Genomic DNA, 48,928 nt, shown 5'->3' on the forward strand with positions numbered 1-48,928 from the left:
CCGCCCCGCGCAGGGTCGCCGCGGCCCCGCGCTGCCGCTCGCCGCCCCCCTCGCGCCCGCCGCGCGCAACGCCGCCGCCCTGGCTGCCGGCGCGCAGGACCTGGCGGCATTGCGGGAAGCCTTGCGCGAGGTGGACACGCCGCTGCGCGACACCGCCACCAACCTGGTCTTCGCCGACGGCAACCCCGCTTCGGGCCTGATGCTGGTCGGCGAGGCGCCCGGTGCCGACGAGGATCGTCTCGGCCGCCCCTTTGTGGGCCAGTCCGGTCAGTTGCTGGACCGGATGCTGGCCAGCATCGGCCTCGACCGGACGGCCGAGGACCCTTCCCGCGCCTTCTACATCACCAACATCCTGCCCTGGCGGCCGCCCGGCAACCGCACGCCGACGGATGCCGAGATCGCCCTGTTCCTGCCCCTGGTGCTGCGCCACGTCGCGCTGGTGCGGCCGCGCCATGTGCTGCTGCTCGGCGGCGTGTCCGCCAAGGCGCTGCTGAACGCGCGGGAAGGCATCACCCGGCTGCGCGGCCGGTGGCACGCCCTTCCCGAGGAGGCCGGGAGCCTGCCGGCGCTGCCCACCTGGCACCCCGCCTACCTGCTGCGCAATCCGGCAGCCAAGCGCGACTCCTGGGCTGACCTGCTGCTGCTTCGCCGCACCCTTTCCGGCGAGGTCTCCACTTCCCCAGACCGCCTCACGCAAAATCGATAGTGATTTTCAACTCACGATCATGGGAGAGTAACCCCTTCTCCCTTGAAACGCGATTTGGGCGGCATTTACGGTTGCTCCCCGCTGACGAGACCGTTAACGGCAAGCGGGCCATGCGAGCGATCTGCACCATGGCCCTGCGTTCACCCGCCCTGGCCTTCGGCCTGGGCTGGGCGGCGTCGCTATGTGCCGGGGCTCAGGTTCCGGCCATGGCGCAACGGGCCGGAGAGACCGCCCCCCTCGAGCGGGCAGTGAACATGCCCCGCCCTCCCCTCCCCGGAGGCGTGGCGGGTCTTCCGCAACCCCTGGCCCCGTCCGACACGGCGCGGCTGGCCCGCATCTTCGCGCTCCAGCAGCGCGGCGACTTCGCCCTTGCCGCCCAAGAGGCGGAGCGGCTGGAGGACCGGCGGCTGATGGGCCACGTGCTGGCCAGCCGCTGGCTGCGCCCGGGCGCGCCTGAGCCGTCGGTGGAGGAGCTGTACGGCTGGCTCGCCGAGTATCCGGATCATCCGGAGGCGCGCGCCATCCATGCGATGCTGCGCGGCCGCCTGCCGCGCAACGCCCCCTACCCGCCCGCGCCGCCGGACGAATCCCTTTCCGCCGAGACCGATGTGGTGCCGGAGGAGCGCGAGCCGCCGGCGCGCGGCGTCAGCCGCGATGCCCGCCTGGACCGCCTGGTGCATGGCCGCGCCGCCGAGGGCGACCTGAACGGCGCCCTTTCCGCCGTCACGCAGGCGGCCAGCGGCAGCTACGCCGCGCTGCTGCGCGGCGAGGTGGCGCTCGCCGCCTTCCAGAAGGGCCGCGACGAGGAAGCCTGGCGCATCGCCTCCGAGGTCGCCAAGCAGCACCCGCAGCTCGCGCATCCCGCCTTTGTCGCCGGCCTCGCCGCCTGGGGCAGCGGCCGGCCCGAACGCGCGCTGACCGCCTTCGAAAGCGCCGCCCGCGCCGAGGTCGCCGCTCCCGCCTTGCGGGCTGCCGCCGCCTTCTGGACGGCGCGCGCGGCCATCCGCACCCGCCGGCCGCAGCTCTACGTGCCCTGGATGCTGCAGGCGGCCCAGGAGCCGCGCACCTTCTACGGCCTGGTGGCCCGCAGGGTGCTCGGCCTCGCGCCCGGCTTCGCCTGGGAGCGGGAGGTCGCCGGCACCGCGGAGGGCGCCGCCCTCGCGGAGACCGCCGCCGGCTGGCGTGCCCTGGCCCTGCTGCAGGCCGGCCAGCGCGAGCTGGCGGAACAGGAACTGCGCGCCCTCTGGCCGATCGCGCAGGGCAATCCCGGCGTGCTGCGCGGCATGCTGGCGGTCGCGCGCGAGGCGGGCATGACCGACCTCGCCTCGCAGGTGGCCGCGCTGGTGCAGACCACCGATGGCCGCCCGCGCGACTTCGACCGCTTTCCGCTGCCGCGGCTGGAGCCGCTCTCCGGCTTCCGTGCCAACCCGGCGTTGCTCTACGCCCTCGCGCTGCAGGAATCGCGCTTCGATGCGAAGGCGGTTTCCCCGGCCGGGGCGCGCGGGCTGATGCAGATCATGCCCGCCACGGCTGCCTATATCGTCGGCGATCCCAGCCTGCGGGGATCGGCCGGGCTGAAGCGCCTGCATGATCCCGCCTTCTCGCTGGAGCTGGCGCAGCGCTACCTGCACCACCTCACGGCGCGCGAGGTGGTGGATGGCGACCTGATCCGGCTCCTGGCCGCCTACAACAACGGCCCCGGCAACGTCGCGCGCTGGGCACCGAACCTGCGCCACCAGGACGATCCCTTCCTGTTCGTCGAGTCCATCCCGGTGGACGAGACGCGCACCTTCGTGCAGCGCGTGCTGACCTACAGCTGGATCTATGCCAGCCGCCTGGGCCTGCCCGCACCCAGCCTCGACGCCCTGGCGAGCGGCGAGTTCCCCCGCTTCGGAAGCCCGCCGCTGGAACTTGCGGAGCAGCCGCCGCTGCCGCGGGCCAGCACGCGCACGGCGTCGCGCTGAGGCGCCACTTCGGGCGGATCCCGCTCAGGGAATCATCTGGCCGGGTGGGGATGCTCCTCGAAAGCAGAAGCTGGTGGCCTGATCGCAAAGTCCTCCGGACTTCAGGATCAGGGCGGCAGGCCTTGTTTTCAGGGGCCCGCCGGTCCGCTGCGTTCATGGATGGTCCCACGAACTTCGCGGGCAGGACACAAAGCGCCTGAAGCGAGACAGCGAGCGGAAGTCGCTCCTGCCGGCTTTCCTGGTTGCCGGCCCGCGAGGCCGGCCGGCACATTCCACCCGGTGAGACACAGCGTAAAAAAAGACCGTTGTTGCAAGCGCTCTACCTGCGCGGCAATTTGCCGGCATCTCCATCGCCGTTCCGGGCTTCCTGACGCCCTCCGCGGCTTCGCAAGGATCGCCGCCGCATGGTCAGCCCGCTCAGCCGGACCGGCCTCGTCACACTGATCGCGACCGCCACCGTCCTGTTGCTGTTTCTGGGAGGCGGTGCCTTCGCCCTCCGCGTTCTTGAGGATACCCGCGAACAGCGTGCGGCAGTGAACACCAGCTACGCCATCATGGCGAGCCTGCTGGAGCTGCGCAGCGACATCCACGAGGTGACCGTGGCGCGCGACCTGGTGCTGCTCGGCACGCCGGAGCCGTACCGCCACACCATGCTCGCGGCCCGCGAGCGGATCGTCAGCGACATGGCGGCCCTGGAGGAGGCGGCGCAGAGCGATGCGCAGCAGCAGACCGTGCTGCCGCAGCTCCGGCGCGGCGTCGCCGCCATGCTCACCCGGCTGGAGCGCACCCTCGGCTTCGCCGGGCGCGGCGACGCGGTGGACCTCCTGCTTCTGATCCGCGAGGCGGCCGCCGAACGCATGCGCCTCCTGCGGATGACCGACCAGATGATCGCCTGGGAACGCGCCGACCTGGAGGCCTCCAACAGCGTCTACACGGTGCGGGTGCGGCAGGCGCGCGCCATCATTCCCGTGACCTTTGTCGCCGCCGTGCTGTTCGCGCTCGCCGCGCTCTGGAGCCTGCACCGCTATCGCCACAGCAGCGCCGAACGCTATGCCGCGCTGGAGGATTCGAAGCGCGCGACCGAGGCGGCGAATGCGGCGCTGACCGAGAACCGCAGCCGCCTGCAATCCATCCTCGACCATGCCAGCGACCCGATCCTGCTGCTGAGCGGCGCGGATCAGGTGCAGCTCGCCAATGCCGCCGCCGCCGATCAGTTCGGCCTGCCGCTCACCGACGTCATCGGCCAGCCCATCCGCGCCTTCATCCCCGCCTTCGGCCAGCCGCAGCGCGAGGTGGAGGCGCACCGCGCGGACGGCAGCGTCTTTCCGGCGGAGCTGTCCATCGGCCGGTACGAGCAGGACGGCGAGCGCGGCTGCGTCTGCGTCCTGCGCGACGTGACCGAGCGGCGGCGCCTCGACTCGATGAAGAACGAGTTCGTCTCCACCGTCAGCCACGAGCTGCGCACGCCGCTGACCTCCATCCGCGCCGCGCTCGGCCTAGTCACCGGCGGCGCCGCCGGCGCGCTGCCGCAGCCGGCGGGCGAGCTGCTGGGCATCGCGCACAAGAACGCCGAACGCCTGGTGCTGCTGGTCAACGATATCCTCGACATCGAGAAGATGGAGGCGGGCCGGTTGGAGTTCCGGCGCGAGCGGATCTCGGCCCGGCAGCTGCTGGAGCAGGCGGTGGAGGCGAACCGCGCCTATGCCGGCCAGTTCGGCCTGCGCCTGGAGGTCGCCGGCGACCCGGAAGCCGATGCCGAGGTCTACGCCGATGCCCCGCGCATCCAGCAGGTGCTGGCCAACCTCCTCTCCAACGCGGCCAAGTTCTCGCCCGCCGGCAGCGCGGTCGAGGTCAGCCTGGGGGTGAACGCGGGCAGCGCCGTGTTCCGCGTGCGCGACCGCGGCCCCGGCATCCCCGAGGCCTTCCGCGGCCGCATCTTCCAGCGCTTCGCCCAGGCGGATTCCAGCGATGTCCGGCAGAAGGGCGGCACCGGTCTCGGCCTCGCCATCAGCCGCGCCATTGTCGAGCACCACGCGGGCAGCATCGGCTTCGAGGATGCGGAGGGCGGCGGCACCTGCTTCCACTTCTCCCTCCCCCGCCTCGTCGAGCGGCTGCCCGTCGCGCCGGCCGCGTCCGGCCAGAAGCGCCGCGTGCTGATCGTGGAGGACGACGCCGACGTCGCCCGGCTGCTGCAGATGATGCTCGCGCAGCACGGCTGGGAGGGGCACGTCGCGCATGATGCGGCGGAGGCCTTCGCGCAGCTCGACCGCCAGCGCTTCGACGCCCTGACGCTGGACCTGATGCTGCCGGACGACGACGGGCTCTCCGTGCTGCGGCGGCTGCGCCAGCGGCCTGAAGGGCGCGGGCTGCCGGTTGTCGTGGTTTCCGCCATCGCCGACCAGCGGCGGCGCGCACTGAACGGCGATGCGATGGGCGTGGTGGACTGGCTGGACAAGCCGATCGACCAGGGCCGCCTGCGGGAGGCGCTGCACCAGGCCTTGCGCGCCAGCGCCAGTGGCGGCGCGGAGGAAGGCCCCGCCCGCGTCCTGCATGTGGAGGACGATGACGACATCCGGCACGTGGTCTCGGCCGTGATGGGGGACGAGGCGCAGATGCAGCCGGCGCGCAGCCTCGCCGAGGCGCGGGCGGCGCTGGCGGCGGGAACACGCTTCGCCCTCGTGATCATCGATCTCGGCCTGCCCGACGGCAGCGGCTTCGACCTGCTGCCGGACATCCAGGCCCTGCGCCCCACGCCGCCGGTGCTGATCTTCTCCGCCAGCGACACCGATGCCCGCATGGCCCGTCACGCCGCGGCCACCCTGGTGAAGAGCCGCACCGAGAACCGCCTCCTGCACGACACCATCCGCCACCTCATCGAGGCGGCTCCCCATGCCGGCCCCGCGAAGGAGACCGCCCTGTGAGCGAGAGCGCGCTGACCCGCATCCTCTACGTCGAGGACGACGGCGACATCCGCACCGTCGCCAGCTTCGCGCTGAAGGCGGTCGGCGGCTTCACGGTGGAAGCCTGCGCCTCGGGCGAGGAAGCCCTCGCGCGCGCGGAAGGCTTCGCGCCGCAACTGGTGCTGCTCGACGTGATGATGCCGGGAATGGATGGTCCCACCACGCTGGAGCGGCTGCGCGCCCTCCCTGGGATGGCCGAGGTGCCCGCGGTGTTCATGACCGCCAAGGTGCAGCCGCAGGAGATCACGCGCTACCGCGAGCTCGGCAGCCTCGACGTCATTTCCAAGCCCTTCGACCCGATGACCCTTTCCGCCAGCGTCCGCCATATCTGGGCCGGCCGTCATGGTTGAGATGCTGGCGCCGGAGGCCGAGCTTCATGCCGCCATGCAGCGCCTGCGGGCCGATGGGATCCGGCGTCTCGGCGACCGTGTGCGCGACCTCACCGCCTTCTGGGAGGCGCTCTCCCGCCGCCCGTGGGACGCGGCGACGCGCGCCGGCATCGCCGACCTGGCGGGGGCAGCGCACCAGCTGGCGGGTGCCGGCGGCACCTTCGGCCTGCCCGCCGTCTCCACCGCCGCGGCACCATTGGAGCTGCTGCTGCGCGGCCTCAGCGGCAGCCCGGAGCCGGACAGCGAGCGGTTGCACCAGGCGGAGCAGCTTGTGGCGGCGCTTGGGGCGGCCTGGGAGGCGGGCGGCGCCGCTTCCGGCTCCACCGAGCTTCATCCCGCCCCCGTCTCGGCGGCCGAGGCGGGCGAACCGGTCCTGCTTTGCGCGCCCGCTGGCGGCCAGGCGGAGCTGCGGAGCCTGCTGGGCAGCCTGGGCTACACGGTGCGTTGCGGCGGCGACGAGAGCGGGCCGGCCGCGTTGCCGGAGGGCCCCCTGGTCGCGGCCGTGGTTGACGACGCGCTGCCCGACGGGTTGGGCACCTGCCGCAGCATCGCCGGCCGGTGCCCCATCATCCTCCTGACGGAGGACACCGGCTTCCCCGCCCGGCTCGCGGCCGCCCGCGCCGGGGTGGAGGCGGTCGTGCCCAAGCCGCTCGAAAGCAACGAGCTGGCCGACTGGCTGGACCAGTTCGCCGGGGTGCGGACGGAAAGCCACGCCTCGATCCTGATCGTGGATGACGATCCGCTGCTGGCGGAAGCCTATGCCATGGCGCTGCGCCAGGCGGGCATGCAGGTCACCGCCCTCTCCGAGCCCGGGCGAACCCTGGAAGCGATCGCGACAGCGACGCCCGACCTGATCGTGATGGACCTGCAGATGCCAGGGATCGACGGCATCGAGCTGGCGCGCGTCATTCGCCAGACGCGGCGGCACCTGTCGCTCCCGGTGCTGTTCCTTTCGGCCGAGCGGGACGCCGCCCGCCAGCTCCTGGCCCGCCGGCTGGGCGGTGACGACTTCATCCCCAAGCCGGTGGATCTCGGCCAGCTGGTGACGCTGGTGCGGCTGCGCGCCGAGCGCGCGCGGGCGCTGCGCGCGGTGATGGAGACCGACAGCCTCACCGGCCTGCTCAACCACGCCCGTTTCAAGGAACGGCTGGGGCTGGAGATCGGGCGCAGCCGGCGCGACGGCACGACGCTGAGCCTGGTGCTGCTCGACCTTGACCACTTCAAGCAGATCAACGACCAGCACGGCCACCTGATGGGGGACCGGGTGATCCGAAGCCTGGCCCGGAGCCTGCAGAAGCGGCTGCGGCGGACGGACGTGATCGGCCGCTACGGCGGGGAGGAGTTCGCCGTGCTGCTGCTCGGCACGGCGCCGGATGCGGCACGCAAGGTGATCGACCAGATCCGCACGCGCTTCTCCGCCCTTGCCTTCGACACCGAGCGAAGCCGCTTCTCCGTCACCTTCAGCGCCGGCATCGCCGGCCGCGAGGAGGGAGCGACGGCGGAGGCCATGATTTCCGCCGCCGACGCCGCCCTCTACGCCGCCAAGCGCGCCGGCCGGAACTGCAGCCGGCTGGCCTGACGCGAGCGGGGTTCCATTCCCGCCCGCCGTGCCGCTACATCCCCGCGGAGCCGCGGAAAGGACCTGCCATGCCGATCGACGAATCCCTGCGCTTCGTGCCGGTCTCCATCGCCGTCCTGACGGTGTCCGACACGCGCGACCTCGCCAGCGACCGTTCCGGCCAGACCCTCGCCGAACGGATCGAGGCCGCCGGCCACCGGCTGCACTCCCGGCGGATCGTCCGGGACGAGCCGGAGGCCATCGAGGCCGTGCTGCGTGCCTGGGTGGCCGACCCGGAGGTGGATGTCGGCATCACCACCGGCGGCACCGGCATCACCGGCCGCGACGTGACGCCCGAAGCCTTCGAGCGCGTGCTGGAGAAGCGGATCGAGGGCTTCGGCGAGCTGTTCCGGATGCTCAGCTACCAGAAGATCGGCACCTCCACGATCCAGTCCCGCGCGCTGGGCGGCGTGGCCGGCGGCACCTACCTCTTCGCCCTGCCCGGCTCCACCGGTGCGGTGAAGGATGGCTGGGACGACATCCTTCGCTTCCAGCTCGATGCCCGGCACAAGCCCTGCAACCTGGTCGAGCTGATGCCGCGCCTGCAGGAGCACCTGCGCGCCGGCTAGGACTTCAGCGCGCCCGCTTGACCAATCCTTCACAGCGGTTGTCCTCGCCAATCCCGAACTGGATGGTCGGCAGGATGGCCAGCGGCAGGGCGATGGCGCCGAGCCCCACCGCCGCGCCGACGCGCGCGCCGAGTTCCACCACTTCCGGCCGCACGCTGGGATCGGCGAAGGTGCCGCGCAGCAGGATGTCGGTGGGCAGCGAGCCGACCGTGAAGTGCTTGGCCTCGGTGCGCAGCGTGTAGTTCAGCCGCTCCTTGCCGAGGTCGACCTCGCCCATGCCGCTGATCAGCGAGTCCTCGGTGTCGAGCAGCACGGTCCTGGTGGAAAGCACACCCTTGCGCAGGTCCATGTCGGCCACGAAGCACTGCACCCGGGTGCGTGCCGGCAGGCCGAGCGCGGAAAGCAGGGCATTGCCGATCTGCACGCCGGAAAGGTCCACCAGCAGGGCCGAAAGGTTGCCGCCGGCCATGGCGAGCGTCAGCCCGCCATCGCCCCGCCCAAGCATCTCCGCCAGCGTGCGGCCCTGCGTCTCGACGCGCGCGGCGCCGCCGATGCCGCCCTGTCCCTCGCCCAGCGGGGTGACCCCCATCAGGCGGGAAACGTCCACCTGGCGGAACTTCACCTCGCCCTTGGCCTTCAGCCCGCCGCCCTCGACCGGCGCGAAGTCGAAGTTGCCGTCGATGCTGCCCTTGCCAATGCCGAAGCGCAGCGGATGCAGGGCGATGGCGCCGTCCACGATGTCGAGCTTCACATGCATGTTGTCGAGCGGCATGGCGCGGCCGCGGATCTGTCCGGCATCATAGTTCAGGTGCACGTCGGCGGCGCGCAGGCGGGGCAGGTTCACCGGCGTGTCGGGCAGCACGCGGCCGCCGACGCGGCGCGGCTTCGGCTTGTTCTCCGGCGTGCCGCCCACGAAGCCGGCGAGATCCTCGAGGTCAACCCGGCGGGACCGCAGCGTGGCCCGCACGATCGGACGGGTGCCGCGCGGCTCCACCGCCACATCCCCGGCGAGGTCGCTATGGCCGAGCACCCCTTCCATCCCGGTGAAGCGGATCTGCCCTTCGGCGTAATCCAGCTTGCCGGAAAGGCGGTAGGGCGGCGTGGTCGGCACCACCACGCCGGTGAGGGGCGAAAGCAGCGCCAGGTCCGGTCCGCGCAGGTTGAGCTGCAGGTTGGCCCCGGCGAAGTGCAGCGGGTCCTGCACCGTGCCCTCCAGCCTCACCTGCGTCGGGCCGTTGGCGAGGTCCAGCCGCACTGGCCAGGGGTTGCCGGCCTCCCGCAAAGAAAGCACGGCGCCCCCGAGCAGCTCGGCCGTGATGGGCTGCTTCGCATAGGTCCCAGTGGCCTTGGCATGCAGCCGGGATGGCGCGCCGGGCGCGTCCTGCGTCTCCACCGCCACCTGCATCTCGGCCCCGAGCGGGTCGAGGCTGGCATGCACCTCGCCCTGCAGGACCCGCAGGGCGCCGATCTGCGGCTGCGGCCCCGGCTCGGCCGGGCTGCCTTCCGCGGCCTGCGCGAAGGGGAAGGTGTAGTTGTTGTCCCCTTCGCCACGGGCCAGCAGCCGCACGGCCGGGCGCTCCACCGTGATCGCGGGGAGGATGATCTGGCGATGGCGCAGAAAGGCCCAGGCATCCACTCGCAGGCTCAGCCGCGGCACGGCGGCGAAAGGCGGATCGGCCGGATAGCCCTCGGGATTATCGATGCGGAGGTCGGTCAGCACCACCTCGGGCACGCGGCCGAGGTTCACATCCAGCCCGCCCACATGCACGGGGCGGCCCAGCGCGGCGCTGGCCTGCCGCTCCACCAGCGGGATGAACCAGGCCCAGGACCAGAACAGCACCAGCAGAACGATGGCAAGCAGCGGCAGGCCGGTCCAGAGCATCAGGCGGCGTGCGCGTGGCGAGAACATCCGCTTGGTCCTCCTCCACTGCCGCCAGCGATCCGGCAGGGTTCGTCGAACCAAGCTCCGGCGAGGAGAAAAGTTGCGCCGCCGCTCGCGAGGGCCGGCGTGCCTCCCGCAGGGGCGGAACCCCTGCGGCCGTCACGCCGGACGCTTCAGTAGCCGCCGCCGGGCCGGCTGGCGTCAAAGCCGAGAAAGCCTTTCTCCGGGCGCGGCGTGCCGCCGTCGGCAGCCCCGGCATTGGCATAGGCCGTCGCGGAGGGCGGCCGTGAGATGGCCTCCCGGCGGCCGGATGCGGGCGGCGCGGCGCCGCGCAGGGCGCTGGGAGGTGGCGAGGCGAGCGGCATGTTGCGCGCCGCCGCCGAGGGAGGGGCGCCGCGAGGCAGCGGGGTGGAAGGCTCGACACTTGTGACGACGGTCGGACGGGTGGACAGCAGGAAAAAGGTGATCTCGCGCCGCCCCTGGTCGACCGAGGATTCGAGCGGCGTCAGCCCCAGCACGTTGTGCGCCTGCAGGTCGGCGCCGCGCGCCATGGCGTCCCGCGCCGCGGCCAGGTCCCCACGGTTGATGGCGTCGAACAGCGCCTCGTTGGGGCCGAGATTCTTTCCCGGCTCGGCCGGGATCGGCGCGGCAGGAGCGCGGCCGGCAAGCCCCGGCAGGGCCGGTGGCTCCTTGGCGGCCGGCGCGGCCGGCGTGTTCGGCATCATGGGCCCGTTCAGCATCTGCGCCGCCGCCGGCAAGGCCGGCAGCGCCGCGGCCAGCAGGCCGGCGAGCAGGGCGGAAAGCGGGGTGGAGGGGAGATGGCGCATGGCAGCCTCTCTAAAGCATTTCCTGGCCGGGGCGAAGCGGCCAACCGCAGGCGTCAGCTACATCCTTCGCCATGCAGGGTGAAGCTTTCCGCCCGCCCGCCGCGCAGGATGAAGGTGATGTCGCAACGCTCGACCGCGTAGCTCGAGGGCACCGCCCAGGGGCGCCGCATGCCGTAATAGCCGTACGACCATGGGTCGCCGGGAACCAGCACCGTGCGCTGCCGCTCGAACTGGAGGAAGCGCCGCCCGTCCGCCTCGTAGGTGCGGACGGGCACGCCGAGGCCCGCCACGAGGTCGCCCTCCCCCTGGCCGATGAAGGTGGAGAGGCGCTGCGAAAGGGTCGGCCCGGTCGCGCAGGCAGCCAGCGCCAGGGGCAGGGCAAAAATCAGGCGGCGCATCCGGCATTGCTCCTCTTATGGGTAGATAGGAAATTGGGCGTCTGGCGGCAAAGGGGCGCCGGTCAGCGCCCCTCCCGCCGCCAGGCCACCAGCGCGAGCCCAAGCACCAGCGGCAATGCCAGCCAGGGCGGCAACAGGGGCAGCGCGGCGATGCCGGTCACCAGATGGTCCTGGTTGCGCCGCAGGCCGATCCAGTTTCTTCCGGCGGCGTCGCGGTCGAGCGCCACCCGGCGCAGCTCGGGCAGTTGCGGCGGGGCCGCGGTGCCGAGCCAATGGACGCTGCCGGCGGAAGCCTCCACCACCGTCCTGGTCGGCGCGGCATCCGCCCGCAGGTCGGCCACCTCCAGCGGGTTGGCCGCCGCGGCGGCGGCAAAGGCGGTGCGCCGCCCGTCGCTGACCTGCCACACGCCCGGCTGCGCCGCCGGCATCTCCAGCACCGCGCGCCCGCCGCCGGCCGGCTCGGCGGACGCGCCGGCCACGCTGCCATCCGGCGCGGTGACGGTGATCTGCGGCGGCGGCCCGGCCTCCACGCTGCGGCGCACGACCCTGAGCGTGCCGCCGTCAATGGTGGCGACGAGGTCCTCCTCCTCCAGCTCGGGCTCCTTCATCAGCCAGTGCGCGGCACGGCGCAGCAGCTCGGCCTGCGGGCCGCCGCCGTCATGCCCGCGCGACCACAGCCAGATCTGGTCGGAAAGCAGCAGCGCCACCCGCCCCTCTCCCACCCGGTCAAGCTGCAGCAGGGGGGAGCCGTCGCCGTTGTCCATCACCGTCAGCCCGCTTTGCGGGCTGGTGCGGAGGTGGCGGTACCAGTGGCCCCATTTCGGCTCGGTATTGCCGGCATTGGCGCCTTCCAGCCCCTCTGTGACCGGGTGCCGGCCGCCGACATCCGTCACGCGCGGGCGGAACGGCCCCTCCGCCACCGCCGAAGGCCCGGAAAGCGGCCGTGCCGGCAGCACCGCCGACAGTGGCGTCGCCGCCAGGCTGGAGGAACCGATGAACTCCGGCCCCACCGAGAGCAGCAGCGCCCCGCCGCTGCGGACGTAGTCGGCGATGTTGCGAAGGTAGAGGGCGGGCAGGATGCCGCGGTTGCTGAAGCGGTCGAAAACGATCAGGTCGAACTCGCGCAGCTTCACCTGGAACAGCTCGCGCACCGGGAAGGCGATCAGCGCCAGTTCGTTCAGCGGCGTCAGGTCGTCCTTCTCGGGCGGGCGGAGGATTGTGAAGTGGACGAGGTCCACGTTCGGGTCGGCCTTCAGCAACCGGCGCCAGGTGCGCTCACCGGAATGCGGCTCGCCCGAGACCAGCAGCACCCGCAGCCGGTCGCGCACGCCGTTCACCGTCACCACCGCGCGGTTGTTGAGGGTGGAGACCTCGCCCGGCCGCGCCTCGGCGGTCAGTTCCACCACGCTCGGCCCGCCGCGCTCGATGGGCAGCGCGATGCGGTGCTCCCGCCCGATCGGCACGCTTTCCACGCGCGGCGGCGCGCCGTCCCGCCGCAGGGTCAGCCGCACCGCGCCGCCGGTTTCCCTGGCGCCGAGGTCCTCCACCGCCACCCGCAGCTCCACCGTGCGGCCCACAATGCCATAGCCCGGCGCCTCGATGACGCGGATGCGCCGGTCCACCTCGCCGGGCTGGCCGGGCAGCAGCAGGTGCAGCGGCGCGGCGAAGGAGGGCTGCGCCGGCACGTCGTGCGCCTGCCCGTCGGTCAGGGCGATGACGCCGGCCAGCCGCGCGCGGGGAATGTCCGCCAGCGCGCGGTCGATGGCGGTGAACAGCCGGGTGCCCTGGCGGCCGCTTTCCGGCACGTCGATGGTGCGCAGCTCCAGGTCGGGGAACCGGGCGGCCTGCTGCTCGATGGCCGCCCGCGCGGCGTCAAGCTGCGCGGCGCGCGGGCCGATGCGGGCGGAATCGCTGCGGTCCTGCACCACCAGGGCGATGTCCGGCCGGGTCTCGCGGGTTTCCTCGACAAGGCGCGGGTTGGACAGCGCCAGCAGCAGCACGAGGAAGGAGAGCGCCCGCCAGCCGGTGCCCCGCGCGCGGCGCCAGATCGCCGGCACCAGCGCCAGCACCGCCAGGACGGCCAGGGCGACCAACAGCCAGAGCGGCAGGATCGGGGCGAAGTCGAGGCCGGAAATGACCTGTCGCATCGGTCAGTGCTCCACGGCAGGCCGAGGCCAGAGGGCGCCGCCCCCTGGACCTCCGCCGGAGGGACAGTGTCCCCCCGGACCCCGCCAACAGATGAGACGTCCAGAAACCATCAGGTGGCAAAGCGCGGCCGGCTCGGCGGGCTGAGCACCCGAAGGGGCGCCGCGGCCAGCGCCGCGCAGCCAAGCCGCCGGAAGCGGCGCCGGCGCCGGCGCCAGTGGCGAGGAAACACCGAGGGGCGGCAGCCCTCTCAATTCCCCAGCCTTTCCAGGATGGCCGGCACATGGACCTGATCGCCCTTGTAGTTCCCGGTCAGCGCGTACATCACGAGGTTCACCCCGAAGCGGTAGGCCAGGGTGCGCTGCCGCACCCCGCCGGGAATCACCGCATAGGGGTTGTTGCCCCGCCCATCCACCGCCCAGGCGCCCGCCCAGTCATGCCCGCCGATGATCACCGGGCTGACGCTGTCATTCGCCCGGTCCTCCTCGCGCGAGACCCAGACCTGCCCGCCGGAGAAGCGGCCGGGCAGCTCGGGCGGCAGCAGGTAGAACGCGCGGGTCAGCACATGCTCAGGCGAAACCGGCGCCAGCGGCGGAATGGCCAGGCCGCGCGTCAGCCGCTGCAGCGCCTCCGGCGCCCCGGGTGCGAATCCCTCGCCCGAGCCCTCGTCGCGCGTATCGAACAGGATGATGCCGCCCTGCCGCATGTAGTCGTTCAGCGCCGTGCGGGCATCGGCCTCCAGGTCCGGGCTGGAGGCGGTGACCGCCCAGTAGAGCAACGGCAGCGGAGAAAGGTCGTCCTGCCCCGGCCGCACCAGCACCGGCTCGCCCAGCGCCGCGGCGGTGCGGCGGTTGACGTAGTCGGAAAGGCCTGCCAGCCCCTGCCGCACCGCCTCGTCCACCACCGGGTCGCCGCTCGGCACGTAGCCGATGCGGGTCGTCAGCGCCATCGCCTCCGGCGAGGCCGCGTCACCCGGCTGCGCCCAAGCCGCCGGGGCGGCGAGCAACAGCACCGGCAGCAGCACGGCCGCCAGCCGCGCCGGGCGGCCAAGCAGGCCACGCTGCACCAGCGAGATCAGCAGGTCCGCCGCCAGCAGCAGCAGCGCCATGCCGAGCAGCCAGGGGCCGAGATCGCGCTCACCCGGCACGCCGCCGATGACCTGGGTGGCGGTGCCGGCGGGCGGCGCCGCGATCGGGCGTGGCGCCGGCAGGCTGGCGGAGAGGTTCAGCGCACGCCGCTCGCCGCCCTCGCCCGGCACGCCGTACCAGCCCGGCGGGTGGCGCGGGCCCGGGCGCGTCTCGGCGACACGGTTGGCGGGGATGGCGCCGACCCCACCCGGCGCCGGGCCGAGCCGGCCAAAGCCATCCATGGTTTCCACGGGCGCCAGTGGCGTCTCGCCTTCCGCCCCGGCGACGCCGGAGGAGAGCGCCACCACCCGGCGCAGCATGTCGATGAACAGGCCGGAAAGCGGCAGGTTGGACCATTCCGTGTTGGCGGTGACGTGGAACAGCACGATGCGCCCGGCGCCGCGCGCCTCCGCCGTCACCAGCGGGGTGCCGTCGGCCAGCCGCGCCCAGGTGCGCTCCGAAAGCTGCGGGTCGGGCTCGGCCAGGACCTGGGTGGAAACCGTGACCTCCTCCGGCGCGGGCAGCCCCGCGAAGGGGGAGCCGTCGGCAAAGGGCGCGAGGCGCTGCGGCTGCTCCCAGGACAGCGCGCCGCCGAGGCGCCGCTCGCCGCCACGCAGCCGCACCGGCAGCAGCAGGTCCGGATTTTCCGCCAGGCGAGGTCCGGCGAAGCGCACCAGCGTACCGCCCTCCGCCACCCAGCAGGCCAACGCCTCACGCTCGCGCCCCTCGGCCACCGGGCGGTCGGCCAGGACCACAACGGCGAGTTGTCGCTGCAGGAGCTGTTCGACATTGCCGCGGCGCAGCTCGGCATAGGGGCCGAGGGCGCGGTCGAGATAGTAGAGCGGACCGAGCAGCGGCGTGTCCGCGCCCTGTTCGGCGGGGCCGATCAGGCCGACCGGGCGGCGGCGGAACCGCTCGTCCAGCAGCACGGCCGCGCCGGCGGTTTCCTCGTTCTCGATCTCCAGCCGAATGATCTGGTTGCGGATCTCCAGCGGCAGGTCGAGCGTCGCCTCGCCCGAGGTGGCGCCCGGCGGCAGCGGGATGGTGGCGCGGGCCAGCGCGCGGCCATCGCCGGTGCGGGCGAGCACGGCCGCCTCCCCGGAGACGGCCGCGGGGGTTTGCCGCAGCGCCACCTGCAACCGGTCGGCCTCGGCCCGAGGGGGCAGCAGCAGGCGCGCCGGGCGGCCCTCGGTGCGGGCCATGGTCAGCGGGCCGGCGGCGGCAAGGGCTTCCGCCAGCGGGGAAAAGGCGCCGCTCTCCGCCTGGTGCTCAACGCCATCGGTCAGATAGAGGCTGCTGAAGGCGCCCGGATGCGCCTGCCGCCACGCACCAAGCGCCGCCAGCGCGGCGGCGCGGTCGGGCGCCCAGGGCTTGGGGCGCAGCGCGGCGAGGCGGGCGCGCAGCTCCTCGGCCGGCATCAGGGCGGTGGGGCGCATCTGCTCGCCGTTCTCGGGCGGGGCGGTGGTCAGCAGCGCGGCGGCGCGACCTTCACGGGCGGCGCTTTCCAGCGCGGCCTGCGCCGCGGCCGCGCGGGCCGGCCAGTCGGCGGCGCTTGGCCAGCCGTCGTCCACCACCAGCAGCAGCGGGCCGTCCCCCCCGGCCGAGGCGCCCGGCGCCCAGACGGGCCGCGCCAGACCGAGGATGATTAGCGCCGCCGCGACGAGCCGCAGCAGCAGCAGCCACCAGGGCGTGCGTGCGGGAGTTTCCTCAGGTGCCGGCAGGTCGCGCAGCAACCGCAAGGCCGGAAACGCCTGCCGGCGTGGCGCCGGCGGCGTCACGCGCAGCAGCCACCAGATCAGGGGCAATGCCGGCAGCGCCAGCAGCAGCCAGGGGGCGACAAAGCCGATCGGGCCCAGGCTCATCATGGTGCCATGGCGTCCTTCTGCTCAGCCAGGGGCCAGCGCCTGCCACAGCGCCAGCAGCGCCGCTTCCGGCGGCGCGTCGGTCCGGTGGGTGGCGAAGGTCCAGCCGGCAGCGCCGGCGATGGCGGCCAGCCCCGCCCGGTGGGCTGCGAGCCGCTCCGCATACAAGGCCCGCACTCCCTCCACGCGGGGCAGCAGCAGCGGCTGTTCCGCCTGCTGGAGGCCCTCGAAGCGCACCCGCCCCGTATAGGGCAGGGTTTCCTCCGCCGGGTCCAGGATCTGCAGCAGGTGGCCGCGCACCCCGAGCGCGGCAAGCGTCGCCACCGCTGCCTGAATCTCCGGCAGCGGTGCCAGGAAGTCGCCGAACAGCACGGCCCGGGCGTGGCGGGGCAGGCTTTCATCGGCCGGGGGCGTAACGTGCCGCGCCAGCGCCTCCGCGGTGGCCGCCAGCGCCCCGCGCCCGGCGAAGGCCCGGCGCGCGCCACCCAGGAGGCGCACCCGCTCGCCGCCGCGCAGCAGCAGCGAGGCCAGCGCCAGCAGCAGCAGGTCCGCCCGTTCCCGCTTCTCCGGCCGGTCCGGGCCGCCGCGCCAGCGCATCGTCGGTCCGGCCTCGCGCCAGAGCGCCACCGTCTGCGCCGCCTCCCATTCCGTCTCACGCACGAAGAGGCGGTCGGACTTGGCGCTCTGCCGCCAGTCGATGCGGCTGGTGGCGTCGCCGGCGAGATAGGGGCGGAACTGCCAGAAGGCGTCGCCCTGGCCGGCGCGGCGGCGGCCATGCACGCCCTGCATCACTGTGGCCGCGACCCGCTCCGCCGCCACCACCAGCGGCGGAAGGCGGCCGCCCAGCGCCTCGGCGCGGAGAGCGGCGGCCGCAGGCGGCGGCGTGGCGGTCTCAGCCAAGGCTGGCCTTCAGCGCGGCGATCACTTCCGCGAGCTTCACACCGTCAGCGCGGGCGGCGAAGTTCAGCGCCATGCGATGGCGCAGCACCGGTTCGGCCAGTGCGATCACATCCTCGACGCTCGGCGCCAGGCGGCCGTCCAGCACGGCGCGGGCGCGGGCGGCCAGCATCAGCGCCTGCGCCGCGCGTGGCCCCGGTCCCCAGGCCAGGTGCTGCCGCACGGCAGGCAGCGAGCCGGTTTCCGGCCGGGCGCCGCGTACCAGGGCCAGGATGGCGTCCAGCACGCCGGAAGAAACGGGAATGCGGCGGATCAGCCCCTGCGCGGCCATCAGCTCCTGCCCGGTCATCGCCGGCACCGCGCGGGCCTCCGTGGCGCCGGTGGTGGCCAGCAGCATGGCCCGTTCTGCCGCCTCGTCGGGATAGGTGACTTCCACCTCCAGCAGGAAGCGGTCGAGCTGGGCCTCGGGCAGCGGATAGGTGCCCTCCTGCTCGATCGGGTTCTGCGTCGCGAGGACGTGAAAAGGCGCCGGCAGCGGGTGCACGGCGCCGGCAATGGCGACCTTGCGCTCCTGCATGGCCTGCAGCAGCGCCGATTGGGTACGGGGTGAGGCCCGGTTGATCTCGTCGGCCATCAGGAGCTGACAGAAGACCGGCCCCTTGAGGAAGCGGAAGGCGCGGCGGCCGTCCTCCCCCTCCTCCAGCACCTCGCTGCCCAGGATATCGGCCGGCATCAGGTCGGGGGTGAACTGCACCCGGCTCTCGTCGAGCCCGAGCACGGTGCCCAGCGTCTCCACCAGCTTGGTCTTGCCAAGGCCGGGCACGCCCACCAGCAGCACATGGCCGCCGGAGAGGATGGTGATCAGCACCTGCTCCACCACCTCGGCCTGACCGAAGATAACGCGCCCCACCGCTTCCCGGACGCGGGCGAGCCGGTTGCCCAGCGCCTCGACTTCCGCAAGCAGGATGTTCGGATCGGTGGGGTCCGCCACTTCAACCATACCAGTGCGCCTCCTTATATAGGTGCTGGATATTGGAAGCCGGCCCATCCTGGCCAGCCTGCCGGTTTCGTGATGAGCCAGTTCCTGGCCCGCGCGGGACGCGATGCAGCCGAAGGGGGAAGCCTAATGCCCGTCGGGCGCATGGACGAAGCATTGAAACAATCCGGCACAGCGTGCGGGCGGCCCGCCGCGCAGCCGTCCATCCGGAAGGCCATTGGCCCGGGCGGACGACCAAAGCACGAATGCGGCGCGCTGGACATGCGCATCGCCAAGGACGGCACCTGGCACTACCGGGGCAGCCCGATCGGCCGCAAGGAGCTGGTTTGCCTCTTCGCCTCGGTGCTGCGGCGCGAGCCGGACGGCAGCTACTGGCTGGAGACCCCGGCCGAGCGGGGCCGCATCACCGTCGAGGATGCGCCCTTCGTGGCCGTGGAAGTGTTCTGGCGCCGCTGCGATGGCCGCCAGTGCCTGACCTTCCGCACCAACCTGGACGAAATGGTCACCGCGGACGCCGACCACCCGATCCGCGTCGCCATCCATCCCCGCTCGCGCGAGCCGCGCCCCTACCTGATGGTGCGCCCCGGCCTGGAGGCGCGCATCAACCGCGCCGTCTTCTACGAGCTGGTGGCCCTGGCCGAGCCGGAGAGGGTGGGTGGCCGCGAGGTGCTCGGCGTCTGGAGCGAAGGCGTGTTCTTTCCGATCGACGAGGTTCCAGCCGAGTCCCGGATCACCGACGCCGCCGCCGAGTGACCACCCTCCCCGTTTCGCTGGCGCCGGCGCTGGACCCGGCCGAGGTGCGGCGACGCCTCACGGACCCCGGCCGCCGCTGGCCGGAGGTTCCGCAATCCGGAGCGCCGGAGGGCATCGCCTCGGCGGTGCTGGTGCCGGTGGTGTTGCATCCCCTCCCCACCTTGCTGCTGACGCTGCGGGCTTCCAGCCTGTCCAGCCATGCGGGGCAGGTCGCCTTTCCCGGCGGCCGCATCGAGCCGGGGGAAACGCCGGAGCAGGCGGCGCTGCGCGAGGCGGCGGAGGAGATCGGCCTCGATCCCCGCCTGCCCGAGGTGATGGGGCGCCTGCCCGGCCACGTCACCGGCACGGGCTTCCACATCACGCCCATCCTGGCCCTGGTGGAGCCACCATTGAACCTGGTGCCGGCGCCGGACGAGGTGGAACTGGCTTTCGAGTACGAGCTCGCGCTGCTGCTCGACCCTGCGCTGCCGGAAACCCGCTCGGCCATCTGGCGCGGCCGGCGGCGCAGCTTCTCCGTCTGGCCGCATGCCCGGCACTACGTCTGGGGCGCCACCGCCGCCATCATGCACCGGCTGGCGGAGTTGCTGCGCGACGAAACAAGGTCGGGGGAATGACTTTTTTCTTCGGGTTTGCCGCGCGGGCGGCCCGCGCGGCGCCGACCTGGCAGAAAGAAGCTGGGGGTCCGCGGGAATCTCTTTTCCCGGCCTTTTTCATTCCTCCTCCGCCAGCGCCGCCCGCATCCAGTCAAGCAGGGCCGCCGCCGCCCCGGAGCCTGCGCGCCCGCTGAGCGGGATGGCCGCGAGCCCCTCCGCGAAGGGAGCGAAGCCGCAGGGCGCGACCAGTTGCCCCTTGGTGAGCTCCTCCCGCGCCATCCGCCGCTCCACCAGCGCCACGCCGAGGCCGCTGCGCGCCGCCTCCAGGCAGAGATGGGTGTGCGGAAGGCGCAGTTCCGTCTCCCAGGCAAGGCTGCGGCCCGTCCGCTCCCGCCAGAGGTCCCAGGCGCGGCCGGTATGCTCATGCGCGATCCGCACCGGAGCGTGCAGCGCCTCAGGTTCCGCGGCGGCCGGATAGCCGGGCGCGCAGACCGGCCCGAACGCCACCTCGCCCAGCGGAATGGCGCGGGCCTGGTCGGCGGATGGGTAGGAGGCCCGGTCCCAGGCGATCACCAGGTCGGCGCCTTCATGCCGCAACTCGCGCGCCGAGGTCATCGAAAGCCGCAGGCGGATGGCGGGATGCGCGCGGTAGAAGCCGGCCAGCCGCGGCACCAGCCAGCGCATCGCGAAGGTGGCGCTGCAGGCGACATGCACCGCCGGGCCGCGCGCCTCCTCGCGCAGGTCCTGCCAGCCCTGCTCCAGCGCATCCAGCGCGCCGGCAACGACCCGCCGCAGCGCCTCGCCCTGCGCGTTGAGGCGGATGCCGGTGCCGGCCTTGTCGAACAGCGGCAGGCCCGCCGCCTCCTGCAAGGCACGCAGCTGTCGGCTCACGGCGCCATGCGTGCGGCCCAGTTCCTCGGCGGCGCGGGTGACGGAATTCAGCCGCGCGGCGGCTTCGAAGGCGCGCAGCGCGGACAGCGGCGGAAGGCAACGTCGCATCTCCAGCCTTTCGTGAGTTTTCCGCACGGATGCGATGGAACAACTGCATAGTCGCGGCAGCCGGCGCCGTCTACACCGGTGGGCGAGGCACGCAGCCGCCGCCCAGAAGGAGAGCCCCGGCATGGCCGTCATCCGCACGATCGAGGAACTGGAAGCCATCTACGGCGCGCTGGACGCGGTTGGGGAGGCTTCCACCGGCAAGGTGGCCGACCACGTCACCCCGGAATACCGCCGCATCATCGAGGCCGCGCCCTTCGTGGCGCTCGCCACCGTCGGGCCGGAGGGGCTGGACTGTTCGCCGCGCGGCGACCGCGGGCAGGTGGTGCGGGTGCGGGACACGCGCACGCTGCTGCTGCCGGACCGGCGCGGCAACAACCGCATCGACAGCCTGCGCAACGTGGTGCGCGACCCGCGCGTGGCGCTGATGTTCCTCATTCCCGGCAGCGGCAACGCGCTGCGGGTGAACGGCCGCGCCCATCTGGAGGCCGGCCCGGACCTGCTCGCCTCGCTCGCCGTGGAGGGCAAGGCACCCCGAACGGTGATGGTGATCGAGGTGGGGGAGATCTACTTCCAGTGCGCCCGGGCGATCATCCGCGCGGGGCTTTGGAAGCCGGAGAGCCAGGTGGCTCCCGCCAGCCTGCCGACGCCGGGGCAGATCCTGGCCCGCATGACCAAGGGCCGCGCCGGCGGCGAAGCCTATGACCGGGAATGGCCGGAGCGGGCGCGCAACAGCATGTGGTGAGGCGCGCCGCTCCCGCCGCGCTCACCAGGCGTAGTTGAGGCTGCCCAGCACGTTCAGCCGGTTGCCGTAGAAGCAGCCCGCGGTGCCGGAGCAGCGGGAGACGTAGCGCGTGTCGGCCAGGTTGCTGGCGGTGACGTTGAACTGCAGCCCCCGCATGCTTTCGCTGAGGCGGGCCAGGTCATAGCGCAGGCCGGCGTCGAACAGCGTGACGGAGGGCACCACGGAACCGCCCGTGTTGACCGCCGAGGTGTTGCCCAGGAAGCGAACGCCGGCACCGACCGTCAGGCCACCGACCGGGCCCGCGAAGCTGGCGAGGCTGTATTCGGCGTAGAGCCCGGCATTGTTCTTGGCCACGCCGGCCGGACGATGGCCCAGCTCAGCCGCGATGTTGCTCTCGGTGATCTCGGGGTCGAGATAGGTGTAGTTGCCGGTGAGGCTGACACCCCGGCCGATCTCGGCCGTCGCCTCCACCTCGACGCCGCGCACCCGGATCTCGCCGGTGGAAACCTGCTGGAACACGTTGTCCGGGTCCGGCGTCAGCGTGTTCTGCTGCGTCAGGTGGAAGGCCGCGACCTGGATGAAGCTCCGCATGCCCTTCGGCTGGAACTTGATGCCGGCCTCGTACTGCTCGCCTTTCAGCGGGTCCCAGCCCTTGGCGACGCCGCTGGTGTCGGTGCCGACCTGCGGCTGGAAGGAGCGGGCGTAGCTGACATAGGGCGCCAGGCCGCTGTCGGCCAGATAGACCGCGCCCACGCGCCAGGTGAAGGCCTGGTTGTTCTGGGCGCTGTGGACGCCGCCGGCATCGCGGTCGTCAATGTCGGAATAGGCCCAGTCCTGCCGGATTCCGCCCAGCAGCACGAGGTTGCCGATGCGCGCCTGGTCCTGCAGGTACAGGCCGTACTGGGTGTTGACCTGCCGCGCGTTGTCGTAGGGCGCGCCCAGCGGCGGGATCGCGCTGCCATAGGTCGGGTTGAAGACGTCCAGGCCGCTGGCGAAGGCGAACTGCTGCGCGTTGCGGTAGAAGACCTGACTAAAGTCGAAGCCGCCCAGCACGGTATGGCTCACCGGGCCCGTGGTGAACTGCGCCTTCACCTGGTTGTCCACCTGGAAGGTGTTGACGTCGATGTCGGCGCGGTAGGCGTAGCGGCTCAGTGTCCGCTGGTCGGCCTCCAGGCCACCGCCATAGACCTGGTCCCACGCGATGTTGGTCTGGCCGTAGCGCAGGTTCTGCTGCACCGACCACACGCTGTTGAAGCGGTGGGACAGCTCGTAGCCGACGCCGAACTGCATGCGGTCGAAGCGGTCGAAATCCTGCTCGCCGGTGAAGCGGCTGCGGCCGATGCGGCCGAAGGGCGTCTCCGTCACCGTGCCCTCATAGGGCAGGAACTGGTTCCCGGAGGTGCGGTCGCGCTGATAGTAGCTCAGCAGCGTCAGCGAGGTGTCGGCGGTCGGCCGCCAGGTCAGCGTCGGCGCCAGGAAGATGCGGTCGTCATCCACCTCGTCCACCGCCGTGCCGGAATCCCGCACCAGTCCGGTGAAGCCGTAGAGCCATTGGCCATCGGCCGTCAGCGGCCCGCTGGCATGGCCCTGGCCCTGCAGGCGGCCGAAGCTGCCCGCCGTCAGCCGCACCTCGCCGGTGGCGAAGTCCGTCGGCCGGCGCTGCATCATGTTGACGAGGCCGCCCGGAGCGATCTGCCCGTAGAGCACCGAGGTCGGTCCGCGCAGCACCTCGTAGCGCTCCAGCCCGTAGGTCTCGAAGACGCTGCCGGCATAGCCGGTGTTGTAGCGCAGGCCGTTGAGGAAGATGCCGTTGTCCTGCGCGTTGAAGCCGCGCAGCTGGAACCAGTCGGTGCGGCTGTCGCTGCCGTAGTTCTCGCCGCGCACGCCGGCGGTGTAGCGCAGCGCCTCGCCCAGGGTCTGCGCCTGACGGGCGTCGATCTGGTCGCGCGGCACCACGGAGATGCTCTGCGGGTTCTCGATCAGCGGCGTGTCGGTCTTGGTGCCGGAAATCTGCTGCTCGGCCACGAAGCCGCGCACCGGGTCCAGCGCGCTCTCGCCGCGCCCCAGGACGTTCACCTCGGGCAGCACCATGGCGCCGCCCGCCGCCGCGCTCCCGGCCGCCGCGCTCCCGGCCGCCGCGCCTGGCGCCGTCTCCTGCGCGGCGGCCGGAAGGGCGGGCACCAGCGCGCTGGCGCCAAGCAGCCATGCGGCGAGCCGGATGGAACGGCGGCGCGGGGAAGGGTCGGGCATCGGGCGGTCCTGGTCTGGGCGAGCGGCCGAGGAGGGCCGCGCGGATCAAATGATAATCAGAATGGTTCGCATTATCAAAAGGCCGACACCTTCGCCATCCCCTTTCCGGGCCGCCCGCCCGGCAACCCCATCGCGGGCGGCCGGCTGGCCCCCATGTCCCGGTTCGACTTCGGCGGCAATCCGCCCTGGCTGAACGCCGCCACCCTCCTTGCCGCCGCCGCGGCCACCCGATTGGCGGGAATACGCCTCGCCCGCCGTGCGGCTGCGCCGCCACGTCATGGCCCATGCCGACATCTTCGGCACCAGCATCATCGAGATTGCGCTGATCTTCGTGATCGACGCCGCCCGTGGCGGCGGGGCGGCGGCGCTCCGCACGCTGCGGCCGGAAGGCGGCCGAAGGAAGCGGAGAGCCGCCCCGCCGGGTTTGGCTTCGCCCGCCCGGCGCCGTATCCTGCGGCCTTTCCGAAAGGGGGCGACAGCATGCGGCTTTACGAGATCCCGGCGCATCTGCCGTTCCTGCCGACCCTCGCCGAGGGCGTGCTGGGCTGGGTGGGGCTGGACGATCCGCTGGCGCTTTCCCGCGCCACCATCCTGCTGCCGACGCGCCGCTCCGCGCTGGCCTTGCGCGAGGCCTTCCTGCGCACCGCCGGCCACCAGGCCCTGCTGCTGCCGCGCATGCGCGCGCTGACCGGCCTTTCCACCGAGGAGGCCGACGAGCTGTCGCTGCCCACCCTGCTCGACCTGCCGCCGGCGGTGGACGCTTCGCGCCGCCAGGCCGTGCTGACCGAGATGGTCATGCGCCTGCCCACCCGCTACGGCGGCCCCAACTCACCGGAGCAGGCCTGGGGCCTCGCCACCGCGCTGGCCGAGCTGATGGACGAGGTGGCGCTGGAAGGCGTGGACGACGGCAAACTCTCCGAGCTGGTGCCGGAGGAGTTCGCCACCCACTGGCAGGTGACGCTGACCTTTCTGCGCGGCGTGCTCGACGCCTGGGAAGCCTGGCTGAAGGACGAGGGGCTGATGGATATCGGCCCCCGCCGCGTCGCCGCGCTGCGTGCCCAGGCCGAGCTCTGGAAGAAGCACCCGCCCGAGCATCCGGTCATCGCCGCCGGCATCGGCGCCGGCGGCACCATTCCCGCCGCCGCTGCGCTGCTGCGCGTGGTGGCGCGCATGAAGAACGGCGCGGTGGTGCTGCACGGGCCGGGCGAGGTGAAGTCAGCCGCCCTCTGGGAAGCCATCGGCCTGAGCCCGACGCACCCGCTGTCCGGCCAGGTGCGGCTGCTCTCGGCGATGGACGCCACGCCCGCCGACCTGCGCCCCTGGCCCGGCAACGGCGCCGGCCAGCCGGCGCTGGAGCGGCGCGCCGAGCTGATCTCCTGCTCCCTGCGCCCCGCCGACGGCATCGAGGCCTGGCTCACCCGCCGCCCCGACCACTGGCTGCCGGCGCTGAGGGGCCTCTCCTACCTCGACGCGCCGGACGTGCAGGCCGAGGCCGTCGCCATCGCCCTGCTGCTGCGCGAGGCGCTGGAGCATCCCGGCGCCCGCGCCGCGCTGATCACCCCGGACCGCGACCTCGGCCGCCGTGTCGCCGCCGAGCTGATGCGGCATGGCGTGCTGGCCGACGACTCCGCCGGCCAGCCGCTCGGCGAGACGCCGACCGGCGCCTTCCTGCGGCTGATCGCCCAGGCGGTGGCCGAGGGCTTCGCGCCGGTTCCGCTGCTCGCCCTGCTGAAGCATCCGCTCTCGGCCGGCGGCATGGCGCGCTCCGACTGGATGGAGGCGGTGCGCCTGCTGGAGCGCCGCGCCCTGCGCGGCCCGCGCCCCGCCCCGGGCCTGCCCGGCCTGCGCGCCCGCGTGGCGGAAGCTTTCCGCCGCGAGAAGGACGCCGCCCTGCTCGGCCAGGCGATGCGGCTGATCGAGGCGCTGGAACGCGCGCTGGACGGCTTCGCCGAGCTGCCGCACAGCCCCGCCCTGCCGCCGGCCGACCTGCTGGAGGCGCATCTCGACGCCGCCGAGCGCCTCGCCACCACCCGCGAGCGTCCGGGCGGCCTGCGCCTCTACGCCGGCGAGGAGGGCGAGCCGCTGGCCGTGCACCTCGCCAACCTGCCGCCCGCGCTGCGCGCCCTGCCGCCGATGAGCCCGGCCGTCTGGCCGGCGCTGTTCGATTCCCTGCTCGCCGGGCCGGTGGCGCCCAGCGTGCGCATGGGCCGCGGGCGGGAGGGGCAGCAGCATCCCCGCGTCGCCATCCTCGGCCTGCTGGAGGCGCGGCTGCAGGATTTCGACCTCGCCGTGCTCGGCAGCCTGGAGGAAGGCGTCTGGCCGCACGCCACCGACCCCGGCCCCTGGATGAGCCGCCCGATGCGGGCCGATTTCGGCCTGCCGGAGCCGGAGGCGCGCATCGGCCGCGTCGCCGCCGACTTCCTGCTGCTCGCCGCCTCCGCGCCGCGCGTGGTGCTCTCCCGCGCCCGCAAGCGCGCCGGCGCGCCCACCGTGCCCTCGCGCTGGCTGACGCGGCTGGAGACCTTCCTCGCCGGGCAACGAGACCCGGACGGCCAGGGCCTCGCCTTGCCGCGCAGCCCGGCCGCCGGCTGGGCGGCGCGGCTCGACATCCCCGAGGTGGTGCGCCCCTGCCCTCGCCCCGCCCCTTCGCCGCCGGTGGAGAACCGTCCGCGCGAGATCAGCGTCACCGAAGTGGCTGACCTGATGGCCGACCCCTACGGCTTCTACGCCCGCCATGTGCTGCGGCTGATCCCCTTCGAGCCGCTGGACGCCGAGGTGGGCGCCTCGGACTACGGCCAGGTGGTGCACCAGGCGCTGGCCGGCTGGACCCGCCGCCTCGCCGCCGCGCCGGGCGGCTGGCCCGGCCTGGCCACCGCCCGCGGCTGGTTCGAGGACGCCGCCGCCCATGCGCTGGAGGAAGCCGCCGCCCGCCCCGGCCTGCTCGCCTTCTGGCGCCCGCGCCTGCGCCGCATCGGCGACTTCGTGGTGGCGCTGGAGGAGGCGGCGCAAAGCGGCCACCGCATCCGCCGCCGCCATGCCGAGGTGCCCGGCCAGCTCGATATCGCCGGAGGCCAGGTGCGCCTGAAGGTGCGCGCCGACCGCATCGACGAGCTGGCCGACGGCAGCCTCGCCCTGATCGACTACAAGACCGGCACGCCGCCCACGACAAAGGAAATCATGGACGGCCGTGCCCCGCAGATGGCGCTGGAGGCGGCGATCGCCGAGGCCGGCGGCTTCAAGGACCTCGACCCGCACGCCGTCTCGGCCCTGGCGCATTGGCGCCTGACCGGCGGCAGCACGCCGGGCGAGGTGCAGCCGGTGAAGGCCGAGCCCGCCGCCCTCGCCGCCGACGCGCTGGACAACACGGTGGAACTGGTGCGTGGGTTCCTGCTCGGCCAGCGGCGCTTCGTTTCCCGCCCCCACCCGCGCCGGCGCCCGCAGCGCACCGAGCACGACCACCTGGCCCGCCTCGCCGAATGGGGCAGCGCAGAGGAGAGCTGACGCCTGGCATGCCCGTCGCGCCCGGCGCCCGGCTCCGTTAGAATGCGCGGGATGAGCAGCACCGCCCTTTCGCCCCGCGCCGCCGCCCAGGCCGCGCAGCGCCGCGCTTCCGATCCGCAGGCCTCCGCCTGGGTGGGCGCCTCGGCCGGGTCCGGCAAGACCAAGGTGCTGACCGACCGCGTGCTGCGTCTGCTGCTGCGCCCGGATGCGAAGGCGGGCCGCATCCTCTGCCTCACCTTCACCAAGGCCGCTGCCGCCGAGATGGCCACGCGCCTCGCCCGCCGCCTGGGCGAATGGGCCGTGGCGGAGGATGCCGCGCTGGACGCCTCGCTGGAGGCGCTGACTGGCCAGCGCCCGGACAGCGCGACGCGCCGCCGCGCCCGCGCCCTCTTTGCCGAGGTGCTGGAACTGCCGGGCGGCATGCGCATCGCCACCATCCATGCCTTTTGCCAGTCGCTGCTGCGCGGCTTCCCGCTGGAGGCCGGGCTGCCGCCGCAGTTCACCCTCATCGAGGAAACCGAGGCCGCCGCCATGCTGGCCGACGCTCGCGAGGCGGCGCTCGCTTCCGGGCAGCTTCCGGCCGAGGCGATCGAGGCCATCGCCGGCCTCGGCTCGGCGGAGGATTTCGCCGATACGCTGCGCGCCCTGGTGAAGGAGCGCGACCGGTTGGGCACCGCCATCGCCCAGGCCGGGGGCCTGCGCGGCTGCGACGCGGTGCTGCGCCGCCGCCTGGGCCTGCCGCCGCAGGGCAGCGAGGCGGAGGCCGTCGCCGGGGCCGCCGCCGCCGTGGGCACCGAGATGGTGCGCGCGGCCGGGCTGCTCGCCGGCAGCGGCAACGCCAACGACCGCGCGCGCGGCGCCGCCATGAAGGCCTGGATCGCCCTGCCCACCGAGGCGCGCGCCGCCCGCTGGGAGGACTGGACCGAGATTTTCCTCACCGCCACCGAGGGCACGCCGCGCAAGTCGCTCGCCACCAAGGGCGGGCTGCGCGACCGGCACGAGGAGACGCAGGCGCTGATGGCCGGGGAGGCGGAGCGCGTCCATGCCGTGGAGGAAAGCCGCAAGGCCTGGCGCCTGCATGCCGCCAGCCTGGCGCTGCTCGCCCTTGCCCAGCCGGTGCTGGACGGCTACGCGGCGCGCAAGGCCCGCATCGGCGCGGTGGATTTCGACGACCTGATCCGGGCGGCGCGCGGCCTGCTTTACGACCCCGGCAGCGCCTGGGTGCTCTATAAGCTCGATGGCGGGCTGGACCACCTGCTGCTCGACGAGGCGCAGGACAGCAACCCCTACCAGTGGGAGATCGCGGCGCGGCTCGCCGGCGAGTTCTTCGCCGGCACCGGCACGCGGGACGAGAGCAGCATCCGCAGCATCTTCGCGGTGGGTGACGAGAAGCAGTCCATCTACGGCTTCCAGGGCGCCGACGCCGCCGGCTTCGGCCGGTGGGAGGAGCATTTCTCCTCCGCCGTGCGCGCGGCGGGGGCCGATTTCGCCGCCGTGCCGCTCAACGTCTCCTTCCGCTCGACGGCGCCGGTTCTGGCGCTGGTGGACGCCGTCTTCGCCGAAGGCCCGGCGCGGCACGGCGTGGTTCCGGAGGGGCATGTGCTGCAGCACCGCGCCGACCGCGAGGGCGAGGCCGGGCTGGTGGAGATTTGGCCGCCATTGGCCAAGCCCGATCCCGCCGTGCTGGAGCCCTGGCATGTGCCGGACGAGCCGGTGGCCGAGAATGACGCCGAGGCGCTGATGGCCGAGGCGCTGGCCGCCCGCATCGCGCAGATGGTGGAGCAGGAGACGCTGCCCTCGCGCGGCGGCCGCAGGATACGCCCTGGCGACATCCTGGTGCTGCTGCGCCGGCGCACGGGGTTCTCCGGCCTGCTGGTGCGGGCGCTGAAGGCGCGGGGCGTGGCGGTGGGCGGGCTCGACCGGCTGCGGCTGATCGAGCAGATCGCGGTGCAGGACCTGCTCGCGCTGTGCGACGTGCTGCTGCTGCCGGAGGACGACCTGCAACTGGCGGCGGTGCTGAAGAGCCCGCTCTGCGGCATCTCCGAAACCGAGCTGTGCGATTTGGCGCGCGGCCGCACCCAGCCGCTCTGGTGGCGCTTGCTGGAGCATCGCGGCCGCGCCACCTTGCTCGGCCATGCCGCCGACTGGCTGGCCGACCTCGCCGATCGCGCCGACCTCGTCACGCCGCACACGCTGCTGGCCGAGGTGCTGGGCGAATATGGCGGCCGGGCCCGCATCATGGCGCGGCTCGGCCCGGACGTGGCCGACCCGCTGGACGAGATGCTGAACGCGGCGCTGACCTTCGAGGGCCGCCACCCACCCAGCCTGCAGGGCTTCGTGCAATGGCTGCGGCGCGGCGGCGCCGAGGTGAAGCGCGAGGCGGAATCCGGCGTGGACGCGGTGCGGCTGATGACCGCGCATGGCGCCAAGGGGCTGCAGGCGCCGGTGGTCATCATTCCCGATGTCGGCAGCGGGCGCGGCGAGAAGGCGGTGCGCTGGGATGAATCCGACCCCCCGCTCCCCTTCTGGGCGCCGCGCAGCCGTCGCGACTTCTTCGCCCCCGCCTGGAACGCGCTGATGGAGGCCGACACCGCCGCGCGCGAGGCGGAGGAGAACCGGCTGCTCTACGTCGCCCTGACCCGCGCCGAGGACCGGCTGCTGGTCTGCGCCTGGGGCGACCCCAAGCCGGGAAGCTGGTACGATCTCGTCGCCCAGGGCTTCTCGCGGCTGGCCGGCGCGGAGGAGGCACCCTTCGAGGCGGCCGGCTTCAACGGCCCGGCGGCGGCCAGCTTCGCCGGGCCGCTGCGCCGCTTCGCCTGCCCGCAGACCGCCTCTCCCCGCCCGGACGCGCCGCACGACCCGCTGGCCGAGGCGGCGCCGCTGCCGGCCTGGGTCGGCCGCCCCGCCGCGCCGGAAAGCGAGGCGCTGACCCTCTCCCCCTCGGCTCTTCCCGGCGAGGAGGAGACCCCCACCGCCGCCCCGCACGGCCGCGCCGACCCAACCGGCGAGCGCTTCCGCCGCGGCCGGCTGATCCATGCCCTGTTGCAGCACCTGCCCGAGTTCCCGCCGGAGCGGCGGCCCGAGGTCGCCGCACGCTTCCTCGAGCGGCCGGGCCATGGCCTCTCCGCCCAGGACCGCGCCGCCACGCTCGCCGAGGTGATGCGGCTGATGCAGCACCCGGAGCTTGAGGCGGTCTTCGGACCGGATGCGCTGGCCGAGGCGCCGATCGCCGGGCGGGTGAACGGCCAGCCGCTCGCCGGCCAGGTGGACCGGATGCTGATCCGCCCCGACCGCATCGTGGTGCTGGACTACAAGACCAACCGGCCGCCGCCGGAGGAAGTGTCGCAGGTGCCGGCGCTCTACCTCCGGCAGATGGCCGCCTATCGCGCCCTGCTGCGGCAGGTCTTTCCGGGCCGGCGGGTGGAGTGCTGGCTGCTCTGGACCTGGTCCACGCGGGTGATGGCCCTCCCCGATGCGGTGCTCGACCGGCACGCGCCCTGAGGGCCGGCGCACCGGCCCCGCAAGGCGGCGGACCTTGATGGCGCAGCGCGGGGAGGATCTCGGCCTGGCCTGGCCGCCGCTCCCGCTCTAGCCCGATGGGGCGGGCCCCTGCTTCGCCGCCTGCCCGGCAAAGGCCAGTTCCTGCACGAAGCGGGCGTATTCCGTCTCCTTCAGCTCCGGGTTCGGCAGGCGGAGCAGGAAGCTCGGATGCACGGTCAGCAGCACCGGCCGGTCTCCCGGCCCCTCGAAGACCTGCCCGCGCAGCTTCAGCAGCGGCAGCTTCTGCCCCATCAGCGCCTGGGTGGCCGTGCCACCGAGCGCCACCAGCAGGTGGGGGGCGACCTCCTCCACCTCCCGCAGCAGAAAGGGCCGGTAGAGCTTGATGTCGCCCGCGTCGGGCGACTGGTGCAGCCGCCGCTTGCCACGCATCACGTACTTGAAGTGCTTCACCGCGTTGGTGACGTAGCAGGCGGTGCGGTCCACGCCCGCCTCGGCCAGGGCGCGGTCAAGCAGCCGCCCCGCGGGCCCCACGAAAGGGCGGCCCTTGCGGTCCTCCTCGTCGCCCGGCTGCTCGCCGACGAACATCAGGAGGGCACCCTTGGGCCCCTCCCCCAGCACGGCGGACCGGTCGGCGGCCCAGGGTGCGACCGGCGGCGCAGCGGACGAGGCCTCAAGCGGCAACGAGAGATTCTCGGGCATGACCGGGGTTCAACGCCCTGCCGGACAGAGAGTTCCTTTCACCGCCTTTCCTGGCCAGTTTCAGGCTGGTAGAGAGGACGACTTTCTTTCAGTCTTTGATTTCGGGCGCGCAGCCGGCGCGCCCCTTCCGCGCGGGGGGTTGCTCAAGCCATGAAGTTCACGGTGGACCGGGCGGTGCTGCTCAAGGCGCTCGCGCATGTGCAGAGCGTGGTGGAGCGGCGGAACACCATCCCCATCCTGGCCAACGTCATGTTGGCGGCGCAGGACGGTACCCTGACCCTGACCGCGACCGACATGGAGATCGCGATCGTCGAGGCGGTGCCGGACGTCACGGTCGCGCGCGCCGGGCGCACCACGGCGCCGGCCGCGACGCTCTACGAGATCGTCCGCAAGCTGCCGGACGGCGCCAAGGTCGAGCTGGACCATGCGGGCGGCGACGCGCCGCTGGCGCTGCGTGCCGGCCGCTTCGCGACCAGCCTGATGGTGCTGCCGGTGGAGGACTTCCCCTCCATGACCGAAGGCAAGCTGCCGCACAGCTTCGTCATCACGCCCGCCATGCTGCGCGAGCTGGTGGACCGCACCAAGTTCGCCATCTCCACCGAGGAGACGCGCTACTACCTCAACGGCATCTACATCCACGCCACCGAGATGGAGGGGCAGAAGGTGCTGCGCGCCGTCGCCACCGACGGCCACCGCCTCGCCCGCGTGGAGGAGCCGCTGCCGGAGGGCGCCGAGGGCATGCCGGGCGTCATCGTGCCGCGCAAGACGGTGAACGAGATCCGCAAGCTGGCCGACGAGACCAGCGAGCCGGTCGAGGTGAAGCTTTCCGACACCAAGATCCGCTTCGCCTTCGGCGGCGTGCACCTGACCAGCAAGCTGATCGACGGCACCTTCCCGGAATACGAGCGCGTCATCCCGCGCGGCAACGACAAGATCATGACGGTGGACAAGCGCGCCTTCGCCGAGGCGGTGGCGCGCGTCGCCGCCATCTCCTCCGAGCGCTCGCGCCCGGTGAAGCTGAGCCTGAAGCCGGACAGCCTGACGCTCACCGCCAGCAGCCCCGACCAGGGCCAGGCGGAGGAGGAGCTGGACAACGGCGCCGTCTCCTATAGCGCCAATCCGCTGGAGATCGGCTTCCAGGCCCGCTATCTCGCCGACATCACCGACCAGATCAGCGACAAGGTGGAGTTCCGCTTCGCCGATGGCGCCGCCCCGACCGTGGTGGTCGATGCGTCGAAGCCGCAAGCGCTCTACGTGCTGATGCCGATGCGCGTGTGACGCGCCAGGCCGGCGGAGCCGCAGGTCCCGCCGGCCTGGCTCCCGCCCGGCGCGCCGGGCGAGGCCGCTAGAGCAGATCCGCCGCCCCGCTGCCGGTGCTTGCCAGCCAGGTCTGCAGGGCAGCCTGGTCGTCTGGCTCCAGATGGGTCAGGCCGTAATGGATATCCTGCAGGGCGGTGCTGGTGGCGATGAAGGCCTCCAGCGGGTTCAGCAGTTCCGGATGGCCGTTGATCTCGGTGGCGAGCGCCAGCCCGAACAGGATCGCACCGCCGGCATAAAGGCTTCCCTCCGGGGTCAGGGAGGCACGGGGAAGCTCCTCGATACCCTGGACCAGCGCCAGGTCGGCTTCAGCGCGAACTTCGCCGCTCGGGGAATCGTAGGCGATGTCATGGAAGCGGAACAGCACGTCCAGGGCATCCACCGGGGGCGCCGAATAGTTCGCTGGCTGGCCCGGCCCAGTGAGCACTTCGCCGTTGGAATAGCTGGGGCCGCCGTAGTTGCCGTAGGTCGGGATGGCGATGCCGTTGGACACGGGCACAAGAATCGACCAGTTGATGGCCATCTCTTCCTCCTTTGCGCGAGGCGTCCCTTCTTGGGACGGGATGGAGGCGATCATGACCTTCCCGCGGGATCAACTCCGTCCTGCGCACGAATCCGGCATCGCTGGGGAAAGGCGCGCCAGGCAGACGGTGGCTGCGGCACCCGGCGCAGCCACATGTCGGGGGCGGTGCCCGTTCACCCTCCGGCGGGCTGTCGGCCAGAGCATTTCCCGTTCCGATGGCATCATCGGGACGGGTGAAGATGCTCGTCGAAACAAACGGCCAGAGCATTTCCCGTGAGCCAGAGCGAACGGAAAATGCTCTAGCGGGCGTAGTCCGGCTCCTCCCGGTCCAGCACGCGGCGCCAGGCATCAAGATGCAGGCGGGCATCCATCTTGTCGCCCCAGGCGCCATGGTGGTTCCGCCGCAGCTTCTCGGGCAGGCCGTGCAGCGGCTGCCCGGTCTGCAGCGCGGTCATCTGGTACATGGCGGTGCGCTCGGCCATGTAGCATTCGTCGAAGGCGTCATGCACCGTGGGGCCCGCCACCGTCACCCCATGGCCGCGCATCACCATGATGCTCTTGTCGCCCATCAGCCGGGCGATGCGGTCCCCCTCCTCGTTCTGGTGCACGGGCTCGTCGCCCTCGCGGTCATAGACCATGCGGTCATTCAGCAGCAGGTTGTTGTGATGCGACAGCGCGAACTCCGTGTCGCGCAGCAGCGAGAGCGAGGTCAGCCAGCGCGGGTGCACGTGGATGACGCAGGTGGCGGCGGGGTTCTGCAGGTGGATGCGCGCATGGATGTGGAAGGCCACCTTGCGCAACTCGCCGCTGCCTTGCAGCACGCGCCCGTCCAGGTCGCAGATGATGAGGTCGCTGGCACATAGTTCCTGGAACAGGTAGCCGCGCGGATTGATCAGGAAGCGCGGCGCCTCGCCCGGCAGCATCAGGCTGTTGTGGTTGCCGATCTGCTCGTTCCAGCCGAGCCGCGCGGCGACGCGGAACACCGCCGCCATGTCGCAGCGCATCGCCCATTCCGCCTCCTCCTCGGAGCTGCGGGTCAGCTGTCGGATCGTCGTCGCCATGCTGGGCTCCTGTGTCTGCCGGACGGCGAGGCTGCGCCCGATGCCGCCGCCAAGCCAAGCGGAATCGCGCCTGTTCTGGAACGCTCGGCAAGCTCTCCGCACGGGCATGCAAACTTCGCGAGGGCTTGCCGCCGGACCGCGCACCGTTACGCTGCCAGTCCGTACGCCGCAGGAAAGGCCTTCCGATGCAGGAACTCCCGGTCACCGGCTATCTCGACCGCTTCTCCCGCCGGCCCGGCGAGAGCCTGGCGGCGCAGGTGAGCGTGCCCTCCGGACAGGCCTGCCGGGCGCGGCTGGTGCGGGTCATCAGCGGCGACCCCAATCCCGCGGGACCGGGCCTGCGCTTCGAGGATCTCGCGGCCCGCTTCGACGTCACCTTCCCCGGCCGCCATCAGCCGATCCATGCCGGCTCCGCCGCCATCGTGCCGGCGGGGCCACGGCGCCCCGCCGGCGCCACCACCTGGACCGTGCTGGCCTGGGCCGCCGCGCTGCCTGGCGAAAGCGCCGCCTTGCTCAGCGAGGAACAGGGCGGCACCCGCGTCACGCTCGGCCTCGGGCCGTGCGGCGCGGTGGCGCGGCTGGCTCGGGACGGCGCGGTGCGCGAGATCGCCGTCGGAACGCAGCCGAAACTCCGCGGCTGGTACCGCCTCTGGCTCAGCCTGGCGCCGGAGGAGGACACGCTGCTGCTCGGCCAGCAGCCACTGCTGCCCGGCGACGGCGGCGCGGCGGTGGTCCGCGCGGCGCTGGAGGGCTTCGCGCCGCCCGCCAGTGGCGGCCCGGTGGTGATCGGCGCCGAGAACGCGGCCCAGCCAGCGCGCCACGTCACCGCCAAGCTGGAGGCGCCGGCCATCCTGCCCGGCGCCTTCGCCGAGTGGCCGGCGCCGCTTGACCTGCCCGCCGCCCCGCTGGCGTGCTGGGACTTCAGCCGCGGCATCCCGACGCAGCGCATCGAGGACAGCGGCCCGCAGGCCTGCCACGGCATGCTGCGCAACGTGCCGACGCGCGCCGTGGCCGGCGCCCGCTGGTCGGGGCGCGAGATGTGCTGGCGCCACGCGCCGGAGGACTATGCCGCCATCTACTTCCATGCCGACGACCTCGGCGACTGCGGCTGGCAGACCGATTTCCGCTTCGCCATTCCTCCCGACCTGCGCAGCGGCGCCTATGCCTTCCACCTGACCTGCGAGGCTGGCGAGGACTGGCTGCCCTTCTACGTGCTGCCGCCGCGCGGCACGGCGACGGCGCCGGTCGCCTTCCTCGCCTCCACCTTCACCTACCAGGCCTATGCCAACCACGCGCGCGGCAATGCCGACGAGGCCTACATGCAGCGCGTCCGCGAGTGGGGCGCCTATCCGCACAACCCCGACCACCACCCGATCTACGGCCGCAGCACCTACAACCGCCACCCGGACAACAGCGGCATCGCCTTCTCCTCGCGGCTGCGGCCGATCCTAACCATGCGGCCGGGCTTCCTGACCTTCAACGACGCGCGCGGCTCCGGCCTGCGACACTACCCGGCGGACACGCACATCCTTGCCTGGCTGGAGGCGCGTGGCCTCCCCTTCGACGTCCTCACCGACGAGGACCTGCACGAGGAGGGCACCGCGCTGCTCGCGCCTTACGCGCTGGTGATGACCGGCTCGCACCCCGAATACCACACGGCGGCGACGCTGGACGCATTGCGCGACTACACCGCGTCCGGCGGCCATCTCACCTATCTCGGTGGAAACGGCTTCTACTGGCGCATCGCCTGCGTGCCCGGGCTGCCGGGAATGATTGAGCTGCGCCGCGCCGAAGGCGGCATCCGCGCCTGGGCGGCCGAGCCCGGCGAGTACTACCACGCGCTGGACGGGCAGTATGGCGGGCTGTGGCGGCGCAACCGGCGGCCGCCGCAGGCGCTGGTGGGCGTCGGCTTCTCCGGACAGGGCCTGTTCGAGGGCACGCACTACCGCCGCCTGCCGGCCAGCCACGCGCCCGAGTTCGCCTGGATGTTCGAGGGCATCGCGGAGGAGGTGCTGGGCGACTACGGGCTCTCCGGCGGCGGCGCGGCGGGCTTCGAGCTGGACCGCGCCGACGTCACCCTGGGTACCCCGCCCGAGGCGGTGGTGCTGGCGCGCTCGGAGGCGCCGCCCGCCTCCTTCGTCACCGTGCCGGAGGAGCTGCTCTCCCATGTCAGCACCGTGTCGGGAGAAACGCCGGACGCGTTGAAGCGGGGCGAGATCGTTTATTTCGAGACGCCGGGCGGCGGCGCGGTTTTTTCTGTCGGCTCCATCACCTTCTGTGGCAGCCTCTGGCGGGACGGCTTCGAGGGACCGGTCAGCCGCCTGCTGGAAAACGTGGTGCGCCGCTTTGCCGGAACTGCGCGGTGACGATTTGCGCGACGATTTTTTGTGCAGTGCGAACAAAGCAGAAGCGAGTCCGCCAAAAATTTGGCCGTTTTGCCTGAAGGCTGTGCGAATTCGGGTTGACGCTCTGTGACGGTGCCGGAAAGCTTCCCCGCAGCGAAGTTTCTCGACCGATCCCACCACGCAAGCAGCGGAGACTGAGGATGAAGCGAGCCTTCCTGCGGACCTGTGCCGCACCGGCGCTGATGGCCGCCTCCCTGGCGGCCGCACCCTGGGCCCCCGCCCTGGCTGCGCCCTTCACCTGCCCGGAGCGCGGCGGCGACCTGGTCTTCGGCCAGGAGGCCAACGTCAACAGCCTGGACCAGATGACGTCCAGCACGATCTCCACGCGCAACATCGCGATGAACATCTACGAATCGCTGGTGACGCGGGACGAGAACAACAACGTCATTCCCGAACTGGCCGAGGGCGTCGAGGAAGCCCCCGACCAGCTCACCTACACCTTCAAGCTGCGGCAGGGCATCAGCTTCCACAACGGCAAGCCGATGACCTCGGCCGACGTTGTCGCCTCCTTCGACCGCTACAAGAAGATCGGCCTGCAGCGCAGCACGCTGGACAACGTCAAGGGCTGGGACGCGCCGGACCCGAACACCTTCGTCATCCACATGCAGCGCGCGCAGCCCACCTTCCTGGAGGCGCTCTCCTCCTTCAGCGTGCCGATCGTCATCATCCCCGCGGAGAACAAGGACGATCCGCCGCAGCAGCTCAAGCCGGTCGGCACCGGCCCGTTCCGGATGGCCGAGTTCGTGCCGGGCAGCCATGCCAGGCTGGTGCGCTACGACAGCTACAAGCCCAACACCCAGTTCGAGCAGCGGACCGGCTTCGGCGGCTACAAGGTCGCCTGCCTGGACAGCGTCACCTTCCGCATCGTCACCGAGGCCTCGGCGCGCGTTGCCGGCCTGGAGACGGGCGAGCTGCAGGGGGTGGAGGACATCCCGACCAAGTCGGTCGAGGCGATGCGCAAGAACCCCAGCGTGACGGTGCTGCCGCTGAAGAACTGGTGGATCCAGATCGCGCTGCCCAACACCGCCCACGCGCCGACCGACAACCTCATGTTCCGCAAGGCCGTGCAGGCCGCGCTGGGCATGGAGGACATCATGGACGCGGCGACCGACAACAACTACAGCCTGAACGTCGGCTTCCAGTATCCGAACCAGCCCACCTACACGGATGCGGGGAAGGAAACCTACAACATCAACGACCCCGACCTGGCGCAGAAGTACCTGAAGGAATCCGGCTACAAGGGCGAGCCGATCTATATCCTCACCAACCGCGACTACGCGCCGATGTACAACGCCGCGCTGGTCATGCAGCAGCAGATGCAGGCGGTCGGCATCAAGGCCGAGCTGAAGGTGACGGACTGGCCGACCTCGGTGCAGATGTCACAGAAGGTCAACAGCAACGAATGGCACTTCTTCCATAGCGGCTGGGGCACGCAGCCCGCGCTGGGCGCGCTGGCCACCATGCAGTTCCTCGCCTCGCCCGGCGCCAACTACCGCCCGCGCGACGACAAGGGCGACCCGGAGGTCGAGGCCGCCTGGAGCGACATGAACACCAAGCCGACGCAGAAGGAGCGCAACGAGGCCTTCGCGCGGATGCAGAAGCTGGTGCTGGAGAAGGCGCTGGCCTACCCCTTCGGCTCGCTCACCAAGGTGCAGGCGGTGCGGGCCAAGGTGCAGAACTTCGAGCCCTTCCGCATTCCGCGCTTCAGCAACGTGTGGATGAAGAAGTGAGCGGCAGCGCGCGCGTCGGGGGGGCGGTGCCCCTCCGGGCGGCGGCGCCATGCTGAGCGTCGCGCTCCGCCGCATCGCCAGCGCCGTCCCGGTCTTGCTGCTGGTCAGCCTGATCACCTTCGGCATGATGCGGCTGATCCCGGGCGATCCGGCGGCCGCCATCGCCGGCCTTTCCGCGACGCCGCAGCAGGTCGCTCAGATCCGCGCCGATCTCGGACTCGACGAACCCTTCCTGGTGCAGCTCGGCCGCTGGTACGGCGGCATGCTGCAAGGGGACCTCGGCCGCTCCATCCTCATGGGCAAGGGCGTCGCCGCGGTGACGATGGAGCGCCTGCCGGTGACGCTGGCGCTCTCCGCCTATGCGCTGGTCCTGACGCTGGTGATCGGCCTGCTCGCCGGGATCGTCGCCGCGCTCCGGCAGAACACCGTGATCGACCAGTTTGCCATGATGTTCGCGATGATCGGCATCTCTGTCCCGAGCTTCTTCCTCGGCCTGCTGATGATCATCGTCTTCGCGGTGCGGCTGGGCTGGCTGCCGACCGGCGGCTACATCCCGCTCACCGAGGACCCCTGGGGCTGGTTCGTCACCTCCACCATGCCGGCGATCTCGCTGGCGCTGCTGCAGGCCGGTCTGCTGGCGCGCATCACCCGCTCCACCATGCTGGAGGTGCTGCGGCAGGACTACATCCGCACCGCGCGGGCCAAGGGCCTGCCGGCGCGCCAGGTGGTGTTCAAGCACGCGCTCACCAACGCGCTGATCCCGATCACCACCGTGGTCGGCATCATCATCAGCCTGCTGCTCTCCGGCGCGGTGGTGACGGAGGCGCTGTTCTCCATCCCCGGCATCGGCGGGTTGCTGACGCAGGCGGTGCTGAACCGCGACTACCCGATGGTGCAGGGCGGCCTGCTGCTGGTCACCGCCTTCCTGGTTCTCGTCAACATCGGCATCGACATGCTCTACGCCTTCCTCGACCCAAGGGTACGCTATGAGTGAAACCGGCGCGCTGCCGCTGGAGGCCATCCAATCCGAGGCGGAGCCCGAGCCCAAGCGCGTGCATCCGTTCTGGATGACGCTGCGCCGGCTGTTCCGGCACCGCCTTTTCGTCACCGGGCTGATCCTGTTCGGCATCATCGCCTTCATGGCGGCGGCCGCGCCCTGGATCACCGACATCAACCCGAACCGCCTTTCCATGCGCAACAAGTTCCTGCCGCCCGGCGGGGACTTCGTGCTGGGCACCGACAATTTCGGCCGCAGCCTGTGGTCGCGCGTGGTCTGGGGGGCGCGGCTCTCCGTGATCATCGGCGTCTCCGTGGTGGCGCTGAACGCCGTCTTCGGCACGCTGATCGGCGCCCTGGCCGGCTACTTCCGCCGCCTCGACAACGTTCTGATGCGCATCAACGACGCGCTGATGGCCTTCCCCGCCATCCTGCTGGCGATCGGCGTCACCGCCATGCTCGGCCCGTCCACCGCCAACGTCATCATCGCGCTCGGCATCGTCTACGTGCCGCGCACGGCCCGCATCGTGCGCGCCTCGGTGATCGTGCTGCGGGAAATGGAGTACGTGCAGGCCGCCGTCGCCGCCGGCGCGGGGCACTGGCGCATCCTGCGCCGCCACATCCTGCCCAACGCCATGGCGCCGATGATCGTGCAGCTCTCCTTCCTCTTCGCCTATGCCGTGCTCTCGGAGGCGACGCTTTCCTTCCTCGGCCTCGGCGCGGTGCCGCCGACGCCGACCTGGGGCAACATCATGGCCGAGGGGCGCGACTTCATGCGCGACGCGCCCTGGATCATCGCCATTCCCGGCGTCACGCTGATGATCACCGTGCTTGGCCTCAACATGCTGGGCGACGGGCTGCGCGACGTGCTCGACCCCCGGCTCAGGATCCAGCAATGAGCCTGCTCGAAATCCAGGGCCTCACCACCGCCTTCCGCACCGAGCGCGGCGAGATCAACGCCGTGGAGGACATCTCCTTCAACCTCGACCAGGGGGAGATCCTCGGCATCGTCGGCGAGTCCGGCAGCGGCAAGAGCGTCACGGCGCTCACGGTCATGGGGCTGCTGCCGCAGCCGCCGGCGCGCATCAGGTCGGGCTCCATCCGCTTCGCCGGGCAGGAGCTGACCACGCTCTCCGACCGGCAGATGCAGAAGATCCGCGGTCCCGGCATCGCCATGATCTTTCAGGAGCCGATGACCTCGCTGAACCCGGTCTTTCCCATCGGCGAGCAGATCATGGAGACGATCCGCGCGCATGAGCGCCTTTCGCCGCGCGCGCTGCGCGACCGCGCGGTGCAGCTGCTGGAGAAGGTGGGCATCCCCTCCCCCACGCGCCGGCTGGACGACTACCCCCACCAGCTCTCGGGCGGCCAGCGCCAGCGCGTGATGATCGCGATCGCCCTGGCCTGCAACCCGAAGCTGCTGATCGCCGACGAGCCGACCACCGCGCTCGACGTCACCATCCAGGCGCAGATCCTCGACCTGCTGCTCGACCTGCGCGACGAGTTCGGCATGGCCATCATGATCATCACCCACAACATGGGCGTGGTGGCCGAGACGGCCGACCGCGTCATGGTCATGTATGCCGGCCGCGTGGTGGAGCAGGCGCCGGTGGAAACGGTCTTCGACCAGCCGCTGCACCCCTATACGCGCGGGCTGCTGGACTGCGTGCCCTCGCTTTCCGCCGACAGGCCGCGCCTCGTCGCCATTCCCGGCAACCTGCCCGAGCCGGCGCGGCGCCCTTCCGGCTGCCGCTTCAGGCCACGCTGCAACCTCGCCATCCCCGCCTGCGCCCAGGTGGTGCCGCCGCTCGACGACCACGCCCCCGCGCACAGCGCCGCCTGCATCCGCGTGCCGGAGCTGGCGGCCCGATGACGCATCCCCTGATCGAGGCGGCGGCGCTCTCCAAGCATTTCACCCTTGGCGGCGGCGGCCTGTTCCGTCGCCATGCCGGCACGCTGCGCGCGGTGGACAACGTGGACCTGCGCATCATGCCCGGCGAGACGCTGGGCCTGGTGGGCGAGTCCGGCTGCGGCAAGTCCACGCTGGGGCGGCTGCTGATCCGGCTGATGGACGCCTCCGATGGACAGGTGCTGTTCGACGGCACCGACATCACGGGCCTCTCCCACGCCCGGATGCGCGAGATGCGCAAGGCGATGCAGATCGTCTTCCAGGATCCCTATGGCGCGCTGAACCCGCGCATGACGGTGGAGGACATCGTCATGGAGCCGCTGGTGATCCATGGCGCGAAGGCGGATGCCGCCGCGCGCAAGCGGGTGGCGGAGATGCTGGAGCTGGTCGGCCTGCCCGCGCGCGCCGCGACGCGCTTCCCGCACGAGTTCTCCGGCGGGCAGCGGCAGCGCGTCGGCATCGCCCGCGCGCTGGTGCTGAACCCGCGCTTCATCGTCTGCGACGAGGCGGTCTCCGCGCTCGACGTCTCCGTGCAGGCGCAGATCGTCAACCTGCTGCAGGACCTGCAGCGGGAGATGGGGCTGACCTACCTCTTCATCGCGCATGACCTGGCGGTGGTGCGCCACATCTCCGACCGCGTGGCGGTGATGTATCTCGGCCGGGTGGTGGAGGTGGCGGAGAAGTCGGCGATCTACGACCGCCCCCTGCACCCTTACACCCAGGCGCNTGGCGGAGAAGTCGGCGATCTACGACCGCCCCCTGCACCCTTACACCCAGGCGCTGATCGCCGCCGTGCCGGCGCCGCATCCCGCCGGCCGCGCCGCCCGCCGCGCCGCGCGGCTGCGGGTGGAAGGCGACATCCCCAGTGCGCTCAACCCGCCCTCCGGGTGCCGCTTCCACACGCGCTGCCCCTTCGTGATGCCGGTCTGCCGCGAGGTCTCGCCCCCGCTGCGCGACTATGCGCCCGGCCATGCCGCGGCCTGCCATCTCCACGATCCGCAATACCGCCAGGAGCCGCACGCATGAGCGACACCCGCAGGACCCGCATCCTCTGCGATGTGGATTTCGACAAGGACGGCTTCCAGCAGGGCTTTCTGCGGCTGTTCCACTCCTCGCACATCTCGGCCTATGGCTTCCTGCCCATGCCGATCGTGGTGATCCGGAACGGCGAAGGACCGACCGCGCTGTTCGTTTCCGGCAACCACGGGGACGAGTATGAGGGCCAGGTGGCGCTGACCAACCTGGTGCAATCGCTGCGCCCGGAACAGATCCGCGGCCGCGTCATCATCCTGCCGACGGCCAACTTCCCGGCGGCGCTCGCCGGCAACCGCGTCTCGCCGATCGACAACCTCAACCTCAACCGCATCTTCCCAGGCGACCCGGACGGCAGCGTGACCGAGCAGATCGCCTGGTTCATCAGCGAGCAGCTGGTGCCGCGCGCCGATCTGGTCTGCGACCTGCATTCCGGCGGCTCCTCGCTGCTCTACACGCCCTGCTCCCTGACCGGCCGCGTGGAGGACGAAGCGCTCTACGCGCGGCAGCTCGCCGCGCTGCGCGCCTTCGCGGCGCCGGTCGCCTATGTGCAGGGGCGCGCGCAAGGCCAGGGCGGCAACCAGACGCTGGGCGGCGTGGCCGAGCGCCTGGGCATACCAAGCGTGGGCACGGAGCTGGGCGGTGCCGGCGCGGTCTCGCCCGAGGGGTTGCGCGTGGCCGAGCGCGGCGTGCGCAACCTGCTCGTCCACCTCGGCATCCTTCCGGGGGAGGCGCGCATCCCGGCGCCCGAGACACGGATCTTCGGCCTCAAGGGGCAGGACCAGTTCGTTTATGCCGAGGAGGCCGGACTGTTCGAGCCGGTTGCCGAGTTGGGGGATTGGGTGCAGGCGGGGCAGCTCGCGGCGCGCCTGCATACGCCGGAGACGCCCTGGCGCGCCGCCGTGGAGCATCGTTTCGCGCGGGCCGGCTTCGTGCTGTGCAAGCGCCAGCCCGGCCGGACGCAGCGGGGCGACTGCCTCTTCGTTCTGGGCAGCGAAGAGCTACCCTGAAACCGGCGGCCGTGGCCCTGGCGCTGCGCTGGGCGCGCCTCGCTGCCACCAGGGTTCCGGATCGGCATCAATGCGCCTTCCGGGCGGGCTGCTCAGGAAGGCCCGGGTGCCGCGATCTCGCGCAGATCCTCCCTCACAACCCGGCCTCGCCGGGAAAGCCGCAGCCGCCGCGCAATTCCGCCGGGCGGCCAGGCCTTCAGGCATGGCCCGGGCACGATCCAACGCGCCGGGGCTTCGATGGCGGGTGACCGTTGTTCTCCCCGCCGGTTCGCCGCGTCGCGGGCGGCTTGGGCAGAAGCTCCACCAAGGCGCGCAGAGGCGCGCTGGCCTCCCCCGACCACACGAGATGCGTGCGGTTCCGGCGCAGCCGCGGGGGCAGCGGATGGCGGTCCACCGAGCCGCCGAGGACCGCCTGATCGAGCACCTCCGCCGGCACGATGGCCACCCCGCTGCCGGCCGCCACGCAGGCCACGATCGCATGGTAGGAGCCGAGGTCCATGATCCGCTCGGGCGAGGCGCCTCCCTCGGCGAGCCATTCCATCAGGCGCCGCCGGTAAGAGCAGCCGTGCGGGAAGGCCACCAGGGTCTGCCCCCCGAGTTCCGAGGGCTGGCGGAGCGGAGGCCGGCCCCTGGCGCTGATCAGCACCAGTTCCTCGTCGAAGGCGGGCACGGAGGAGAGGCCTCCCGCCTCGAAAGGCTCCGACACGAAGGCGGCCTCCACCTCGAAGCGCTCCAGCCGGCGGAGCAGCGCCCCGGTCGTGCCCGTCTGCAGTTCGATGGACACGTTGGGGTAGCGGGCATGGAAGGCCGACAGCACCGGCGGTAGCCTCGCGCCCGCGGCACTTTCCAGGGAGCCCAGCCGCAACAGGCCCCGCACCACGCCGCTTCGCAGTTCCTGCTCGGCCATGTCGGCCATCTGGAGCAGCCGCTCGGCGTGGCCCAGCAGGGTGCGGCCTGCATCGGTGAGCACCAGGCCCCGGCCCTGGCGACGGAACAGGCTGACCCCCAGCCGCTCCTCGAGCTGCTTGATGCGGGTGGTGACGTTGGAGGGCACGCGGTGCAGCCGGTCGGCCGCGCGCGTCACGCCCCCTTCCCGCACCACGCAGCGGAAGATGTCCAGGCCTTCCAGATCGATCATTCTCATATGGAGAACCTTAGGCCTCAAAAATTCAGTATTCAATGCTGGCTGGGCGGTGTCTCATCCGCCCCGCCCATGACCCACGACCCTCCTCCCCCCACCAGCTCTCCGGCGCCGCCCGGGCTGACCGTCGCCAGCGGCATCCTCGCGCTCGCCGTCGCCATGGGCGTCGGCCGCTTCGCCTTCACGCCCCTGATGCCGCTGATGATGCGCGACGGCACCCTGAGCGCGGCCGACGGCGCCCTGTGGGCGGCGGCCAATTATGGTGGCTACCTCGCCGGTGCCCTGACCGCCTCCTGGTTCTCCGGCGCGCCCCGTCGCGGCGTGCAGCTGTCCCTCACCGGCGTTGCGCTGGCGACGCTCGCCATGGCCTGCATCGGCGGGGAAAGCCTGGCCCTCCTTGGTGCCGTGCTGCGGGCCGCGGCCGGCGTCTTCAGTGCCTGGGCGCTGGTCTGCGCGAGCAGCTGGTGCCTGGCGGAGTTGGCCAGGCGGCACGTCCCGCAACTGGGCGCCTGGATCTACACGGGGGTGGGCCTGGGCATCGCCCTGGCCGGCGCGCTCGCCTGGCTCGGCGGGCAGCAGCCCGCCAGCCGCCTCTGGCTCGAACTGGGGCTGGCCGCCGCGGCAGGCGCGCTGTTCGTGGGCCTCGCTCCGGGCAGCCGGAGCAGCATACCCGGCCCGGCGGCGCATCGCCCTGCCCCTGCCGCACCCGGCCGCCAACGCGGCCATCTGGAGCTGATGCTGTGCTACGGCACCTTTGGCTTCGGCTACATCGTGCCGGCCACCTTTCTGCCCGCCATGGCCCGCCAACTGGTGTCCGACCCGCTGGTGTTCGGGCTCACCTGGCCCCTCTTTGGCCTGGCCGCCGCCCTCTCCGTTGCGCTTGCCGCGCGCTGGCTGTCCGCATGGCCGCGGCGGCGCGTCTGGGCGCTGGCGCAGGGCATCATGGCTTTCGGCACCGCCTTGCCGCTGGCGGCACAGTCCCTCTGGACCCTCGCCGCATCCGCCGTGCTGGTGGGTGGAACCTTCATGGTGGCCACCATGGCGGGGCTGCAGCTGGCGCGCGAGCAGTTGCCCGCCAACCCGACCCCGCTGCTGGCGCGGATGACGGTCGCCTTCGCGGCCGGGCAGATCGCCGGCCCCCTGTTCGTCCGCCTGCTCGGCCCCGGCAGCTGGGCGGGGTGGGATGCCCTGGCCTGGGCGAACGCGGTCTCCACGGTGCTGCTGGCGCTCACCGCCGCCTGGCTGTGGCGCGACCCACGCCCCCTTCCCTTCACCCTGAGGCAAGCGCCATGAACGCAGCTCCTTCGATGACGTCCGCCCTGCGCTTTCCCGAGGCAGGCCTGCCGGAACGGCTGGGACCGCCGCCAAGCCTCGACCCGGCGCAGCAGGACGCCGCCGAGGCGCTGATCAACGGTCCGCGCCGCGGCGTTCACGGCCCTTTCAGGCCGCTTCTGCACTGCCCGCCGCTGCTGCACGCCGCCGCAGCTCTGGGCGAGGGCCTGCGCTACCGGGGGAGGCTCGATGCGGCGCTGCGCGAATGGACGATCTGCGTCGTCGCGCGCGAGCTGTCCAACGTCTTCGAATGGGACATGCACCTGCCGCTCGCCGCCGCTGCGGGCGTGCCGGCGGCGGCGCTGGCCGCCCTCGATGCCGGGGAGCCCTCGCCGGCCGGCCTGCGCGCCGACCTGGCGCTTGCCCGCGCCCTCGCCTGCGAGCTTCTCCGCCAGCACCGGCTCAGCGACGCCACCTACGCCGGCGCGCGCGAACAATGGGACGAGGCTGCGGTGGTGGAGCTGGTGATGCTGGTGGGCTACTTCGCCATGGTGTGCTGGCTGATGAACGTTTCGCATACGCCGGGGCCGGTTGCCTGAACCGGCCCCGACCTCCTCCCGCCGCGCGGCAGGGCTGCGGCGGCCACCTTCTCCGGCGCTCCGGAGCCCGGTTCAGCGTGATCGGCAAGGTGGCGCCGGCGGGCGGCGCGCCGCCACCGGAGTCCCCCGGATCAGCGCCACCCCAGGGCCGGGGCGACGTGCTTCAGGATGCCCTCGATCACATGCGCGCAGTACTCGACGCCGAGCTGATTGGGAACCGCCAGCAGAAGGGTGTCGGCCGCGGCGATCGCCTCGTCGGCGCGCAGCTGCTCCACCAGCGCGTCAGGCTCGGCGGCGTAGCCACGGCCGAAGATGGCGCGCGTGTTCTCGTCGATGAAGCCGACCCGGTCCTGCTCCTTGCCGCCCTGGCCGAAGTAAGCCCGGTCGCGGTCGTCGAGCAGCGGAAAGATGCTGCGGCTGACCGAGACGCGCGGGGCGCGGGCATGGCCGGCCTCCTTCCAGGCCGCGTGGTAGGCGCGGATCTGAGCGGCCTGCTGGATGTGGAAGGGCTCTCCCGTTTCGTCATCCTTGAGGGTGGAGCTCTGCAGGTTCATGCCTTGCCGTGCCGCCCAGACCGCCGTGGCGTTGGAACCTGAACCCCACCAGATGCGCTCGCGCAGGCCTTCCGAATGGGGCTCCAGGCGCAGCTGGCCCGGCGGGTTGGGGAACATCGGGCGCGGGTTCGGGGCGGCGAAGCCCTGGCCGCGCAGCATCTCCAGAAAGACCTGCGCATGCCGCCGGCCCATCTCCGCGTCGGTTTCCCCTTCCACCGGCGTGTAGCCGAAATGGCGCCAGCCATCGATCACCTGCTCGGGCGACCCACGGCTGAGGCCGAGCTGGAGGCGGCCACCGCTGATCAGGTCGGCGGCACCGGCATCCTCGGCCATGTAGAGCGGGTTCTCATAACGCATGTCGATGACGGCGGTGCCCAGCTCGATGCGGCGGGTCTTCGCGCCCATGGCGGCCAGAAGCGGAAAGGGCGAGGCGAGCTGCCGGGCGAAGTGGTGAACGCGGACATAGGCGCCGTCCGCGCCCAGCTCCTCCGCGGCAGCCGCAAGCTCGATGGATTGCAGGAGCGCGTCGGCGGCGGAGCGCGTGCCGGAACCCGGCGAAGGCGTCCAATGGCCAAAGGAAAGAAAGCCGATCTTCTTCATGGTCAGCGCCGTCCAGAAAGAGGGAATGCAAGCCGGCGGAAGGGCCGGGCACGCCCTGGATTTGGCCGAAGGGCCTTTGTCACGCGAGGATATGGGCCTTGAGGCGCCGTCGCCCCATCACCAGGGCCAATGATGGTCATGCGATACGCGGCCATGCGGAGGCGAGGCGGCGGAACCCTCCAGGCAAGGGGAACGCACCCTGCTTTCCGTGCCGGCCTCTCTCCCGCATCGTCCGAGGGCCGGGAGGAATGCGCTGTCCAGGCGCGCTTCGCCGCGGCCGCCCGGCTCGCACCGCCCCTCTCGCCCTTGCGGGCGCGGGTCACTCCAGCAGAAAGGACAGGGCCTCGGCACAGGGCTGCGCCACCTTCAGCGCCAGCAGGCCATCGGCGCGGGTGCGGCCGAGATTGACGGCGGCCACCGGCTTTCCGTGACGCGCCGCCGCCTGCACGAAGCGGAAGCCCGAATAGACCATCAGCGAGGAGCCAACCACCAGCATTCCGTCCGCCCGCTCCAGCGCCTCGAAGGCCGCCGCGGCCCGGTCCTTCGGCACGGTCTCGCCAAAGAACACGACGTCCGGCTTGAGCAACCCACCGCAGCAGGGGCAGGGCGGCACGCGAAAGGCGGAAAAATTTGTCTCGTCGAGATCGGCATCGCCGTCCGGAGCCGCGACGGCGTCGCGCCCGGCCCAGGCGGGATTCAGCCGGACCAGCGCCTCCTGCATGGCGTCACGCGGACTGGTGCGGCCGCAGCCGGTGCAGCGCACCCGGTCCAGGCGTCCGTGAAGGTCGATCACCCGGGTGCTGCCGGCAGCCTGGTGCAGGCGGTCCACGTTCTGGGTAAGCAGCAGCTCGCTCTTGCCGAAAGCTTCAAGGCGCGCCAGCGCCGCATGGGCCGGGTTGGGCTTGATCCGGCCGAAGACCCGCCAGCCGACCAGGCTGCGCGCCCAGTAGCGCTGGCGAGTCGCCTCGCTGCCCATGAAGGCCTGGAAGGTCACGGGCGGCGTGCGCTTCCACTGTCCGTCGGCGTCCCGGTAGTCGGGAATGCCGGAATTCGTGCTGCAGCCGGCACCGGTCAGCACGAAGAGCCGTTGGTGACGGTCGATGAACGCCTGCAGCCGCGTGCTCTCGCTCATGCCCCCAGTTTACGGCGAAGCGCGGCCGCAGGCCATCTGGGCGGACGCCCAATTGGCTCACTTCAAACGCTCTAGATATTTGTTTTGAAGAGCATCTTCATCCGATTGGGTGGCTCCACCCGATCGGGATCTGCTCTAGGAAGCGGCCGATGCTCAGCCGGCGGATCGAGGTGCTCGTTCAGTGAGGCTTGGCTGAAAGCTCGTACGCAGAAAGCCGCCCCTGAGGGCGGCTTTCTGTTGTTGAGCGACTTTCCGGCTGGGTGGCCCG

36 protein-coding genes are annotated in these 48,928 nt (G+C 72.1%); 20 read left to right on the forward strand and 16 right to left on the reverse strand.

The genetic code is table 11. The annotated features are described in order from the left end of the window. From E0493_RS20410 to moaB, 6 genes are all read left to right on the forward strand, one after another. Positions 1-706, forward strand: a 706-nt coding sequence (locus E0493_RS20410; protein ID WP_160939113.1) for a uracil-DNA glycosylase, incomplete at its 5' end; no start/stop codon positions are given. A gap of 254 nt (positions 707-960) precedes the next feature. Further along, on the forward strand, positions 961-2,670 hold the full coding sequence (locus E0493_RS20415; protein ID WP_235913916.1) for a lytic transglycosylase domain-containing protein: 1,710 nt from the start codon (positions 961-963) through the stop codon (positions 2,668-2,670). Between the two features lie 404 nt (positions 2,671-3,074). Continuing rightward, the gene (locus E0493_RS20420; RefSeq protein WP_160939115.1) at positions 3,075-5,591 is read left to right on the forward strand and encodes a response regulator; all 2,517 of its coding nucleotides are present in this window, start codon (positions 3,075-3,077) and stop codon (positions 5,589-5,591) included. Further along, positions 5,588-5,980: a response regulator gene (locus E0493_RS20425; protein WP_160939116.1), complete on the forward strand. Its 393-nt coding sequence runs from the start codon at positions 5,588-5,590 to the stop codon at positions 5,978-5,980. The genes E0493_RS20420 and E0493_RS20425 overlap by 4 nt, the downstream gene beginning before the upstream one ends. Next, positions 5,973-7,598 (forward strand): diguanylate cyclase, encoded by a 1,626-nt coding sequence (locus E0493_RS20430; protein ID WP_160939117.1) that lies wholly within the window; start codon positions 5,973-5,975, stop codon positions 7,596-7,598. The genes E0493_RS20425 and E0493_RS20430 overlap by 8 nt, the downstream gene beginning before the upstream one ends. A 68-nt stretch (positions 7,599-7,666) precedes the next feature. After that, entirely contained in the window at positions 7,667-8,206 is a 540-nt protein-coding gene (gene moaB / locus E0493_RS20435) for a molybdenum cofactor biosynthesis protein B (RefSeq protein WP_160939118.1), read from the forward strand. 4 nt (positions 8,207-8,210) lie between these two features. On the opposite strand, the gene E0493_RS20440 is transcribed toward moaB, so the two are convergent. From E0493_RS20440 to E0493_RS20470, 7 genes are all read right to left on the reverse strand, one after another. Next, positions 8,211-10,115, reverse strand: a complete 1,905-nt coding sequence (locus E0493_RS20440) for an AsmA family protein (RefSeq protein WP_160939119.1) — start codon at positions 10,113-10,115, stop codon at positions 8,211-8,213. Positions 10,116-10,261: 146 nt separating this feature from the next. Continuing rightward, positions 10,262-10,915 (reverse strand): hypothetical protein, encoded by a 654-nt coding sequence (locus tag E0493_RS20445; protein WP_160939120.1) that lies wholly within the window; start codon positions 10,913-10,915, stop codon positions 10,262-10,264. 53 nt (positions 10,916-10,968) lie between these two features. Further along, a complete protein-coding gene (locus tag E0493_RS20450) occupies positions 10,969-11,313 on the reverse strand; it encodes a hypothetical protein (RefSeq protein ID WP_160939121.1) in 345 nt (114 codons plus the stop codon). A gap of 62 nt (positions 11,314-11,375) precedes the next feature. Then, positions 11,376-13,460 carry a hypothetical protein gene (locus E0493_RS20455; RefSeq protein ID WP_160939122.1) on the reverse strand — a complete coding sequence of 695 codons (2,085 nt, stop codon included), beginning with the start codon at positions 13,458-13,460 and terminating at the stop codon, positions 11,376-11,378. Between the two features lie 248 nt (positions 13,461-13,708). Next, positions 13,709-16,450, reverse strand: coding sequence for a DUF4159 domain-containing protein (locus tag E0493_RS20460; RefSeq protein WP_202397249.1), 2,742 nt, complete (start codon positions 16,448-16,450; stop codon positions 13,709-13,711). 21 nt (positions 16,451-16,471) lie between these two features. Continuing rightward, positions 16,472-17,347, reverse strand: coding sequence for a DUF58 domain-containing protein (locus tag E0493_RS20465; RefSeq protein WP_160939123.1), 876 nt, complete (start codon positions 17,345-17,347; stop codon positions 16,472-16,474). Continuing rightward, positions 17,340-18,344, reverse strand: a complete 1,005-nt coding sequence (locus E0493_RS20470; protein ID WP_160939124.1) for an AAA family ATPase — start codon at positions 18,342-18,344, stop codon at positions 17,340-17,342. Before E0493_RS20470 ends, E0493_RS20465 begins: the two co-directional genes overlap by 8 nt. A 141-nt stretch (positions 18,345-18,485) precedes the next feature. Here E0493_RS20470 and E0493_RS20475 point away from each other — a divergent pair, with 141 nt between their 5' ends. Continuing rightward, positions 18,486-19,094 carry a DUF1285 domain-containing protein gene (locus tag E0493_RS20475; RefSeq protein ID WP_235913918.1) on the forward strand — a complete coding sequence of 203 codons (609 nt, stop codon included), beginning with the start codon at positions 18,486-18,488 and terminating at the stop codon, positions 19,092-19,094. Then, positions 19,091-19,708: an NUDIX hydrolase gene (locus E0493_RS20480; protein ID WP_160939126.1), complete on the forward strand. Its 618-nt coding sequence runs from the start codon at positions 19,091-19,093 to the stop codon at positions 19,706-19,708. The genes E0493_RS20475 and E0493_RS20480 overlap by 4 nt, the downstream gene beginning before the upstream one ends. Positions 19,709-19,804: 96 nt before the next feature. On the opposite strand, the gene E0493_RS20485 is transcribed toward E0493_RS20480, so the two are convergent. After that, positions 19,805-20,686 carry a LysR substrate-binding domain-containing protein gene (locus E0493_RS20485; protein WP_202397250.1) on the reverse strand — a complete coding sequence of 294 codons (882 nt, stop codon included), beginning with the start codon at positions 20,684-20,686 and terminating at the stop codon, positions 19,805-19,807. A 121-nt stretch (positions 20,687-20,807) separates the two neighbouring features. On the opposite strand from E0493_RS20485, the gene E0493_RS20490 reads away from it, so the two are divergent. Beyond that, a complete protein-coding gene (locus E0493_RS20490; RefSeq protein ID WP_160939128.1) occupies positions 20,808-21,428 on the forward strand; it encodes a pyridoxamine 5'-phosphate oxidase family protein in 621 nt (206 codons plus the stop codon). 21 nt (positions 21,429-21,449) lie between these two features. Here the strand turns inward: E0493_RS20490 and E0493_RS20495 are convergent, their stop codons facing one another. Both E0493_RS20495 and E0493_RS20500 read right to left on the reverse strand, forming a co-directional pair. Continuing rightward, positions 21,450-23,678 (reverse strand): TonB-dependent siderophore receptor, encoded by a 2,229-nt coding sequence (locus E0493_RS20495; RefSeq protein WP_160939129.1) that lies wholly within the window; start codon positions 23,676-23,678, stop codon positions 21,450-21,452. Positions 23,679-23,723: 45 nt separating this feature from the next. Next, positions 23,724-23,990 carry a hypothetical protein gene (locus E0493_RS20500; RefSeq protein ID WP_160939130.1) on the reverse strand — a complete coding sequence of 89 codons (267 nt, stop codon included), beginning with the start codon at positions 23,988-23,990 and terminating at the stop codon, positions 23,724-23,726. Between the two features lie 168 nt (positions 23,991-24,158). On the opposite strand from E0493_RS20500, the gene addB reads away from it, so the two are divergent. Then, complete coding sequence (gene addB, locus E0493_RS20505) at positions 24,159-27,179, forward strand: double-strand break repair protein AddB (protein WP_160939131.1); 3,021 nt, start codon at positions 24,159-24,161, stop codon at positions 27,177-27,179. 51 nt (positions 27,180-27,230) lie between these two features. After that, positions 27,231-30,680: a double-strand break repair helicase AddA gene (gene addA / locus E0493_RS20510; RefSeq protein ID WP_160939132.1), complete on the forward strand. Its 3,450-nt coding sequence runs from the start codon at positions 27,231-27,233 to the stop codon at positions 30,678-30,680. A gap of 87 nt (positions 30,681-30,767) precedes the next feature. On the opposite strand, the gene E0493_RS20515 is transcribed toward addA, so the two are convergent. Beyond that, positions 30,768-31,379 carry a UdgX family uracil-DNA binding protein gene (locus tag E0493_RS20515; RefSeq protein WP_160939133.1) on the reverse strand — a complete coding sequence of 204 codons (612 nt, stop codon included), beginning with the start codon at positions 31,377-31,379 and terminating at the stop codon, positions 30,768-30,770. A gap of 150 nt (positions 31,380-31,529) precedes the next feature. Here E0493_RS20515 and dnaN point away from each other — a divergent pair, with 150 nt between their 5' ends. Next, positions 31,530-32,657 carry a DNA polymerase III subunit beta gene (gene dnaN, locus E0493_RS20520; protein WP_160939134.1) on the forward strand — a complete coding sequence of 376 codons (1,128 nt, stop codon included), beginning with the start codon at positions 31,530-31,532 and terminating at the stop codon, positions 32,655-32,657. A gap of 67 nt (positions 32,658-32,724) precedes the next feature. Here dnaN and E0493_RS20525 read toward each other — a convergent pair whose 3' ends face one another. Together E0493_RS20525 and E0493_RS20530 are read right to left on the reverse strand one after the other, a co-directional pair. Continuing rightward, the gene (locus E0493_RS20525; RefSeq protein ID WP_160939135.1) at positions 32,725-33,219 is read right to left on the reverse strand and encodes a hypothetical protein; all 495 of its coding nucleotides are present in this window, start codon (positions 33,217-33,219) and stop codon (positions 32,725-32,727) included. Positions 33,220-33,518: 299 nt separating this feature from the next. Beyond that, complete coding sequence (locus E0493_RS20530; protein WP_160939136.1) at positions 33,519-34,280, reverse strand: class II aldolase/adducin family protein; 762 nt, start codon at positions 34,278-34,280, stop codon at positions 33,519-33,521. 185 nt (positions 34,281-34,465) lie between these two features. Here E0493_RS20530 and E0493_RS20535 point away from each other — a divergent pair, with 185 nt between their 5' ends. The 6 genes from E0493_RS20535 (at position 34,466) to E0493_RS24075 (ending at position 43,362) form a co-directional block, all read left to right on the forward strand. Next, positions 34,466-36,646: a N,N-dimethylformamidase beta subunit family domain-containing protein gene (locus E0493_RS20535; RefSeq protein WP_160939137.1), complete on the forward strand. Its 2,181-nt coding sequence runs from the start codon at positions 34,466-34,468 to the stop codon at positions 36,644-36,646. Between the two features lie 179 nt (positions 36,647-36,825). Then, entirely contained in the window at positions 36,826-38,415 is a 1,590-nt protein-coding gene (locus E0493_RS20540) for an ABC transporter substrate-binding protein (RefSeq protein ID WP_160939138.1), read from the forward strand. 49 nt (positions 38,416-38,464) lie between these two features. Next, on the forward strand, positions 38,465-39,409 hold the full coding sequence (locus E0493_RS20545) for an ABC transporter permease (RefSeq protein ID WP_160939139.1): 945 nt from the start codon (positions 38,465-38,467) through the stop codon (positions 39,407-39,409). After that, complete coding sequence (locus E0493_RS20550) at positions 39,402-40,310, forward strand: ABC transporter permease (protein ID WP_235913917.1); 909 nt, start codon at positions 39,402-39,404, stop codon at positions 40,308-40,310. The genes E0493_RS20545 and E0493_RS20550 overlap by 8 nt, the downstream gene beginning before the upstream one ends. Beyond that, positions 40,307-41,284, forward strand: coding sequence for an ABC transporter ATP-binding protein (locus E0493_RS20555; protein WP_160939140.1), 978 nt, complete (start codon positions 40,307-40,309; stop codon positions 41,282-41,284). Before E0493_RS20550 ends, E0493_RS20555 begins: the two co-directional genes overlap by 4 nt. 116 nt (positions 41,285-41,400) lie before the next feature. Further along, on the forward strand, positions 41,401-43,362 hold the full coding sequence (locus E0493_RS24075) for an ATP-binding cassette domain-containing protein (RefSeq protein ID WP_456316353.1): 1,962 nt from the start codon (positions 41,401-41,403) through the stop codon (positions 43,360-43,362). 196 nt (positions 43,363-43,558) lie between these two features. On the opposite strand, the gene E0493_RS20570 is transcribed toward E0493_RS24075, so the two are convergent. Then, positions 43,559-44,500 (reverse strand): LysR family transcriptional regulator, encoded by a 942-nt coding sequence (locus tag E0493_RS20570; protein WP_202397251.1) that lies wholly within the window; start codon positions 44,498-44,500, stop codon positions 43,559-43,561. 75 nt (positions 44,501-44,575) lie between these two features. Between E0493_RS20570 and E0493_RS20575 the strand changes: the two genes are divergently transcribed. After that, positions 44,576-45,796 (forward strand): YbfB/YjiJ family MFS transporter, encoded by a 1,221-nt coding sequence (locus E0493_RS20575; protein ID WP_160939143.1) that lies wholly within the window; start codon positions 44,576-44,578, stop codon positions 45,794-45,796. Next, positions 45,793-46,374 (forward strand): carboxymuconolactone decarboxylase family protein, encoded by a 582-nt coding sequence (locus E0493_RS20580; RefSeq protein WP_202397252.1) that lies wholly within the window; start codon positions 45,793-45,795, stop codon positions 46,372-46,374. Before E0493_RS20575 ends, E0493_RS20580 begins: the two co-directional genes overlap by 4 nt. Before the next feature lie 131 nt (positions 46,375-46,505). Here E0493_RS20580 and E0493_RS20585 read toward each other — a convergent pair whose 3' ends face one another. Then, on the reverse strand, positions 46,506-47,528 hold the full coding sequence (locus E0493_RS20585) for an LLM class flavin-dependent oxidoreductase (RefSeq protein ID WP_160939144.1): 1,023 nt from the start codon (positions 47,526-47,528) through the stop codon (positions 46,506-46,508). Between the two features lie 319 nt (positions 47,529-47,847). Next, positions 47,848-48,660: an NAD-dependent protein deacetylase gene (locus E0493_RS20590; protein WP_160939145.1), complete on the reverse strand. Its 813-nt coding sequence runs from the start codon at positions 48,658-48,660 to the stop codon at positions 47,848-47,850. Positions 48,661-48,928 lie beyond the last annotated feature (268 nt).

The organism is Teichococcus coralli, assembly GCF_009829925.1.
Taxonomy (GTDB): Bacteria; Pseudomonadota; Alphaproteobacteria; order Acetobacterales; family Acetobacteraceae; genus Pseudoroseomonas; species Pseudoroseomonas coralli.

Bases quoted from the DNA above. Each gene is read 5' to 3' on its own strand.
- E0493_RS20415 (WP_235913916.1), top strand. From the start codon at position 961: ATGCCCCGCCCTCCCCTCCCCGGAGGCGTGGCGGGTCTTCCGCAACCC.
- E0493_RS20420 (WP_160939115.1), top strand. From the start codon at position 3,075: ATGGTCAGCCCGCTCAGCCGGACCGGCCTCGTCACACTGATCGCGACC.
- E0493_RS20430 (WP_160939117.1), top strand. From the start codon at position 5,973: ATGGTTGAGATGCTGGCGCCGGAGGCCGAGCTTCATGCCGCCATGCAG.
- moaB (WP_160939118.1), top strand. From the start codon at position 7,667: ATGCCGATCGACGAATCCCTGCGCTTCGTGCCGGTCTCCATCGCCGTC.
- E0493_RS20440 (WP_160939119.1), bottom strand. From the start codon at position 10,115: ATGTTCTCGCCACGCGCACGCCGCCTGATGCTCTGGACCGGCCTGCCG.
- E0493_RS20445 (WP_160939120.1), bottom strand. From the start codon at position 10,915: ATGCGCCATCTCCCCTCCACCCCGCTTTCCGCCCTGCTCGCCGGCCTG.
- E0493_RS20450 (WP_160939121.1), bottom strand. From the start codon at position 11,313: ATGCGCCGCCTGATTTTTGCCCTGCCCCTGGCGCTGGCTGCCTGCGCG.
- E0493_RS20455 (WP_160939122.1), bottom strand. From the start codon at position 13,460: ATGCGACAGGTCATTTCCGGCCTCGACTTCGCCCCGATCCTGCCGCTC.
- E0493_RS20460 (WP_202397249.1), bottom strand. From the start codon at position 16,450: ATGATGAGCCTGGGCCCGATCGGCTTTGTCGCCCCCTGGCTGCTGCTG.
- E0493_RS20470 (WP_160939124.1), bottom strand. From the start codon at position 18,344: ATGGTTGAAGTGGCGGACCCCACCGATCCGAACATCCTGCTTGCGGAA.
- E0493_RS20475 (WP_235913918.1), top strand. From the start codon at position 18,486: ATGGACGAAGCATTGAAACAATCCGGCACAGCGTGCGGGCGGCCCGCC.
- E0493_RS20485 (WP_202397250.1), bottom strand. From the start codon at position 20,686: ATGCGACGTTGCCTTCCGCCGCTGTCCGCGCTGCGCGCCTTCGAAGCC.
- E0493_RS20490 (WP_160939128.1), top strand. From the start codon at position 20,808: ATGGCCGTCATCCGCACGATCGAGGAACTGGAAGCCATCTACGGCGCG.
- E0493_RS20495 (WP_160939129.1), bottom strand. From the start codon at position 23,678: ATGCCCGACCCTTCCCCGCGCCGCCGTTCCATCCGGCTCGCCGCATGG.
- E0493_RS20500 (WP_160939130.1), bottom strand. From the start codon at position 23,990: ATGATGCTGGTGCCGAAGATGTCGGCATGGGCCATGACGTGGCGGCGC.
- addB (WP_160939131.1), top strand. From the start codon at position 24,159: ATGCGGCTTTACGAGATCCCGGCGCATCTGCCGTTCCTGCCGACCCTC.
- addA (WP_160939132.1), top strand. From the start codon at position 27,231: ATGAGCAGCACCGCCCTTTCGCCCCGCGCCGCCGCCCAGGCCGCGCAG.
- E0493_RS20515 (WP_160939133.1), bottom strand. From the start codon at position 31,379: ATGCCCGAGAATCTCTCGTTGCCGCTTGAGGCCTCGTCCGCTGCGCCG.
- dnaN (WP_160939134.1), top strand. From the start codon at position 31,530: ATGAAGTTCACGGTGGACCGGGCGGTGCTGCTCAAGGCGCTCGCGCAT.
- E0493_RS20525 (WP_160939135.1), bottom strand. From the start codon at position 33,219: ATGGCCATCAACTGGTCGATTCTTGTGCCCGTGTCCAACGGCATCGCC.
- E0493_RS20530 (WP_160939136.1), bottom strand. From the start codon at position 34,280: ATGGCGACGACGATCCGACAGCTGACCCGCAGCTCCGAGGAGGAGGCG.
- E0493_RS20535 (WP_160939137.1), top strand. From the start codon at position 34,466: ATGCAGGAACTCCCGGTCACCGGCTATCTCGACCGCTTCTCCCGCCGG.
- E0493_RS20540 (WP_160939138.1), top strand. From the start codon at position 36,826: ATGAAGCGAGCCTTCCTGCGGACCTGTGCCGCACCGGCGCTGATGGCC.
- E0493_RS20545 (WP_160939139.1), top strand. From the start codon at position 38,465: ATGCTGAGCGTCGCGCTCCGCCGCATCGCCAGCGCCGTCCCGGTCTTG.
- E0493_RS20550 (WP_235913917.1), top strand. From the start codon at position 39,402: ATGAGTGAAACCGGCGCGCTGCCGCTGGAGGCCATCCAATCCGAGGCG.
- E0493_RS20555 (WP_160939140.1), top strand. From the start codon at position 40,307: ATGAGCCTGCTCGAAATCCAGGGCCTCACCACCGCCTTCCGCACCGAG.
- E0493_RS20570 (WP_202397251.1), bottom strand. From the start codon at position 44,500: ATGATCGATCTGGAAGGCCTGGACATCTTCCGCTGCGTGGTGCGGGAA.
- E0493_RS20575 (WP_160939143.1), top strand. From the start codon at position 44,576: ATGACCCACGACCCTCCTCCCCCCACCAGCTCTCCGGCGCCGCCCGGG.
- E0493_RS20580 (WP_202397252.1), top strand. From the start codon at position 45,793: ATGAACGCAGCTCCTTCGATGACGTCCGCCCTGCGCTTTCCCGAGGCA.
- E0493_RS20585 (WP_160939144.1), bottom strand. From the start codon at position 47,528: ATGAAGAAGATCGGCTTTCTTTCCTTTGGCCATTGGACGCCTTCGCCG.
- E0493_RS20590 (WP_160939145.1), bottom strand. From the start codon at position 48,660: ATGAGCGAGAGCACGCGGCTGCAGGCGTTCATCGACCGTCACCAACGG.